Origin of the sequence: Ehrlichia minasensis, assembly GCF_004181775.1 — a bacterium.
Taxonomy (GTDB): Bacteria; Pseudomonadota; Alphaproteobacteria; order Rickettsiales; family Anaplasmataceae; genus Ehrlichia; species Ehrlichia minasensis.
Window position 1 is genome coordinate 115,344 of record NZ_QOHL01000001.1, and the last position, 47,771, is coordinate 163,114.

38 protein-coding genes and 2 tRNA genes are annotated in these 47,771 nt (G+C 27.7%); 30 read left to right on the plus strand and 10 right to left on the minus strand.

Annotated elements, in window-relative coordinates:
- Window positions 1-417 precede the first annotated feature (417 nt).
- The 12 genes from rpsB (at window position 418) to dnaQ (ending at window position 15,705) form a co-directional block, all read left to right on the plus strand.
- The gene (rpsB, locus tag DRF75_RS00495) at window positions 418-1,290 is read left to right on the plus strand and encodes a 30S ribosomal protein S2 (RefSeq protein ID WP_045171418.1); all 873 of its coding nucleotides are present in this window, start codon (window positions 418-420) and stop codon (window positions 1,288-1,290) included.
- A complete protein-coding gene (tsf, locus tag DRF75_RS00500; RefSeq protein ID WP_045171417.1) occupies window positions 1,280-2,146 on the plus strand; it encodes a translation elongation factor Ts in 867 nt (288 codons plus the stop codon). Before rpsB ends, tsf begins: the two co-directional genes overlap by 11 nt.
- A gap of 318 nt (window positions 2,147-2,464) precedes the next feature.
- Window positions 2,465-2,827, plus strand: coding sequence for an Mth938-like domain-containing protein (locus DRF75_RS00505; protein ID WP_045171416.1), 363 nt, complete (start codon window positions 2,465-2,467; stop codon window positions 2,825-2,827).
- A 6-nt stretch (window positions 2,828-2,833) separates the two neighbouring features.
- Window positions 2,834-3,637 carry a metal ABC transporter permease gene (locus DRF75_RS00510; RefSeq protein ID WP_045171415.1) on the plus strand — a complete coding sequence of 268 codons (804 nt, stop codon included), beginning with the start codon at window positions 2,834-2,836 and terminating at the stop codon, window positions 3,635-3,637.
- Window positions 3,638-3,727: 90 nt separating this feature from the next.
- On the plus strand, window positions 3,728-4,606 hold the full coding sequence (locus DRF75_RS00515; protein ID WP_045171414.1) for a hypothetical protein: 879 nt from the start codon (window positions 3,728-3,730) through the stop codon (window positions 4,604-4,606).
- Between the two features lie 454 nt (window positions 4,607-5,060).
- Window positions 5,061-5,624: a ubiquinol-cytochrome c reductase iron-sulfur subunit gene (gene petA / locus DRF75_RS00520; RefSeq protein ID WP_045171413.1), complete on the plus strand. Its 564-nt coding sequence runs from the start codon at window positions 5,061-5,063 to the stop codon at window positions 5,622-5,624.
- Window positions 5,625-5,649: 25 nt separating this feature from the next.
- The gene (locus DRF75_RS00525; protein ID WP_045171412.1) at window positions 5,650-6,876 is read left to right on the plus strand and encodes a cytochrome b; all 1,227 of its coding nucleotides are present in this window, start codon (window positions 5,650-5,652) and stop codon (window positions 6,874-6,876) included.
- Window positions 6,876-7,628 (plus strand): cytochrome c1, encoded by a 753-nt coding sequence (locus DRF75_RS00530; RefSeq protein WP_129992478.1) that lies wholly within the window; start codon window positions 6,876-6,878, stop codon window positions 7,626-7,628. Before DRF75_RS00525 ends, DRF75_RS00530 begins: the two co-directional genes overlap by 1 nt.
- A 421-nt stretch (window positions 7,629-8,049) precedes the next feature.
- On the plus strand, window positions 8,050-9,666 hold the full coding sequence (locus tag DRF75_RS00535) for a porin (protein ID WP_129992479.1): 1,617 nt from the start codon (window positions 8,050-8,052) through the stop codon (window positions 9,664-9,666).
- A 1,237-nt stretch (window positions 9,667-10,903) separates the two neighbouring features.
- Window positions 10,904-12,904 (plus strand): ECH_0525 family surface protein Esp73, encoded by a 2,001-nt coding sequence (locus DRF75_RS00540; protein ID WP_129992480.1) that lies wholly within the window; start codon window positions 10,904-10,906, stop codon window positions 12,902-12,904.
- Between the two features lie 375 nt (window positions 12,905-13,279).
- A complete protein-coding gene (locus tag DRF75_RS00545) occupies window positions 13,280-14,752 on the plus strand; it encodes a porin family protein (RefSeq protein WP_045171408.1) in 1,473 nt (490 codons plus the stop codon).
- Between the two features lie 233 nt (window positions 14,753-14,985).
- Window positions 14,986-15,705, plus strand: coding sequence for a DNA polymerase III subunit epsilon (gene dnaQ, locus DRF75_RS00550; RefSeq protein ID WP_045171407.1), 720 nt, complete (start codon window positions 14,986-14,988; stop codon window positions 15,703-15,705).
- A 173-nt stretch (window positions 15,706-15,878) separates the two neighbouring features.
- Here dnaQ and thiL read toward each other — a convergent pair whose 3' ends face one another.
- Window positions 15,879-16,823, minus strand: a complete 945-nt coding sequence (gene thiL / locus DRF75_RS00555) for a thiamine-phosphate kinase (RefSeq protein WP_045171406.1) — start codon at window positions 16,821-16,823, stop codon at window positions 15,879-15,881.
- Window positions 16,824-16,987: 164 nt separating this feature from the next.
- Here thiL and DRF75_RS00560 point away from each other — a divergent pair, with 164 nt between their 5' ends.
- Window positions 16,988-17,827 carry a YihY/virulence factor BrkB family protein gene (locus tag DRF75_RS00560; protein WP_045171405.1) on the plus strand — a complete coding sequence of 280 codons (840 nt, stop codon included), beginning with the start codon at window positions 16,988-16,990 and terminating at the stop codon, window positions 17,825-17,827.
- A 118-nt stretch (window positions 17,828-17,945) separates the two neighbouring features.
- On the opposite strand, the gene DRF75_RS00565 is transcribed toward DRF75_RS00560, so the two are convergent.
- The 3 genes from DRF75_RS00565 to DRF75_RS00575 all read right to left on the minus strand — a co-directional run bounded on the left by DRF75_RS00565 (window position 17,946) and on the right by DRF75_RS00575 (window position 20,745).
- On the minus strand, window positions 17,946-18,293 hold the full coding sequence (locus DRF75_RS00565) for a hypothetical protein (protein ID WP_129992481.1): 348 nt from the start codon (window positions 18,291-18,293) through the stop codon (window positions 17,946-17,948).
- A 135-nt stretch (window positions 18,294-18,428) separates the two neighbouring features.
- Window positions 18,429-19,934, minus strand: a complete 1,506-nt coding sequence (locus DRF75_RS00570; RefSeq protein WP_045171403.1) for a YifB family Mg chelatase-like AAA ATPase — start codon at window positions 19,932-19,934, stop codon at window positions 18,429-18,431.
- A 196-nt stretch (window positions 19,935-20,130) separates the two neighbouring features.
- Entirely contained in the window at window positions 20,131-20,745 is a 615-nt protein-coding gene (locus tag DRF75_RS00575) for an RlmE family RNA methyltransferase (protein ID WP_082020021.1), read from the minus strand.
- A gap of 151 nt (window positions 20,746-20,896) precedes the next feature.
- Here DRF75_RS00575 and DRF75_RS00580 point away from each other — a divergent pair.
- A tRNA-Pro gene (locus DRF75_RS00580) sits at window positions 20,897-20,973 on the plus strand.
- A gap of 725 nt (window positions 20,974-21,698) precedes the next feature.
- Here the strand turns inward: DRF75_RS00580 and DRF75_RS00585 are convergent.
- Window positions 21,699-22,265 carry a hypothetical protein gene (locus DRF75_RS00585; protein WP_129992482.1) on the minus strand — a complete coding sequence of 189 codons (567 nt, stop codon included), beginning with the start codon at window positions 22,263-22,265 and terminating at the stop codon, window positions 21,699-21,701.
- A gap of 205 nt (window positions 22,266-22,470) precedes the next feature.
- The gene (recO, locus tag DRF75_RS00590) at window positions 22,471-23,205 is read right to left on the minus strand and encodes a DNA repair protein RecO (RefSeq protein ID WP_045171430.1); all 735 of its coding nucleotides are present in this window, start codon (window positions 23,203-23,205) and stop codon (window positions 22,471-22,473) included.
- 310 nt (window positions 23,206-23,515) lie between these two features.
- Here recO and argS point away from each other — a divergent pair, with 310 nt between their 5' ends.
- Complete coding sequence (argS, locus tag DRF75_RS00595) at window positions 23,516-25,246, plus strand: arginine--tRNA ligase (RefSeq protein ID WP_045171401.1); 1,731 nt, start codon at window positions 23,516-23,518, stop codon at window positions 25,244-25,246.
- A 480-nt stretch (window positions 25,247-25,726) separates the two neighbouring features.
- Here the strand turns inward: argS and DRF75_RS00600 are convergent, their stop codons facing one another.
- Together DRF75_RS00600 and ileS are read right to left on the minus strand one after the other, a co-directional pair.
- Window positions 25,727-26,302, minus strand: coding sequence for a hypothetical protein (locus DRF75_RS00600; protein ID WP_129992483.1), 576 nt, complete (start codon window positions 26,300-26,302; stop codon window positions 25,727-25,729).
- A 1,030-nt stretch (window positions 26,303-27,332) separates the two neighbouring features.
- Window positions 27,333-30,656: an isoleucine--tRNA ligase gene (gene ileS, locus DRF75_RS00605; RefSeq protein WP_129992484.1), complete on the minus strand. Its 3,324-nt coding sequence runs from the start codon at window positions 30,654-30,656 to the stop codon at window positions 27,333-27,335.
- Window positions 30,657-30,797: 141 nt separating this feature from the next.
- On the opposite strand from ileS, the gene DRF75_RS00610 reads away from it, so the two are divergent.
- From DRF75_RS00610 to rsmH, 4 genes are all read left to right on the plus strand, one after another.
- On the plus strand, window positions 30,798-31,241 hold the full coding sequence (locus tag DRF75_RS00610; protein ID WP_045171398.1) for a peroxiredoxin: 444 nt from the start codon (window positions 30,798-30,800) through the stop codon (window positions 31,239-31,241).
- A gap of 14 nt (window positions 31,242-31,255) precedes the next feature.
- Window positions 31,256-31,975, plus strand: a complete 720-nt coding sequence (locus tag DRF75_RS00615; protein ID WP_045171397.1) for a 16S rRNA (uracil(1498)-N(3))-methyltransferase — start codon at window positions 31,256-31,258, stop codon at window positions 31,973-31,975.
- A gap of 4 nt (window positions 31,976-31,979) precedes the next feature.
- A complete protein-coding gene (locus DRF75_RS00620; protein WP_045171396.1) occupies window positions 31,980-32,501 on the plus strand; it encodes a 5-formyltetrahydrofolate cyclo-ligase in 522 nt (173 codons plus the stop codon).
- Window positions 32,502-32,791: 290 nt separating this feature from the next.
- Window positions 32,792-33,688, plus strand: a complete 897-nt coding sequence (gene rsmH / locus DRF75_RS00625; protein WP_045171395.1) for a 16S rRNA (cytosine(1402)-N(4))-methyltransferase RsmH — start codon at window positions 32,792-32,794, stop codon at window positions 33,686-33,688.
- A gap of 588 nt (window positions 33,689-34,276) precedes the next feature.
- Here the strand turns inward: rsmH and obgE are convergent.
- On the minus strand, window positions 34,277-35,299 hold the full coding sequence (gene obgE / locus DRF75_RS00630) for a GTPase ObgE (RefSeq protein ID WP_045171394.1): 1,023 nt from the start codon (window positions 35,297-35,299) through the stop codon (window positions 34,277-34,279).
- The gene (gene eno / locus DRF75_RS00635) at window positions 35,296-36,561 is read right to left on the minus strand and encodes a phosphopyruvate hydratase (protein WP_129992485.1); all 1,266 of its coding nucleotides are present in this window, start codon (window positions 36,559-36,561) and stop codon (window positions 35,296-35,298) included. Before eno ends, obgE begins: the two co-directional genes overlap by 4 nt.
- A gap of 189 nt (window positions 36,562-36,750) precedes the next feature.
- On the opposite strand from eno, the gene rplU reads away from it, so the two are divergent.
- The 11 genes from rplU to DRF75_RS00690 all read left to right on the plus strand — a co-directional run bounded on the left by rplU (window position 36,751) and on the right by DRF75_RS00690 (window position 47,212).
- Window positions 36,751-37,059, plus strand: coding sequence for a 50S ribosomal protein L21 (gene rplU / locus DRF75_RS00640; RefSeq protein ID WP_045171392.1), 309 nt, complete (start codon window positions 36,751-36,753; stop codon window positions 37,057-37,059).
- A 5-nt stretch (window positions 37,060-37,064) separates the two neighbouring features.
- Window positions 37,065-37,331 carry a 50S ribosomal protein L27 gene (gene rpmA / locus DRF75_RS00645; protein ID WP_045171391.1) on the plus strand — a complete coding sequence of 89 codons (267 nt, stop codon included), beginning with the start codon at window positions 37,065-37,067 and terminating at the stop codon, window positions 37,329-37,331.
- Between the two features lie 15 nt (window positions 37,332-37,346).
- Window positions 37,347-37,423: transfer RNA gene (locus DRF75_RS00650), tRNA-Ile, on the plus strand.
- Window positions 37,424-37,572: 149 nt separating this feature from the next.
- The gene (gene nuoF, locus DRF75_RS00655) at window positions 37,573-38,850 is read left to right on the plus strand and encodes an NADH-quinone oxidoreductase subunit NuoF (protein ID WP_045171390.1); all 1,278 of its coding nucleotides are present in this window, start codon (window positions 37,573-37,575) and stop codon (window positions 38,848-38,850) included.
- Window positions 38,851-39,194: 344 nt separating this feature from the next.
- The gene (locus DRF75_RS00660) at window positions 39,195-39,797 is read left to right on the plus strand and encodes a hypothetical protein (protein WP_045171389.1); all 603 of its coding nucleotides are present in this window, start codon (window positions 39,195-39,197) and stop codon (window positions 39,795-39,797) included.
- A gap of 1,608 nt (window positions 39,798-41,405) precedes the next feature.
- The gene (locus DRF75_RS00665) at window positions 41,406-42,002 is read left to right on the plus strand and encodes a hypothetical protein (RefSeq protein ID WP_129992486.1); all 597 of its coding nucleotides are present in this window, start codon (window positions 41,406-41,408) and stop codon (window positions 42,000-42,002) included.
- Window positions 42,003-42,928: 926 nt separating this feature from the next.
- Window positions 42,929-43,537, plus strand: a complete 609-nt coding sequence (locus tag DRF75_RS00670) for a hypothetical protein (protein ID WP_045171386.1) — start codon at window positions 42,929-42,931, stop codon at window positions 43,535-43,537.
- A 148-nt stretch (window positions 43,538-43,685) separates the two neighbouring features.
- Window positions 43,686-44,297, plus strand: coding sequence for an alpha/beta hydrolase family protein (locus DRF75_RS00675; RefSeq protein WP_129992487.1), 612 nt, complete (start codon window positions 43,686-43,688; stop codon window positions 44,295-44,297).
- A 791-nt stretch (window positions 44,298-45,088) separates the two neighbouring features.
- On the plus strand, window positions 45,089-45,697 hold the full coding sequence (locus DRF75_RS00680) for a hypothetical protein (RefSeq protein WP_045171383.1): 609 nt from the start codon (window positions 45,089-45,091) through the stop codon (window positions 45,695-45,697).
- A gap of 154 nt (window positions 45,698-45,851) precedes the next feature.
- Window positions 45,852-46,115 carry a hypothetical protein gene (locus DRF75_RS00685; protein WP_129992488.1) on the plus strand — a complete coding sequence of 88 codons (264 nt, stop codon included), beginning with the start codon at window positions 45,852-45,854 and terminating at the stop codon, window positions 46,113-46,115.
- A gap of 485 nt (window positions 46,116-46,600) precedes the next feature.
- Entirely contained in the window at window positions 46,601-47,212 is a 612-nt protein-coding gene (locus DRF75_RS00690) for a hypothetical protein (protein WP_045171381.1), read from the plus strand.
- The last annotated feature ends 559 nt before the right edge of the window (window positions 47,213-47,771 follow it).

A 47,771-nucleotide genomic window follows, 5' to 3' on the forward strand; every position in this document is an offset into this window, starting at 1 on the left:
TGTTTTACAACACTATAAAGTGTATTTCAGAGTATGAAAATCACATCTTTTTTTACTTATTGACTGCTTTTCAATCCACTTTGTTAAAATAGATAGTGTACTAGATCTCGTAAAGTTAATTTTCAATATTTACGCAACAGAATATTAGTATGTCAATTAGTTAATGCTAGTAATCTATTTTGAATTTATAACAATAAGTGTGTTTGTAATTATAATAAATTTCTTGCTAAGAATGGTAGCAATTGCTACCATGGTAAGCATTTGAATAATGATGACAATGGAAATGTTTTAGATATTTCTGTGTATTAAGTTATTTATTGGAATTGCATTTCACACATGATGTAACATAATGGTCCTGTTATACATTAGCAGGTAGTTGTCATGGAGGAGTAACTGTTATGAAATTAGAGGAATAAAATGGTTAATTTACCAAAATTTACAATGCGGGATTTAGTAGAATCTGGTGTTCACTTTGGTCATAAAGCAAGTAGATGGAATCCTAAGATGGCTCCATATATATATGGTGTACATAATGATATTCACATTATTAATCTGCAAAATACCGTAGTATTACTTAAGAATGCATTAAAAGCTTTATATGATGTAGTTCTTAAAAGAGGAAGAGTGTTATTTATCGGAACTAAAGTTCAAGCGTCTGCTATCATTGCTGATGAAGCAATACGTTGTGGACAGTATTATGTAAATAATAGATGGTTGGGAGGTATGTTAACAAATTGGGAAACTATCTCTTTATCAATAAAAAAACTAAGAGAATATGAAAAATTAATAGAGAATGTTGATAATCAATTTACAAAGAAGGAATTGTTACTTTTTGAGAAGAAAAGGGCAAAACTTGATAGGTCTATAGGAGGTATTTGTAATATGGGGGGATTGCCTCATGTCTTATTTGTAATTGATACGAATAAGGAACATATTGCAATTAAAGAGGCTAATAAATTGAATATTCCTGTAATAGCAGTGTTAGATACAAATTCTGATCCTACTGGTATAGATTATCCAATTCCTGGAAATGATGATGCTGTACGTTCAATTGATTTCTTCTGTAAGATTGTATCGGATACTATATTGGAAGCAATACGTTCTGATTTAGCTAAGTCTGGTATTAATGTTGATGGTATTAAAGATTTCTCGGTAGAGAAGAGAGATGATCTTTTAGGAACAAGTAATCGAGATAATAAGAATAATAAAAATAATGACAATAATGCTGCTGATAATGCTGCAAGTATTAAAGAAGAAGATCTTATAGGAGGAAGTAATAATGAAAATTGATATTAATGCAATAAAAAAATTACGCGATTTAACAGGTGCAGGTGTTGGTGATTGTAAAGAGGCATTAAGTTCTTGTGATGGTGATATAGAAAAAGCGAAAAATTATCTTAGGGAACAGGGAATTGCAAAGGCTTATAAGAAGTCTACTAAGAATGTGTCAGATGGATTAATAGCAATTCATGTTGATGGAAATCAAGGTGCAATTTTAGAGGTAAATTCAGAGACTGATTTTGTAGCTCGTAATGAAAAATTTCAGAAGTTAGTATTAAATCTTGTTTCGCTAGCTAATCAGTATGCTACTGAAAGTATAGATGATTTTTTAAAGCATGAATATATTAGTGGTACTAGTGTTCATGATGAAATAATGAATAACATTGCAATAATAGGGGAGAATATACATTTAAATAAAATAGGTTGCTTGTCTGTTAATAGTGGTGTTGTTATTGGATATGTTCATAATCCTGTAATCGATAATCTTGGTAAAATAGGGGCAATAGTTGCTTTGGAATCTAATGGTGATAGTGAAAAGTTAAAAGTACTTGCAAAACAAATAGCTATGCATATTGTTGCTGCAAAGCCAGAAGCGTTATCTCTCGATGTTTTAGATAAAGATCTTTTAAATAAAGAACGTGAAATAATAAAAAAGCAAGTTGATCAATTAAATAAGCCAGCAGCTGTAGCAGAGAAAATAATAGATGGTAGGATGGCTAAATTTTACCAAGATGTTGTTTTATTAGATCAAATTTTTATTATGGATAATCAGTTAACAATTTCTGAATTAATCAAAAGGAAAGAATCAGAGTTAGCAGCAACTATTAATCTTGTAGGATATAAACTGTTTGTTATTAATAGATAGTGATACTATTAAGGATAGTATTTTTATTAGATGAGGTATATGTAAAATAATTGAATAATAGATTTATTATGTATTATTAAATCCAGTATGTTTTGTTATATTATGTTGTAGATAGTCATTCTTACAGTATTGGATATATGTTATGCTTTATTAAGTGTGGAATTATATGTATATTTCAATTATAAAGTTGAAATAAGTTATAGGTGTTATACACTTGTTTTTATGATTGTAGAATATACATTAAGTTTATAAGATAGTTTTATATGTTTTTGTTAAGACATTAATTTATAAAATGAATTAATTATTATATGAGAAATTATGGATATTACACCAATTATTTGTCCTAATCAAAATGTTATTACTGGGTATGGTACTGGTCAGTTTTTGATAAATGATAATATCTATTTAGGTTCTCATATAATTTTCCCTAATAAAATTATTTCTTGTTTAAACCTTAGCATTTCTAATTTGGAAGATATAATTGAATTGTTAGATGAAACTTTAGATATAGTGTTGATTGGTACTGGTAAAAATCACATATTTTTACCTAACGCAGTAAAAAACAATTTTTTGAAACACGGTTTTAATATTGAGCATATGTCTACAGGAGCAGTTTGTCGTACATATAATATTCTATTGTATGAAGGTAGAAATGTTTGTGCAGCGTTAATATCGTTATAAGTTATTATGTTTTTTGAAATTGTTAATGAGTATTTTTTTGTTAATGGAATAGTTGCTATATTAATTGTGAGCTTAGTTACAGGGTCACTAGGGTCGTTTATGATATGGAAGAATCTTTCTTATCTGGGGGATAGTATTTCTCATGCATCTATTTTAGGTGTAGCTTTGGCTATTTTGTTAAACATTAGTATATCTAGTGGTATTTTATGTATTTCTGTTATTTTTGCACTACTGCTATCTTATAGTATGAATAAAATTTACTCTATAGATACTGTTTTAAGTATTGTTACTAATGTTATTATGTCTTTAGGAATGATATTGTTATCTTTTTTTCCTTCTGCAACTAGTAATATAATCCATTCATTATTTGGTGATGTACTAATGTTAAATAATAGAGATCTTATAATAATGGCTTTAGTATCTTTGGTAATTATTACTATTATTGTATATAGATGGAAATATTGGTTAATTATATCTATAAGTAATGATTTGTCTGCATCTGAAGGTGTAAATATAGGTTTTATAAAGTTGGAATTTTTGGTAATACTTTCCATTTTTATTGCTTTTGCAGCCCAATTAGTAGGAATATTGTTAATTACTGCTTTTTTAGTTATTCCTGCTGCAGCGGCAAGATTAATCTCAAAGACTCCGTTACAAATGATAATAATTTCTACAGTTATTTCTATATTTTCTGGTATTATAGGACTTTTATTATCTGAGAAATTTGATATTTTTCCTGGTCCTTTAATTATAATGGTGTCATTCCTGTTATTGTTATGTATGTACTGCATCAACAGATGTGTGAATTAGATATTTGTATATAAGTTTGAATATTTTTTATAGTTATATTAAAATAGTATGCTAAAATTAGCATAACTTTTAATAAATATAAAGAATAATATGCCATCTGCTAAAAAATTAATAACACGTGCTATTGGTTTAGTTATTGGTTCTTTATTACTGATATTTAGTTTTAATATATTAATGAGATGTTTTAGCAAGAAGGTCAATGCTATATGCTTGTGGGTGTGTTTATTGTTAAGTATTGGGATTACTGTTTTTTTTAAAATATATGGAGCTGATAAAACTTCACCAACATTTATTAATATTAAGATATATGGGATGTTAGTTGCAAATGCTTTGATTATGTTTTGTATTTCTAATCTAATACTGAAGAAAAGTAGTGAGTGTAATGTCAAATTGAGTAAACAAAATGAACGAATTTATTGTTTGAAAGTTAGTTTAGATAATTTGAAAATAGAACTTAATATTATTAAGAGGGAAATAGAATGGTATTTCACTAACCTATGTAATGATAATAAAATTTGTATTAATATCAAAAAAGAACATTTAATATCAACAAATAAAAAGTGCTATGATCTTAATTCATTATGTCAAACAGTAAAACTTATTACATTTGTTATAGCATTGTCAATATTTTTATACCAGTCCTTTTATAGTTGTATTAATCAAAAGTTTTTGTCAGCTGAGTTAAATATGTATTATGCTTTATTGCCATTGTTTTTTTTTATGTTTGTGGTAGATAAGTTAGCTGATTATTATTATGAATATATTAAGACTAATGCTGATGAAGATAATAAAAATATCATAGATTCTTTAAAGAATGAGTTGAGGATTAAAACAAAATTACGTGATAATTTACTGAAAGAAGTGTCAGCATATAATCGTACAATTAATGATGAAAGTTTGATAGGAGCAAGTGATTGTCAATTGAGTAGGCAGAAAGATAAAATATTAAAAATCTTAGGCAGAATATGAATTTGTGTGAGTAATGGAGAGTTATTTATGGATGGTGGGCATATGCATATAGTATCTTTAATTTAATTAAAATGCTTTTTATATTTAAAATTTTAATATATTGTATTATTAAATAATTATTATAATTCTTGATATAAAAGTAATTATTTGATAGTCTTGTGATTGTTGATGCTTTACTTTTTATCATAAATATTATATAGGTTTATTGTTGTGTGCATTGATTTGTAGCTGATTTTAATTCTTAATGGTGTGTTAAATATATTGATATGTTCTTTAAAATAAGATTTGTATATTTAGTTTGTATATGAAGGTTAAGGAGTAGTATAGCTTTGATATAGAAAATGGGTAATTAATTAATAAAATATGTTTGTATAACCTTATATTGCTTTTATAATGTTGGGCTAGTGTTATGACAATTTGATGTCATATGTATTTGTAATATTGAAGGGTAATTATGAGTAATGATGAGAATAAGTGCTCTGTTTTTAAGACAAAAGTTAAAAGGCGTGATTTTTTAGGTTTGACTACTTTATCTATGGCAGGTATTGGATTGTTTTCTTCAGTATACCCTTTAATAAAGTTTTTAAGTCCATCTGCAGAAGTAGTAGCGCAATCTACTATTGAAGTGAATTTGTCAGACATTAAAGAGGGAAAAACTAAAGTTGTAAAATGGCAGGGGAAGCCTGTTTTTATACGTAAACGTACAACACAGGAGATAGAAGAAGCTAGGTCTGTTAAAATGGATAGTCTAAAAGATCCACAATCTGATCAAGAACGTACTCATGTAGGAAGAGAAGAGTGGTTAGTGATGGTAGGTATTTGTACTCATTTGGGGTGTGTTCCAGTAGAAGTGGATGATGGAAAAAAAGGTTGGTATTGCCCTTGTCATGGTTCTAAATATGATACATCTGGTAGAATTGTTAGTGGACCTGCTCCACTTAATCTGCCTGTACCTGATTACTATTTTTCTAAAAAGGATGTTATTGTTATAGGTACGAAAGGGACTGATGTTGCATAAGTGTATAATTAAGAGGTATTAATTAATGTCTGAACATGACAATATGAAAAAGCCTGAAGGAAAGGGTATCCTAGCTTGGATAGAATACAGAATGCCAATTTGTGCTTTTTTAAAAGGGTTAGCTTCATATCAAGTTCCTAAAAATTTAAATTATGCATGGAATTTCGGTTCGCTTGCCGGTATTGCACTAATATTACAGATTATAACAGGTATATTTTTAGCAATGCATTATACTCCGCATGTTGCACATGCGTTTAATAGCGTTGAAAGAATAATGCGTGATGTTAATTATGGGTGGTTAATAAGGTATACTCATGCTGTTGGTGCTTCATTCTTTTTTATAGTTGTATATATACATATATTGCGTGGTTTGTATTATGGTTCATATAAGAGTCCTAGGGAATTAGTCTGGTTTATTGGTATTTTCATCTTTTTTGCGATGATGGCAACTGCATTTATGGGTTATGTGTTGCCTTGGGGTCAAATGAGCTTTTGGGGTGCAACAGTTATTACTAACTTATTTTCTGTAATACCTTTAGTTGGTCAAGATATTGTACAGTGGTTATGGGGTGGTTTTTCTGTTGACAATCCTACGTTAAATAGATTTTTTGCATTACATTATTTATTACCTTTTATTATATTAGCGCTTGCTTCTTTGCATGTTATAGCACTTCATAGATTTGGATCAGGTAATCCAAGTGGAGTAGAAGTAAAATCTAAAAAGGATACTATTCCAATATATCCATACTTTATTGTTAAAGATTGTATAACATTTGGTATATTTTTTATATTTTTATTTTTATTTGTATTTTATATTCCAAATTATTTAGGACATCCAGATAATTATATTGAAGCTGACCCTATGGTTACTCCTGCTCATATAGTTCCTGAGTGGTACTTTTTGCCTTTTTATGCTATGCTGCGTTCTATTCCTAATAAGTTATTAGGTGTAGTGACTATGATTGGTTCTATAATGGTATGGTTTTTATTGCCAATATTAGATAGATGCAAAGTTAAAAGTGGTAGTTACCGTCCAATTTTTAGAGTTTTTTATGTGTTGTTTGTATTAAATTTTTGTTTTTTAACTTGGCTTGGTGGGCAGGAAGTGAAGGAACCATTTGTAACACTTAGTAGATTATCTACATTGTATTATTTTTCATATTTTTTCATTGTGTTACCTATACTGTCTAAGTATGAAAAGCCAATTACACTTCCAAAGACTATAAGTGATGCAGTACCGGGGATGAAATAATGTTAATTAGATATCTTCTTGCAATTTTTTTTATTTGTATTTCATCTATGTGTGTTGCTGATGAATTTAAGCATGCATCTCCTAAAAAAATTAATTGGAAATTTAATGGTATATTAGGGGCATTTGATAGGCAATCTATACAGCGTGGTTATCAAGTATATAAGGAAGTATGTTCATCTTGTCATTCTATGAGAAGGATAGCATTTCGTAATCTACGTGATGTAGGATTTTCTGAAGATGAAGTAAAAGCTATTGCTGCGTCTTATCAAGTATCAGATGGTCCAAATGATAGTGGTGAGATGTTTGAACGTCCAGGTATACAGTCAGATTATTTTGTATCACCTTTCCCTAATAAGGAAGCTGCTAAAGCTGCCAATAAAGGTGCATTTCCACCTGATTTATCTTTGATGATTAAGGCAAGGCATAATGGTGCAAATTATGTATATTCTTTATTGACTGGCTATGAAAGCAGTGAACCTGATGAAGGTGGTTTATATACTAATCCTTATTTTAGTACTGGAAAAATATTAATGGCTCCTCCATTGTCTGATAATTTAGTTCAATACACAGATGGTACGGATTCTAAGATAGAAAACATGGCGTATGATATAGTCAATTTTCTTCAATGGGCTGCTGAGCCTGAAATGGAGGTACGTAAAAAGTTAGGAATTAAAGTTATTAGCTTCTTGTTGATACTCACAATTTTTGTCATATTAGTAAATAAGGGGCTATGGAAAAGCCTTTACAAATAATTCTTGTGTTATTTGTTATATAAGGTTTTGTCTGGCTTTCCTAAGTTTGTGTACGTGTACTTTTGATGTTTTTTATTTTTATATAAGTTCAATAATTTTAATAATACATCATTAATGTAATTTTGTGATTTCTGAATATTCACAAAAAGCATATGAAAAAGATAAAGGCACATATTGGTGTATTATATTAATTTATCTAAAGTTTCAAATCACTGTATGAATTTCTTGATATAAAATTGTCAATGTAAGATTTCTATGTGTTAAAACATAAAAAAATGCATTTTTTATTATATTTTGGAAAAATAATTTTTATTTTATTATTGATAATATATTTTTATGGATATATACTGACATATCATAATATTACTGCTGTTTTAGCAGTAGTGTAATTAGTGTAGTGTGTAACTAATTGGGTGTGTTTATGAAAAATCCCTTAATAATTTCTGCTTTAGCATCTTTATTAATGATGTGTTCTAACAGTGCTTTTTCTGATGAAATGTTAAATGATACGTCTGCAGTTGATAAGAATTGCGGATCAGAAATTGATATTGCAAATTGTAAGAAATTTATAGGTAATGTTAAAAAATGTGTTTTGTTGTCAGAAATGGATAGTGCGATAAAAAGGAGTAGTGGTGTTAAACTTGCTGGTAATGTGGTATCTTATGGTTGGTATTCAAGTGATTCTAGTAAAAGCACAAAGAAATTTTTGAATCATACTAGGCTTTTTGACGTGGATATTGGTGGTAATATTGAGAAGATTGGTACTAAACATGATGCGATATTAAGTGTGAGGGTTGAATCAAATCCAGATAAACGTGGAATTGTGTATGGCATACATTCTCAAGTTAATATTCCGAATGTAGCTGGAAGAAATTTTAATAAGCATGCTGCTTTTAATAGAGGATCAAAAGTATTTGCTAAAACTCCCTATGGTGACTTTTCAGTTGGATATCAAGAGGGTATGGAGTCAGTTATTAAATTAAATGCTTTTGATATAGCTGCTGGTGATAATTATAACATTTGGGCAAAGCATTTGAGGGGCATTGTTCATGAAAAAAAGGACGACCCAACTTATTTATTATACAATTTCAATTTTAATCCTGGGTTATATAGTGAAAGTGTTTTCCGTGATGATGATAATCTTGTTTTTAATGAATCAAATCATGATGCGTCATTTGGTATTATTACTAAAGATTTTGTGAATAATTTGCCGTTTAGATTATCTTATCAATCACAAAATTTTATGGGGTTAAAGTTTGGTATAAGCTATTCTCCTACTGGCTATAATCAACAATTATTTGAATTGCCAATAATTTTTGATAAAAGACTTGTCAGTGATGTGAAAAAGAAAGAGGATGGTGAATTAGACGTGACTAAAGAATATGCTCTTGTGTATGGTATAAATCGTCGAAGTAATGCTTCTAATGTAGGGATTGTTGGACCAATATATAAGAATATTATTAGTGGAGGTGTTTCTTATGCCTGTAATGTTAAAAATTTTAAGTTTAATACTTCTATTATAGGTGAATATGGTAATGAATATATCGATGACGATATTAGATTAGGTTATGCTATGTATTATGTTCATCAGCAATTAAGAGGAATATCGATTGGTTTTAATTTTAGTTATGATAATCTGAAGCTAGCAGGTGCATATGGAAATTTAAATGGTTCTGGACTTGTAAATAAAGTATGTTATAGTCATTACGGTACGCAAAATATTTGTCATGATAAATGGCAATTTTCTAAAAATACTAGTTACTATTGGAATATAGGTATTGCTTATCAACTTGAGCCTTTAAATTTTAGTGTTATTTACTTTGAAAGTAATAAACTTGGTAATAAGTTAAAAGATGTAGGTGTTGGGTTGCAATATAATATTTTAAAATATAATAGTTTTAAGAATAGTTTGTTTATTAATTATAATTATTATATTTTTAATCAAATGAATTATGCTAGTAGCAGTGTGCCTAATAAACCAACCGATTTAAGTGGTAAAGGATACGTATTACTCGCAGGTATTAAATCAGAGTTTTAAGCTTTTTTCTAGAGTGCAATATACATTATGTAAAATTATGATTTTTTAATTTGTATATTGTTGTCTAGTTTTAGTGAAGATTGTTAAGTATATGTTTCTTAATTCATAGGTAGAAGTAAGAGCGAAATATTGCAATATTAATAAGAGCTTTAAATTTTGTCTAGAGTACAATACACATTATTTAAAACTGTGATTTTTTAATTTATGTATTGTTGTCTAGTTTTGTTATTGATATATGTTTCTTAGTTTATGTGTATAAGATAAATGCAGAAAGCTAAAATAGTAAGTAAATATTTTTATTTAAGTGAGTTGTTATTTTTGTTGAATTTTAACTTCATGTTATTATCTAAGTTCTAAGTGTAAGTTATTATTACTTTACTTAGAAATTCTAAAATCAATTTACACTTCATCTTACTTTGATTTTTTGGCAAATTATACTCAATCTCTAAGTTAATTGTTGCAATGTATTTACACTTTTTTAAAATACCAAGTACTAATATGAGAAAGTGATACTGACATACTAAAGCTGCATCCAAATTAAGTATTAGAGATTTATAGCAATTATGATTGTATTAGCACTACTATTTTCAGTGTGATTTTTGAAACTTATGATACTTTATAAAACCAGAATACAGGTAAGCAGCAACGAGATTAACATTTTTATATTTAATATATGAACACATCTTATATGCTTTATTGTTATATATGTAATAAAGTAGATTTATTAGAGTAGTAGTGTAAAAATTGCAAACTGATTATATAAAATATGTCAATTTATTATTAGTTATGAATATGTTATTTCTTAACTTATTAAATAGTTGCTAGTGAAAAATATTATATAATCAAAATGTTAATATGATAATGTTTTCGTTATTAATTTTTTGAAATTGTTAAAAGTATGATGTACTAGTTAATATTAGCATAAATGAATATATATTAATAGTAGTCATAGCTTGCTAATATTGTTCAGTATTACACGTTATTATTAAGCTTACATTATTGTTAAGTATAAGAAAATTACTATGTGTGCCACTATCAGTTCTGTAATTTGATTGTTGTTATTAGTTATATGCTAATTTTGTAATGAATTTAATTATGTATATAAGTATTTTTCTATATTTTAATAATATTCTTTATAAATTTAAACTAAAACTTACTAAAAGTTGTATAAAATGTTTTGACTTATTATTTTTTGATGATTAGTATCTAATTTTACTTGGTAAAATGTGGTGTGGTTATGAAGTTAACTTTAGTATCTTCTGCTTTAGCTTCCTTTTTTGTGTTACTTGGGAGTAGTGCGTTTTCAGTGGATATACTAAGTGATGTCAACATTTTTAATCTTGATGCAAAGCAAGTTGATAAAGTCAATGAGAAAAATTTTTCTGATAAAAAGAATTTAGACAATAGAGAAAATAATTTAGTAAAAGTGGGTCGTGCTTTAGTTAGCGGGCAGGCTATATCTTATATGTGGGCTTCAGCAGATAAGTCTGATAATATTTTTGATATATCTGGTAATATGGATAATTATGGTATGAGTTATGATGCTATATTACGTTTAGGTGCTGAAATAAAGTCAGGTGATTCTGGTACAAAATATGGAGCAGATTTTCAAGTAGCCATACCTAGTGTTAAAGGAAGAAATTTTGAAAGAAAGGCTGCGTTAAATAGGGGATCTAGACTATTTGCTGCTACTCAATATGGTAATTTTTCAGTTGGGTATCAAGAGGGTGTAGAATCTATTATGAAGTTAGATTCTTCTAATATAATTGCAGGTGATGAAAGCAATAGTTGGACACAACATTTAAGAGGTGTATTGTCTGAAAAGAAGAATGCATTGGGTTATTCAATGTATCCATTTCTTTTTTCTGCTGGGTTGTACAGTGAAAATGTATTTAGGAATGATGATAACATTGATATTACAAATGGCAGTAAGGATTTTATTAATAATCTACCGTTAAGGATGTCATATCTATCTCCTAGTTTTATGGGGTTAAGGTTTGGTGTGAGTTACTCTCCTATTGGATATAAATTTGATTCTTTTTCTACAATGCTTGAGCAACATGTTATTAAAGAGATATCTGTTATGACTAAAATGCCTAAATTATCTGCAGATTTTCAGAATGCTGGTACTGTAGATTTAACTCAATTAATCAGTAAGTTGGAAGAAGGTGTTAATTTAGGTGAAAATTGTGAATTAGATATTGGTACTAGTGATAGATATTTGGAAATTGATTTGCCAAGGACTTCTGATATTCTGACTGATAATGAAGGAGTAAGGTGTCATGGTACAATTGATAATAGTCAAGCTCGAATCAATCATCTAAGTGATGTTGGGCAGTTTTCTTTTTATGTTGATTTGCAGGACAATACTAAAGCTAAAGTGCCATTTTCTAAATTGACGTTAAAAAATCCACAAGTTAGTTTTCAAAACTTGAGTAGCATTAATAAAAATCTTAATGTTGATCTAGGGACAATAAATATTAATGATTCAAGTAATGAAGATTGTAAGTCAAAATTGCGTCAACGTATTAAAGATGTGAAAGATAGTATATTATTTGGTACAAAATATGAGCATATATTCAGTGGCAGTATAGCTTATGATTATGATTTTCATGGTTTTAAGTTTAGTACTTCCGTTGTTGGTGAATATGCTCGTCCTAGGTTGTATTTTAATGCGAGTAATTATAATATTTATCCAGAAGGCTATAATTTACAAGGTGTATCTATTGGTTCTGTATTAAGTTACAAAAATGTCAATTTTGCTGCTGCTTATGGATACCTTGGACATTCTGGTTTTGTAAAATATTATAGTGTATTAAACGATGCGGCTAACACAACTACAGATAGTGTACAACCAGTTAATGATGTACGCAAGCTTTATGAAAGATCTAATACTTACTACTTAGATGCAGCTTTAGGATATCAATATCACTCTTATTACATTAGTGTTGGGTATTTTAAGAGTAGTAGAAGTGGAAATATATTACAAGATATTAATTTAGGGATTGAATATAATTTGTTGAAAAGTCAAAGTAAAATGAAGTGTAAGTTATTTGGGAATTACCACTACTATAAGTTTTCAGAAGTTTCTATTGTTAATGATAAAGTATGTTATCATAAAGAAGTGAAAGAACCTCAAACTACTTGTGCATGTAGGCTTGCTAAGCGTGAGTTTGAAGAAAAGAAAAAAAGTGGATTTGGTAATATATTTTTGGTTGGTGCTAAGTTAGAGTTTTAAATATTTTTTTCCTGTACATAGTTTGATTTTATTTTAAATTTTTGTTTACTATTAGGCTTGCTGTTGTTGTTATTCAAAGCATGGTGTCTTCTGTTTTCCATTGCTTTAGATAGGTGTAATACATCTTATTATTTTCTCTCTATTTCTCTTTAAATTCTTTCTAAATATTTATCTAGATTTTTTGTTTGTATTCTTTTTATTATTATTTTGATAATTTATTTAAATTTATCTTGATCTTTAATAAAAAAATTTATATCTATTGTAATATTTTAATACAATTTATTAATGATATAGAGATTATTTCTTGACATTCTGTATTATACTTGATTAAGTATTGTTAATATATTTATTATAAAATTAATTTCGGTAATCTTTATGGAAAAGTTTTCGTTTGCTACTGCTTTTGTTTCTTTCTTGCTTTTGTATAATGTTGATGCTTTTTCAGTAGATGATATAGATCAAGATCATAAAACTCAGCAAAAATTGGTTAACGTTATAAAAAATAGTGAACATGTCAAGCAAGTAAGTTTATATCCATCAATGAAGGGATATCATAAGATAGATATAGGTGGTAAGATACTGTCTTATGCTTGGTTTACAAATCACTCGAAAAAAATACAAGATCATGGTGTAAAGTTAGATGGTATATTAAATATTAAGTCTATAAATAATAATGCTGATCTTGGAATTTATTATGGCGGTAATTTTCAAGTTGCAATACCTGCTGTGAAAAATAAGAATTTTATTCCTTCAATGAAAGCATATAATAGAGGTGCACAGTTATTTGTTGAATCTTCTTATGGAAATTTATCATTTGGATATCAAGAAGGTGTTGAATCAATAATGAAAATAGATGCTTCTAGTATAGGAGCTGGAGATAACAGTATTGCTTGGCTAGAATATACTGACTTATCAAGTATTAATAATATTAAATATCAAGTATTTCCTGGGTTATATAGTGAAAGTGTGTTTAATAGAAGTAATAGTGATATTATTTCTAAAGATAAAGATTTTATCAACAATTTACCTTTTAGACTATCTTATCAATCTCCAAGTTTTATGGGTGTAAGGTTTGGTGTTAGTTATGCTCCAACAGGTTATGATACTAGTTTATTTGAAAGCGTGAGTTCTCATACTATTAAGCAGTTTAAGTTTCCACCTTTATTGACTGACGAAATGGTGTCAGAATTGAAGGATCCTAATTCATTTAATGATGCCCTTGAAAAGTTAAGTAATCCTAGCGTTCAAGATGTTGAAGTGAACAGTATTGTTCCAGCTAAAATTGATTTTGTAGGAGCACACTATGAAAATATTATAAGTGCTGGATTATCTTATAGTAATTCTTTTAATGATATTGATTTTTCTGCATCTATTGTTGGAGAGTATGGGTCTAATAATGTTGATAAGTTAAAAAAATTATATAACACATATTCTTCTGCTGAAGAGTTAGCAGCTTTTGCTGTAGGCACATCTGTCACTTATCATAATGCTGTTTTCGCAGCTTCTTATGGATATTTAGGTAGATCTGGTTATATTACTGCTATTTATCCTGGAACTGTACCTTTTGAGCCTTATAGCAAAAATGATTATACTTATTATTGGAACATTGGTGCAAAGTACATATATAATAAAGCTTCTGTAAGTACATCTTATTTTAGAAGTAATAAGGTTGGTACTCAATTCTATGACTTTAGTTTAGGAGTTGATTATAATTTGTCTATCAATAGTAATTGTAAAGGACAATATAAAATTTTTGGAAACTATCATTATTTTAATGTAGATAACGAAAGTAGTAAAGTTAAACATGATGGTAATGTAGTATTATTGGGTGTGAAGTATGAATTTTAATATACTGGAATTTTATTGTGTTTTTGTATAATGAATTACTATAATTTATTTATATGTAGTATGCGTTAAATTATTAAATAGTTTAATACATACTACTTATTTTTTTAGATATTTTTTTATTTCATTATTTGTGCTTGTTCTGTGAAATTGATATTATTTTTAATTATGTGTTTTTGATTTGTATAAGGTTTTAATATCTATTTTTGCAGTGCAAAATATTGGTAGAAAAATATATGTCTTGTTATAAGGGTGTTAGAGAAGTAGTTTTAGATACTGAAACAACAGGATTAGATCCAGATGGTGGAGATAGAATAATAGAGATAGGTTGTGTAGAATTAATAGATCGTGTTTTTACTGGTAGGGTTTTTCATGAATATATTAATCCTGAACGTGATGTACCTTATTACGCAACAAAGATTCATGGTATTACTATTGATATGCTAAAAGATAAACCTAAATTTTCAGAAATAGCTGATAGGTTTTTGGATTTCGTTAATAGTAGTGTGTTGGTTATTCATAATGCTGGGTTTGATATTAAGTTTATTAAAATGGAACTTGATAAAATACAGAAAGATTATGATTCTGATTTTCAAGTTGTTGATACACTTATTTTAGCTAGGAAGAAATTTCCAGGAGTTTCATCTACTTTAGATGCTTTATGTAGAAGATTTAATATTTCTTTGCAAGATAGAAAGTTTCATGGTGCATTGTTGGATGCGACGTTACTGGGAAAAGTATATGTTCAATTAATGGGTGGGTTGCAACGATCTTTGGATTTTTCTTATAGTAATAATATCATAAATGCTAGTAATATGAATAATCAGTGTGAAGATGTAACTATAGAGCCAAGATTTTATGAAGTGAGTGAAGAAGAAATAAAACAGCATAAAATGCTGTTGGAAAAAATAAAAAATCCTATTTGGAATAATGTATTTTATGCGAAATCTGACTAGTGTTATTGTAATGTTGCATTTTATAATTATGAAATCTGTTTAGAGCGTTTTGTAAAGGTTATATAGCCATGGTGTAAATTATCGAATATGTTCACATGTTTAGAATATGTTTATGATTACTTAATTTGTGATAGTTGTTTATATATGTTTATTTATTCTATAAAATGCTTTGGTTATGCGAAATGGTTAAATCCTTTGTTGTTTAATGTAATAATATTTCTATTTTTGTCATAAAGTATTACAGAGTTTCCCGGTGTTATTTCTCCTATTTTGCTTATCTTTATTTTATTTTTGTAGGATATTTCTTTTATTATGTGAGAAAAATAAGGACTGGTTGTGAATATTAATTCATAGTCATCTCCTCCAGATAAGATGTTATCTATGTATTTAGGTGAGTTATTTATAATTTCTTGTGCTTCATTTGATAGAGGTATTTTATCTAAGTATATTTCTGCTCCTACTTGCGATGAGTGACAGATATGTTCAAGATCTTGTATTAATCCATCTGAAATGTCTATGCATGAAGATGCAATGTTATTAATACTAATTCCTAAGCTAATCCTTGGTTGAGGTATATCATATTTGTTTGTTAAGTTATTATAATTTTTTTTGATTATTTTTCTGTATATCAGTAATCCGAGTGCTGCATCTCCGATATTTCCACTTACATAAATAAAGTCTCCAATTTTTGCTTCTGATCTTTTTAATATATTACCATTACTAGTTCCAAATGCAGTAATGCTGATTATAATTTTATCTTCTTTGTGGGATGTTGTATCACCTCCTAGTAGCTTAATGTTAAATTCTTCGTGTTCTTCTTTTAAACTGTTGGTAAAATTTTGCCACCAGTCTTTAGTTATATTATAAGGTAAGACTAATCCTAAACAATATCCATAGGGTATAGATCCCATAGCTGCAATATCTGATAAATTGGATCTAATGGCTTTTTTTGCTAATATAGTTGGGTTACAATTCTTAAAAAAATGTATACCTTCTATAAGTATGTCTTTTGTTACTAATAATTTATTTGTGTGATCAATAATAGCAGCATCATCTCCTATTAATGAATCATTGTCTAGTTTATATATATAGTTTTTAATATATTCAAATTCCTTCATAGTATTGTTTTAAGTGTGTGATGTATTTTATTTAGTTAAAAATATGTCATTTGTTATAACATAGTTTATAGTATTAAAGTCTATCGTTTTTTCAAATTTGAATAAAAATTTTATATTTTTAATCTTTATGTAATTCAGTAATTTTTATTAAAGGCAATGAAAATATGTTAATAAGAGTGGCAAAGTGTTTTATTAAATGTGTATATTATGCAATGGTTGATGTGGTAAAGCATGATGGTATAGAACATGCTGGATATTTATCATTTATTATATTATTATCGATATTTCCTTTTTTGGTATTTTTGATGGCATTGGTATCAAATGTAGCTCAGTTGTTGAATTATTATGATATTAGCATTAGTGAAAAGTTAATTCTGTTAATTAGTGATAATGTGCCTAGTGAAATTATTTCAGGAATTATGCCAAGAGTTCAAGAAATAATATCAGGACCTCCCCACAGCTTATTAACATTGGCAATTATAGGAACGGTATGGACTTCTTCATCTGCTGTGGAAGGGATAAGAACTATCTTGAATAAAGCATATAGAGTTTCTAGCCCACCTTCTTATGTTTTTCGTAGGTTATTAAGTATTTTTCAGTTTCTTATGATTACAGTAACAATAACTATTGCTATGGTATCTATAATTTTACTGCCAGTTATTTATGAAATGTTAGATAAAAATTTGGCATATTTTAAATACGCAATTATTGAATTAATGTTGTTTATATCTATTGCTTTATTATATTTTATTGTGCCAAATATTAAGCAAAGTCTGATAAATGTTATACCTGGTGCAATATTGGTTACTTTTTTATGGACGTGTTCATCTTTTATTTTTACTTGGTATATAAAAACATTTCAACAATTGAACATAATATATGGTAGTTTGGCTGGCATTATTGCATCATTATTGTTTTTTTATATTTTAAGTATATTTTTTATATATGGAGCAGAGTTCAATTACAGATTAAAACATGCGCTTATGTATAATTTAATGATATAAGCAGTATATGATAGTAAGAGGTTCACATAAAATATTTGTACGACACTATGAAATTGCTATAATGTCGTACTTAGTATCTTCATATAATTAGACAGCTTGTATATATCTTAATGGGAGGCTACTGAACATGTTGGTGACTAGCATTTCTTCTCAATGTAAGACTATGATCATCACTATCCGTAAATGCTGACCTTGGCTCTGGCTCTTGTTCTTCTGTATTTGGTTGTTGGAATATTGGTAATGCACGTGATCCTACTAAAGAACCTATAGCTACTAAAGAAAATATTGCAGTAGATGCTAATAAGGCCAACAAGCTTCCAATAGATGGATCTGTGCCTGGGATTTTTGCATTAGATAAAATACTAGTTATTGTAATTCCAGTAGCAATTCCAGACAATAATGCCATTGCAGTAGAAAATACACCAATTGTATTAAGAAGTGCAGTTTGGAATTTTGAATTTTTCATAGTTGTTAACCTATAAATTAATTATTTAATCTAATATTAATTAATAATAAATGAAAAATCAAGAAAATACGTTAACTTAGCTAATAATATGTTAAATATATTATTAATTAGTTTATAATTTGTTTATTGAAAACTTTATATTCTTTTTATATATTTTTGTTTAGTATAAGATAATGATTCTGCGATATGGTTATATGATATAAATTCTGATAAAGCTAGATCAGCTATAGTCCTAGCAACTTTGAGAATTTTTATATATTCCCTTGCAGATGTATTTTTTTCTTGTAGTACATTTCTAAGAAGCTGCATTCCAGACTTATCTGGTATTAAAAATTTTGTTAACATATTTTCTGATATTGTTGCATTGTTAAAAGAGTTACCATAGCGAGTTTTTTGTAACTTTTGTGCAAGAATGACACGTTCTTTTATTATTTTTGAATTTTCTGATATTTTGTAATTATCGTGTGATAGCATATTTACGTATGGTACTTCTATATGTATATCTATTCTGTCATTTAATGGTCCAGAAATTTTATTTTGGTATTCAATTGCACATTTAGGTGCTTTAGAACATGCTTTTGATGGATCACCAAAGTAACCACATCTACATGGGTTCATTGCTGCTATTAATTGAAAATTTGCTGGATATTTTATATTAAGATTTGCTCTTGATATTAGGATTTCTTTATTTTCTAATGGTTGTCTTAAAGCATCTAATACTGATCTTGAGAATTCTGGTAACTCATCTAGAAATAGTATACCTTGATGAGCTAATGTAATTTCTCCGGGCTTTACGTATTTTCCTCCTCCTACCATAGCTGCTATTGATAATGAACTGTGCGGATCACGAAAAGGTCGTGTAGTTGATATTGAGTTATTACATTTTTTTGTGATGCTCTTTATAGTGTTTATTTCTATTATTTGTTCATAGGTTAAATCTGGTAATATTCCAGGTAGTCTTTTTGCTATCATTGATTTTCCAGTACCTGGTGGTCCTACCATTAATACATTGTGTCCTCCAGCTGCAGCAATTTCTAATGCTCTTTTTGCAATGGATTGTCCTTTTACATCCTTCATATCCAAATATTCTGGATTTTCTATAAGCAGTTTGTTACTTGTAGTTGGTATAGTCTCATTTTTATTAAAATAATTTATCAGTGATGTAAGATGTTTAGGTGATAATATTGGAATGTTTTTGATTAATGATGCTTCTTCTCCGTTGTTGTATGGACAGATTATTCCAATTTTTTGCTTTTGTGCACTTATAGCAGCTGGTAATACTCCTGAAACTGAAGTTATTGAAGCATCAAGTGCTAATTCTCCTAATATGATGTATGGCAAATCATTGATTTTTGGTATTATGCCAATTGTCATGAGTAATCCTACAGCAATAGGTAGATCATAATGACTTCCTTCTTTAAACAAATCTGCAGGAGATAAGTTTATAGTAATTCTTTGTGATGGTAATGATAAATTGATCGAATTTAATGCTGCTCTTATACGTTCACGAGATTCAGCTATTGCTTTATCTGGTAGTCCGACAATATTAAATGCTGGTATACCCTTTGCAATGTGTATTTGTACTTCAACATTTATTGTATTTATTCCATAGAATGCTACACTTTTTACTTGTGCTATCATAGTATATTTAATTTATTTAATTAATATAATATGTTATTAAGATATTTAATTAATCTTTTAATAATTAGTAGCAACTTTATATATCTATTGTTAGTTATGTAAAGTAATTTTTGCTATTTGTAGAAAATTTTAATAATATTTGTTAATGCTATGTATTAATGCAGCATTATCAGCATATTGTGTTTGTTTAAATCTATTACAAATCTTTTTTAAATCCTAATCCTACTAAATATATTTCTGATGAATCTTTTCTACTTGCTTTTGGCTTGAAATATTTTACAGATTTGAAATTAGATTTCATTGATTGATAAAATTCTTTTTCGTATTCTCCTTGTAAAATTTTGGTAATAAATGTTCCATTTTCTCTTGCAAATTTTATTACTATATCGAGTGACATTTCACATAAATTAATTATGTTTGCATGGTCAACTTGTTTATTTCCACATGCCTTTGGTGCCATATCTGATAAAATAACATCAAATTTTTTGTTATTAAATTTGCAGTTTAGTATTTCTATTTCATTTGAAATATCGCATTTAATAAATGTAACATTAGGAATTGCATCCATATTCTGGATATCTACAGAGAATACTAAATTATTATTGCCATGTGAAACTTTTTGTGCTGCAAATTGAGACCATCCACCAGGAAATGAACCTAAGTCAAGTACATATTGTCCTTTTTTAAATATAGAAAACTTGTTGTCCATTTCTATAAGTTTAAATGCAGACCTGGACCTATAGCCTTGTTTTTTTGCTAATGCAACGTAAGGGTCATTTAATTGTCTGTGCAGCCACCTTGTGGAAGAAATTTTACGTCCTTTAGCAGTCTTTACAATAGTAGATATATGCTTATTATTTATTATGTTAAAGTAAAATGATAAATTATTTTTATTGAATAACAAGAATTATTTTATTGATATAATATGTATTCTTGGTAGGATAGTAATTGAATGTTTTTTCCGGAGCGTAGCGCAGCCTGGTAGCGCACTTGGTTTGGGACCAAGTGGTCGGGAGTTCGAATCTCTCCGCTCCGACCATTTCTTTCTTAATTATCTATGTTGTAATAACGTATTTTATTAATATTGTTTTTAGTATATTTTAATTCTTTGATATGTTACTATACAGTATGGTTTGTTATAGCAATAAGTCTCTTAAAAAATTACAAGTTAATATATAACTACTTGGTGTAGGTATAAAAATATAGAATGTTGTCTTATATTTCAGTTATTTTAATTTAATGCTTATAGTAAGTGGCATCTTAATTTTTTTTTATTAATATGTGCTGATTTATAGTATTCTTGAATGTTATATTATGTGCATTATTTATCAATGATAATACTAACTATGTTTCCATATAGTTAGATTGTAGAGAAAAAGCTGTCATTTGGATATTCTTATACTGAATATCATACCTAGCTGTACTTAGTATGGTTCTATAGTGTGAAAGTTTGGCTCATAAGAACTGTATTAGTTTTGTGAAGAATTACATATTAGTGGACAGTGAATTTTTTACTGAAATATGTGAGTAATTATGAGAATTATGTGTCAGTAATTTCTACATTAGCTTTTCTTAAATTTTTTACATAGATAATTATTAAAATTACTTATTTAATGAAAATATAAATGTGAAGAATCATATAGCAATTATATTAAGTATTGTAGTTTATGATGAGTAGTAACTGAAATTTTGTAATAAGCTAATTTATTGTAATTCATAATGTGTTTAAATGTGCTGATATAAATAAAATGTACTTTATAATTGTTAATGGAAATCGTGATCATATTGAGCATTTTGTTGTGTAGCTGGAGTAGGGCTTGGAGATCTTTCATGATGATATTCTGGTTCCTGCTGTAATGCAGCTTCATCTAATCCATGACCTGCAGCAGCAGTGACATCTTGATCTGCATGAGGATAATTATCTGGAGCATATGGATCATCAGGATGTACAATTTGCATATCATCTGGATCTTCCGATCCTCCAGCAGCAGCTACGTCATCTGCACTGCCTCCAGTATCACCACTGCCAGTAGCATCTCCTGATTGTGGGTCTGGTAGTAATTTAGGCAATCCAAAAATATTTTTAGTCATTTCAGATCCAAAAACTACTGTGGTTGGCAAATTCATACCTAAAGAGGTAACAGAAGCAAGTAGATTTCCTGTTGCACTGTCAAGATAGCATGGTACATTTTTATAAAACCAAGCAAGAAATACCATAACTGAAAATACAGTTTCTTCATCTTCTGGTGGACCACTAGCAGTTTGCTGTTGATGTAAATAGGATTGTAAAGCGGATACATTTATCCCACCACCTCCTTCATTCCCGTCCATAATCTAACCACTGTATAAAATAATTTTAATCTATGATTATATTGTATAATTGTAAATATATTTTTAATAAGTACATTTTTTTAAGCTATTTAAATAAAACTTATATTAATTCAACATATAAAAATTAGTAGATATGTAGTTAAAGTGAAATTTGTTATTGAATTGTTAGAAAAGTGTTTTCGGTGATTATTAAAAATGTCAAATGTTAGTCTTGTAAATCTATAAGTTTAATTATTTCATCTCTATATTTTATTAATGTTGTATTTTTTTCTGTTAGAAAATGTTTTTTTAAAAAATATCCTATTACATTGAGGCTTACCTTAAAATCTGTTTTAGAGTACTTGTAAGTATAGTTATTATACACGTTATATAATAGTGGAGGTAAAGGTAATAAGCTTTTTTGATATGGTAATCCAACAGTTTGTGATATTGCTTTTCCGGTTTTTGGTGAAATGAATATTAGGTTTTCATTTGTATTGTTTACTGCACATTGTGATAAATCTAGTCCAAATCCTAATTCTGATAGTAAAGTTAATTCTAATGTAAGATATTTAATTTGCCAATTAATATCCTTATTTTGTACTGAATTCATGAAAATATCTAAATAGTTATAGATGGTATAATTTTCTTCATTTTCTGGTAATACTTGATCTAGTATGGCAGTAAAGAAAGCTATACACATTGTTTTAAGATTGTTGTGTATGTAATGGTATAAAGTTGATTTAATTAGTTCGTATTTAAAGTAGCCTAAATTACTTATTAATTTTGCGCTCCATGTTACATTAACATAATCTCCTATTTGTAATTTTTGAATTGTTTTGTTGTGGTATCTTGCTAATCCTTTTTTTAATCCGTGTTTTTGTGTAAAAATAGAAACTATGGTTTTATCATCACCGTATTTTCTTATTGCAATGACTATTCCTTGGTCTTGCCATCTCACACTAAAACTCATTTAATTATAATGAATATACTATCATACATGTGAAAGTAAAATTTGGAATATATAAATCTGTTGTAAGAAAGGTGATTTACCAATGGCTTATAGCATTGGGTAAGTTATTTATAATTAAATAACTTATTTTAATATTTGTAATATTTAAGAATGATTTTAATATTTTATACTTATAGTAAATAATTTAATAGTTATTTGATTTTTGTTAAGCTATGAATCAATAAAATAATATATATGCTTGCTTTTAATATTGTAAGAAAGCTGTATAATAGGTGAAAATTATAAGAGAATGATATAGATGAATTTGATTAATACAATTAAAGATTGCATAGTTGAAAAATTGCATGTGTTAAGTGCTAAGAAATTAATAGTATTAGATGATGTTATATTGAGTAAGTTAATAGTTGATTATCCTAATAATCATGATCATGGAGACTTATATACCAATGCTGCTTTAATTTTAAGCAAGTATGTTAAAAAAGATCCATTGGATGTTGCGGAAATATTACTGCGTGAGCTTTCTAATATTAAAGAAATATCCAATATTAGTGTTGTAAAGCCGGGCTTTATCAATTTCAACCTCTCTCTTTATGTTTGGTATGAAGTAATATCTTCTATTAATATGTTAAAGGAAGATTTTGCTAATATTAATATAGGAAATGGTCGTAAAGTTAATATAGAGTTTGTTTCTGCTAACCCTACTGGGCCAATGCATATAGGGCATGCTCGTGGAGCTATATTTGGTGATGTATTAGCAAACTTATTATCAAAAGTAGGGTATCAAGTTGTTAGGGAATATTATATAAATGATGCTGGTACACAAATAGATGTGTTGGTTGAATCTGTATATTTGAGATATAAAGAAGCTGCTGGTCAGGATATTGTTATAGGTAGTGGGTTATATCCAGGATTGTATTTAAAGGAAATAGGGCAGCTTTTATATGAAAAGTATGGTACAGACTTGTTAGAAATGAGTTCTGCTCAGAAAATGAAGATTATACGTGATATATCTCTTAAACATCTTCTTGATCTTATAAAACAGGATCTTGCATTACTGGGAATTAAACATGATGTTTTTACATCGGAGGCAGCATTGCTAAAGAATAATGTTGTGGAAAAATGTGTTAATCTTTTGAAGGATAAAAAACTGATATATTATGGTGTATTAGATCAGCCAAAAGGAACAGAAAATCATCATTGGAAGCCTAGAACGCAAATGTTGTTTAAATCTACTGATTTTGGAGATGATGTGGATAGAGCGTTACAAAAAGTTGATGGTAGTTGGACTTATTTTGCAAATGATATAGCATATCATTTTGATAAAATATCACGTGGTTTTCAACATATGATATTGGAACTAGGATGTGATCATGTTGGATATGTAAAAAGGTTAAAAGCTGCTGTGAAAGCATTAAGTGATAATACTGCCACTATAGATGTAAAGTTACATAATATTGTGAATTTCCTTAACAATGGAGTTCAAGTAAAGATGTCAAAAAGATCTGGAGAATTTCTTACTATCAAGGATGTTATAGAAGAAGTTGGTATAGATGTAGTAAGGTTTATCATGTTGACTCGTAAAAGTGATGCAGTTTTGGATTTTGATTTTGTTAAAGTAGTTGAGCAATCTAAAAATAATCCAATATTTTATGTACAGTATGCTCATGCTCGTGTTTATTCATTAATGCGTAATGCTCCAAACATTTTAAAAATAGAAGATACTGATTTTTCTGTATTATCTTCAAAAGAGGAAATATTATTAATTAAGTTATTAGCGAAATGGTTAAATGTAATTGAACTGTCTGCAAAAACTGCAGAGCCGCATCGTATAACTTTTTATTTGATAGAAATTGCTGAAACTTTTCATATGTTATGGGGTTATGGGAATAAGGATGTAAACAGACGTTTTATAGTGGATGATGATATAAATCTTACATCTGCGAGAATATATTTAGCTAAAGCTGTAGCATATATTATTAGCAGTGGATTAAAGATATTTTCTATAATTCCTTTAGAAGAAATGAAATAGTACAAATGTGTACTTAATTTTGTACATAAAATGTATTTAGGTATATCAACATTAGATTTTGATAAGTAAACTACAGGTTATAATACTATCGACAGAAAAGTGAAAAAAAAAGTAAACCATTATTTTTGTATCTGTTAATAATTAACAAATTTAACAGGAATTAAACTGAGTATAACTGTATAAAATTACTAATTCATATATTTCAAGAATATAATCAATTGATATTACTTAATAATTCATAATTTTTAAGAATAACTAATATGAAAATTGTTTATATATACAACACATAATATGTAAAAATTTTTTGCAAAATTATATAATAAACGTATTTTTGATCAATTTTGGTTTTTAAAGTTTATTTATATAATACTATGTAAGCAGTTATATTAAATAATTATAGTATTATGTTAAATATGAGATTTAATTGATTGAAAATATGTGTTTTTAATAGTAAAAAAATAATAGTGTAAGTGTAATTTTCTAGAAATGCATGACATATGTATTAGTACCAGTAGATTGATTTACTTGTGTCTCTTCAAGTACTGTATTTTTATATTCAGTATGAAATAGACTTCCTTCATCATTAAAAAAATCAAACCTATATGTACGAGGTGTACTAATATTACGTACAGTTTTTATGTGATTACTAAAATCATTAAAGAGAATCTTTGTATTTTCTTCATATGATAGATCGTTGCGTATAATACCAGCAGATACTAAGTTTGCATTATTAAGAATTACACCTCTTTTTACTAAGGTTCCTAATGAATTATATTCTAAACCAAGAATTATATACGTCTTCTCATTACGCTTGTTTTTACCATATAAACAGTGTAGAGAGATTGGTAGAGTTATACTACTTACTGTAAAACATTGTTTAAATGTTGCTCCATGCAACTGATGTAAAGCTACATTATTACCTGGATGTGTTGAGGTTATTGAGAAATCAGGACTATTATAAGTTATAGTATATTCGTCTTTTGATTTATCATAAGTACAGATATTTGTGGGATATAAGGCAGGTGTATTTCCATCAAAGAGTAATATTAATTCCATTATGTTTTAATTATTTTACAAACACTATGCATAGTATATCATTACTGTATTGATATTGTCAATTTTTACTAATATTATTAAGATTTTATAGTTAAAATTTATTTTAACCAATGTAACATAAGTAAGAGTCATTACATAACGAATATTGCCTAAAATGATCTACATTAATTGGGCTTAAAACAGTACGTTTACATTTGTAATAAAGGAACTACCATCCTGTTATTGAAAAAAATCAAAAATGTTTATACTGTTTGAAAATTTCTATATTTTAACGTATATATGTTTCTACAGCGGAACGAATATTGTGGTAGTGATGATAAGAAAGTAATGCTGTTGGTATGAAAGATAAAAAATATTAACTACCTATCGTTAAGATTGTATCTTCTGAACATTGTGCAATCGTAAATGAATTATTAGAAATCTAATATAAATGCTTAGTCTGATGTATCTGCTGTTGAAAAAGCTGTGCCTTTAGGTGTATTGTCATCACATATTGAACAATTTGTAGAATGAAGTGAGAGTTTAGCTCTCTGGTGTTGCTAAGAAGAGTGTTACAACATCAGAATAGTAATAAAATATTATAGTGATGATGACATTGTCTATAGTGTGTAGTAAACAGAAAATATTTCTTCTATCAGTATCAAGTGGGGTATATGATCATAGTAATTATAAACATCGTAGCGAGGTCTTTGTGTGGTATACCTGTTGTTCTGTACGGTGTGCTGTTTTAGGTATTATAGAAATTACCTAATAAGCCAGTTGTAGAAAAAAGTATAGTTTGATGTATGAGTTACTAAAAAAGTGTAGTGGTATCAGAACAAAATACTAATGATTGTTATGAAAAGATTAATATATTGCATTCAAAAAAATAAAATATTTTTAAAGCTGTGATTAGCAATTTTATTATCGGTATCTGAGTAATGTATTTAAATATATATTAACTATTATGAAAATTTTAGTTTGTTAAAATTGTAAATAAAATTCTTAAATTGTATTTTAGATGAATTTTAGTTTATAAATGTAATATGTTTTAAATATGCGATTTTTTTAGAAATACGGATACTTCTTTGTCTTTCATTGTAGTTTTGTAATACTCGTTGATGTTCTTAATGTCTAAAATTTCTTCATGTATAGAGAATGATATAGATAAAGTTTGTTGAATTATGTATTGAGACCATATTTTAATAGAATCTTTCACTATATTATCTTTAGTGTGTATAACGACATCTATTTTATCAGAAATGTTAAGTTTATTATCTTTTCTAGAATGTTGTATTATTCTTATTATGTCTCTTGCGATACCTTCCATTATTAACTCATTAGAGAGTTCATGATCTAGTAATACTACGCCAAGTAGATGTTGATCTAAGTTGATAGTACAGGCAAAATCATTGTGGACTTTGAGAGTTAAAGTGTATTCATTATGATTTATGATATAATGTTCTGCTTCTATTGTGCCAAGTAACAGTTTGTTATTTTCTAGTATTTTCCATTGATCATTTTTTAATAAAGATATTAAACGTTTAACTTTGTCTGGTATTCTTTTGCCAAGTTCTGGAAAACTTAATTTTAGTTGAAATGATGCTATGTCAGATATATCAGATTTGAATGATATACTTTTTACATTTATTTCTTCTAATAAAATGTTTTGATATTCTACTGGTAAATTTAGTAAATCTGGGCAATTATGACTGTATATTACTATTTTATTAAGAGGTTGTCTAATTCTAATATTATGAGTACTCCTAATGGATAATACATAATTACATATACACGTTACTAATTTCATGTATTGAACATTTTGTTTATCTTCATTGTTTAATATGAAGTTACTTATGTTTGGTAGTGATGATAAATGTACAGATTCTTCCTTTTGAAAGTTTAATCTTTGCCAAATTGCTTCAGTGATGATAGGTAAAAATGGTGCAGAAACTTTTATCATATAGTATATAACAGTATATAGTGTGTTATAAGCTTCTTGCTTATCTTGTGTTATTTCTGATGACCAAAATCTGCTTCTACATCTTCTTATATACCAGTTATTTAATGTTTCAAAAAATTTAGTAATGTTATTACATGCTAATTTTATATTGTATCCAAAATTATTAGAACATTGATCTAGTTCTTCCATAGCGTTAAATATGGAATGTATTGTACTGATACATTCACATATTATGTATCTATCCATAATGTTAGTTAATCCGTTGAGATCTGTAATTATTTCTGCTTTTATATGGTCTATATTAGCATATATAGTAAAAAAGTTGTAGCTATTCCATATTGGTTTTATTACATTACGTAGTACATCTTTTATCATGACTCCTTCTTTATCTAATAGCAAATCTCCACCGTATAATACAGTATGAGATAGCATTAGAAATCGCATGGCATCAGAACCATATTGATTGAATATTTCCATTGGATCAGCATAATTATTAAGTCTTTTTGATAATTTTTGTCCTTGTGTATCTAATACTACGCCGTGACATATACAGTTTATGAATGGTGGTTTATTGAATAATGCTGTGGATAATATGAATAATGTATAAAACCATCCTCTAGTTTGTGCTATATATTCAGTGATAAAATCTGCTGGAAAATAATTTTCAAAAAACTCTTTATTTTCAAATGGATAGTGAAGTTGTGCGTATGGCATTGATCCAGATTCAAACCAGCAATCAAATACGTCATTGACACGTCTCATCATTGATTTTCCAGTTGGATCATCTGGATTAGGACGTACTAAATTATCAATATATGGACGATGTAAGTCATTGAGAGATGATATATCAAAATCTTCCTCTAATGCCTTAACATTGTCAAATACTTTTCTTATTGATCCATATACGTCGATTCTTGGATAGTTAGGATTATCTGATTTCCATACTGGTAAAGGGGTACCCCAAAATCTGTTACGTGATATTGCCCAATCTTTAGCATTTTCTAGCCATTTGCCGAATTGTCCATTACGAATATGATTAGGTATCCAATTTACTGTTTTGTTAATCTCTATCATTTTATCTTTTATTTTTGTAACCTCGACATACCAAGACGACATTGCTCTGTATATCAGTGGAGTATCTGTGCGCCAACAATGTGGATAGTTATGTAAATGTTCATCTGTCTTAAAACAAAGGTTTTTTTGTTTTAAGATGTTAATGATTTGATCGTTTGTGTCAAATACGTGCATGTTTTTAAAATCTGATATCTTGTCAGTAAACTTTGCTCCGTCATCTATTGGACAAATAATTGATAATAAATTAGATGTATCTCCATCAATATGTGGAATATCTTGCATTTTACATAATATGAAATCATCTTCTCCGAATCCTGGTGCAATATGCACTATGCCAGTACCTTCTCCCTCTACTACAAAGTCTGCTGTTAAAATTTTAAATGCATTCTTTACATCAGCAAAGTATTTAAATATAGGTTCATAATACAAACCTTCTAAATTAACATATGAAATATCTTTATTATATAATTGATACTCGATCTTATTTTTTTTGCAATACTCTTGAAAGATTTTTAAATATCCTTGAGCAAAAATAAACATCTCATGGTTAATAATGGCTCCACAGTATTTAATATTTTTACTGATGGCTAAAGCAAGATTACATGGTAGAGTCCATGGAGTAGTAGTCCAAACTAGAATTTTGTAAGTTTTTACATTTTCTGTTGTGATAAACTTTGGATTTTCTAATAATTCAAATGCTAAAGTAACAGTTTTACTGGTTTTTTCTCTATAAGCATTATCCATTCTGGTTTCAAAATTTGATAAAGGTGTTTGGCATGCCCAACTGTATGGTACAATTTTTATAGATTCATATATTAGTCCTTTATTCCATAATTCATGAAATGACCATATTATTGATTCCATAAAAGATGGATTCATTGTTTTATAGTCGTTTTCAAAATCTACCCATCTTGCTTGTCTGTCTACGTATTGTTTCCATTCTTTTGAGAATTTCATTACAGAATTGCGGCAATGATTGTTAAATTTTTCTATACCAAATTTTTCTATTGCTAGCTTTCCTGAAATTCCTAATTCTTTTTCTGACAGCATTTCAGCAGGTAATCCATGACAATCCCATCCAAATCTTCTTTCTACTTTAAATCCAGCCATTGTTTTGTAACGAGCTACAGTATCTTTAATAAATCCAGTTAGTAAATGTCCGTAATGAGGTAACCCATTTGCAAAAGGTGGTCCATCGTAAAAGATAAATCTTTTATTTTCATCTCTGTTATCTACAGATTTTTTAAAAATATTGTTTTCTTTCCAAAACTTTAAAACATTTTCTTCTATTGATGGGAAATCAGGTTCTCCTGTTAATTGTGAATAGTGTTCTGTCATAGTGTTTATTGTCAAACATAGATATTTTACTATACACATATTTATCCAAGCTGCAATCACAGTTGTATAAAATTATGTAAAAATTATTGACTCTTATTAATATTCATAGCATTGTTTTAAAAAATTTACGTTGAGGAGTTTATGACAGTAGAAATAGGAGATGATGCTCCATATTTTAAAAGTCTTGATACCTATAAAGGTGATAAGAATATAATATTGTATTTTTATCCGAAAGATGATACTCCAGGCTGTACTAAAGAAGCACGGGATTTTCAAAATGCAATGGATGATTTTGTTGATTTGAATACTGTTATAATTGGTGTATCCAAAGATAATGAGAAATCTCATGACAATTTTAAGAGAAAGCATAATATACTGTTTGAATTAATATCTGATGAAGGATCGGAATTGTCGAAACAGTATGGTACTTGGGTAGAAAAGAATATGTTTGGAAAATCTTATATGGGTATAGAACGTTCAACATTTTTAATAGATAAGAATGGCAAAATAAGAAAAATTTGGAGAAATGTAAAAGTAAATGGACATGTTGATAACGTTCTTGAGATAATAAGGGAAATAATGTAATTCTCTAATTAATAATGAAAAAAAGAAGTCTGAATATTAGATTATATGTAACTTGTACTCTTAATAAATCTTCTGTTGTAACATTGGATAAGCTTGCTTCTCACTATGTATGCAATGTAATGCGAGCTGCAAATTTAGATGAGATCAAGCTATTTAATGGTAAGGATGGTGAATGGATTGGTGAAATATTTGAAGTATCTAACAATGCTAAAATTATTGTAAATGAACTAGTTAGAGAGCAAGTTGCAACCAAATGCCTAGTGTTGTGCTTTGCTATTGTCAAAAATACTGCATTACAAAATGTTGTTAGGCAAGCGACGGAAATGGGTGTAACTCTTATGCAGCCTGTTTACACAAAACATATAGCAACTAGTAATATAAATTTAGATAGATGCAGAAAGTGGGCTATTGAAGCTGCTGAACAATGTGAAAGACTTGATATACCAGATATTTTATCTCCTATTAGTTTTGTTGATTTAAGAAAATTGAAGACTAATGATAACAATTTTATAATTTGTGATGAAACAGGTAAAGGTAATCATCCGTCAAAGATTTTAAAAAATAAAGATAATATTTATATTATCATAGGTCCGGAAGGTGGTTTTTCAAGTGATGAGTTAAATTTTGCATATAGTTTTTGTGATGGTTTATCTTTAGGTACGAGGATACTAAAAGTTGACACAGCAGTTGTTAGTGCATTAGCTTATGTTAATGAGTATTATAATGCAAATTAAATAGATGGTTGATGATATTAAAAGACAAAAAATTGAATTGCGTAAAAAATATAGAAAATTAAGAAAAGAAGTACAAAATAGAAAAGAAGCTTCTGATTCTTTATTAAAGAATTATATTGATTTTATAATAATGGAAAAAGCATCTGTTGTTTCTGGATACATGCCTATAGATGGTGAAATTGATGTCTTACCATTAATGAATTATTTAATAGGACAGAAATGTATAGTAGGAATTCCTGTAGTAAATGAAAATAGTAAAGTATTGTTGTTTTATCAATTAAATACAGCTAATATTGTTGTTCCAAATATATTAATAGTACCACTTATTGCATTTGATAAAAAATTAAATAGATTGGGTTTTGGAGGTGGATATTATGATAATACAATTTCTACATTAAGACCAAATTGTAAAGTTATAGGAGTTGGGTATGATATACAACTATGTGATTTAGTACCTACTGAAAGCCATGATCAAACTTTAGATGCTGTAATTACTGAAAAGAATATTTATGAAAATAAATATTGAAATATTTTTATATTGATTTTGTGTTATGACTTAATCTAAAGTTTTATATATTGTTATTAATATATTGAATTTCAGTTTAATTATTTTTTGGATTCTGTGATTTTACTTCTTGTGCTTAGTGAGTTTATTATTCTTTGTTAGTGTATTGTATCTCTTATGTTTAAATAAGAAATACAAGATAATATAGTCATTAATTAATAATTTAATTGATAGATGGCTAGAATACATGGTAAAAAGTGATCTATTGTGTTAAAAGATTTATAGAATGTAATTTGTGAGAAAAATTAGATATGCATACTCCAGTTTTATTGAAAGAGATGTTAGAAATATTACATCCACAGGATGGAAAAATATATGTTGATGCAACATTTGGAGCAGGAGGATATACTAAAGCAATTTTGAATTTTGCAAACTGTAAGGTTTATGCTATTGATCAGGATAAGCATACTAGTATTTTCTATGAAGAATTGGCTAATAATTTTCCAAATAGAATACATTTTTGGATTAATAAATTTAGTAAAATGAAACAAGTGTTATGTGAGGCTCAACTGGAAAAAGTTGATGGTGTAGTATTTGATATAGGTGTTTCTTCTATGCAATTAGATGATGCTAATCGTGGATTTTCTTTTTCTAAAAATGGTCCTCTTGATATGAGAATGAATACTTCTATGGACAGTATAGATGCATCAGTATTTGTAAATACAGCTTCTGAACAAGACATAGCTAACGTTATATATCAATATAGCGGTGAAAAGTATTCTCGTAAGATCGCAAAAGCTATTATTAATTTCAGAAAAAGAAAAGTAATTAAAACTACAAGTGAACTTGCATCTATAGTTAGATCTGTTATATCACGTAGTAAAAACCATGATATTGACCCTGCAACAAGAACATTTCAGGCAATTAGAATATGGGTTAATAAAGAATTGGAAGAATTGGAACAGGGAATAATATGTGCTGCTGATCTATTGCGTCCAGGTGGTAAAATAATAGTAGTTTCTTTCCATTCTTTGGAAGATAGAATTGTAAAAGTGATATTTAAATCATTATGCAGTGGTAAAATTGCATTGAAATTAAATACAGGATTTCAGCTAATTAATAAAAAAATAATAAGACCAAGCTTTGAAGAAATATTAAATAATCCTAGATCTAGATCTGCAAAATTGAGAGCTATATTAAAGATATAAAATGTTGTTTAATTCTTGATAATTATGTACTTTTATTTATTATTTTGCAGATGTTTTTTGATTTGATAATAGAAGACTTATTTCCTAAAATTAGTAAATTAATAATTAAATATAACTTGAGTGTTTTACAAAAAGTTATTTATGTTTTAGGTGACTTTTTATATTAATATGTTTATTGATAATAAAGGTATGATGAATTTATATTTTGTGATTCAGCTTTTGAATGTTAATTTTTTATAAAATATTTAATATGCTAATTATTTAAAGTAGTTTTGGTAATACGTATTGTAATTATAAATTTTTATTTTTTATTGTAAATTTAGTGAAATATATACATTTTAAATTGATTTAAATATAAAACTTAAAATATTGTTTTTCTCTCTTATTTTTTAAATCTATCTGTATTACTTATTCTAATCTACATCTTTTTTTTTTTTTTTTTTTGGAATTATATTAAAATATTGATAAAATGGTTATTAAAATTTTATATTGATAAATTTAATTTAATTAATAATTATTTTTATTAAAAAATAAAATTATTTAATTAATAATAAAAAAATTTATAACAATTTAGGAATAAGAGTGTTGTTATATGTTGAATGGATCGTATATTTTTTGTTGTGTATTGACGTCCTTTTTATGTATTTGTTTAATTAAAGTAGATAAAATAGGGTATCGATTATCTTTTATGGATGATATAAATATCTCTTTTTTAGTATGGCTTGATAGTATTTGCTTTTTTTGATTAATTTCTTTTTTATCTAATAAGTCACTTTTATTTAATACTATGAGCTCTGTTTTATTAGATAATTCTTTATTGTAGAACGATAACTCTTTTCTAATGCATTCATATGAGTCTATTATATTATCTAAAGTACAATCTATAATGTGTAGTAAAATAGAACATCTTTCAATGTGTTTTAAAAACTTATCACCTATACCATGACCTAAATGTGCTCCAGGTATTAATCCTGGTATATCAGCTAGTACTAATTCTGTGTTATCTATAAATGCTACTCCTAAATGTGGTTCCAATGTTGTAAATGGATAGTCAGCAATTTTTGTCTTTGAATTAGTGCATGATGCTAGAAAACTTGATTTTCCTGCATTTGGTAACCCTATGATTCCTACATCTGAAATAATTTTTAATTTTAATATAATGTACTTTTCTTCTCCTTTTTCTCCAAAAGTAAAGTGTCTAGGGGCTCTATTGGTAGATGTTTTATAATTAGCGTTACCTGTTCCACCTTTACCTCCATATGCTGCTGTAAATTTTTGATTTTCCTCATTGAGATCAATAATTAATATATCATCTTCGTCATATAATTGAGTTCCTATAGGAACTTTTATCATAACATCTTTACCAGATGATCCAGATTTCTTTTTACTAGAGCCTGGATTTCCATTTTCTGCTTTTATATGTTGTTTATACTTAAAGTATAATAATGTATTAATATGATGACTTGTATAGAAAATAATATTACCACCATTTCCACCATTGCCACCATCAGGTCCACCAAATTCAATGAATTTTTCACGACGAAAGCTGCTACAACCATCTCCACCGTTTCCTGCTTTCAAATAGATTTTTGCTTCATCAATAAAGCTCATAATGCTCCATAGTAGATTGCTGAAATACCCAATAATTTCTCTATATACAATAGCTCATTATATTTTGCTAGACGTTCAGACCTGGATAAAGAACCAGTTTTAATTTGCCCACAATTTGCTGCAACAGCTATATGAGAAATAGTAGTATCTTCTGTTTCACCTGATCTGTGAGATATTATTGTATTATAATTATTTTTTTGGGCAAGCCTTATGGCATTGAAAGTTTCCGTTAATGTTCCGATTTGATTTGGTTTTATTAGTACTGCGTTTGCTAAATTATTTTCAATTCCATTTTGAATTAGTTTACAATTTGTTACGAATAGATCATCTCCAACTATTTGTATTTTATTGCCTAATTCTTGTGTTATTAACTTCCAGCCATTTATATCTTCTTCTGCAATTGGATCTTCAAGTGATATAATAGGGTATTGTGAAATTATATTTTTATAATATTCTACCAATTCCTGAGTACTAAATTCATGGTCTGCAAATTTGTATCTCTGGTTTCTATAAAATGTTGATGCAGCAACATCTAATCCTAGTGAGAAATCTTCATACATTTTATATCCTGATTTTTCTATGGCATCTATGATTATTTCAAATACTTCAGTATTAGTTTTGATATTTGGCGCAAATCCTCCTTCATCTCCTACACTTGTATTGTATTGCTTTGATTTAAGAGTTTGTTTTAACTTAAAAAATACTTCGGCTGACATTCTAATTGCATCTTCAAATTTATCAGCTCCATTTGGAATAATCATAAATTCTTGAAAATCTAGGTTATTATCTGCATGCATTCCGCCGTTGATCACATTAATTAGTGGTGTTGGAAGAACTTTTGCATTAATTCCTCCTAAATACTGATATAATGGAATATTTAATGTTGAAGCTGCGGCTTTTGCAATTGCTAATGATACTGCAAGTGTTGAATTTGCTCCGATTCTAGATTTATTATCTGTTCCATCTATTTTAATTAGTGCATTGTCTATTTTTTCTTGATTTAAAGTATTCATTCCTATAATTTGTGGTGCAATTTCCGAATTTATTATATTTACTGCTTTTGTTACGCCATAACCATTATAATAATTTTTATCGTTATCTCGTAATTCTACTGCTTCAAACTTTCCTACTGAAGCTCCTGAAGGTACACAAGCTTTTGCTTTTATGTTGTTTGACAATGTTATTTCTGCTTCAATAGTAGGATATCCTCTGCTATCTAAAATTTGTCTAGCCAGTATTTTATTGATTATTATATTGGACACAGTATTACCTTTTTATTTTTGATAGTACATTAAAAAATTTCAGAAGAAATAGTAATGGTTTTCATGTAAAATGTAAATTTATTCTCAGTATTGACTAATTAAAAAGAGTAACAATGTTATTGACATATTATATTATATTGAGCAGAATTACTGAAAATAATAATTGATTTAAACGTTAAGAGATATGTTATGTTTGCTGTTGTTGAAACCGGTGGAAAACAATATAAGGTAAAAGAGCAAGATGTTATAAAGATAGAAAAATTGAATGCTTCTGTAGGTGAAGAGGTTACTTTAAGTAATGTAATTGCGTTAACTAATGCGGATAACAATATTGTTTTTACACAGAATGCAACTGTTACAGCGTCAGTTCTTGAGCAGTGTAGGAATGATAAAATAATGATTTTTAAGAAAAGACGTCGTAAAAATTATAGAAGAAAAAATGGTCATAGACAGTACATGACTGTTTTGCGTGTTATTAAAATTAATAATATGGAGTAAAATTTATGGCTACGAAAAAATCTGGTGGTAGCTCCGGTAACGGTCGGGACTCGAGAGGTAGAAGGTTAGGTGTAAAGAAATTTGGAAGTGAAAGAGTTATTCCTGGTAACATTATTGTACGTCAAAGAGGAACAAAGTATCATCCTGGTAAGAATGTTGGAATTGGTAAAGATCATACTATCTTTTCTAAAATATCAGGTTTTGTGCACTTTAGGAAAGGTGTATTTAATAAAACATTTGTTGATGTGCTAGAAGTTAGCTCTGTTTCTTAAGTATAGCTTTTTTTAGGGTTTGTAGCTCAGGTGGTTAGAGCGCACGCCTGATAAGCGTGAGGTCGGAAGTTCAACTCTTCCCAAGCCCACCATTTAATAATATTTTTCTAATAGATGTGTTTTTTATTTTTAGGAATTATATAATTTTTTTAGTGTAACCATGGTAATATGTTTATTATGTGTTATTGTTAGTTCATTTAATGCGTGTAATTTTGTTTAATTTCTTGTTATGTAAAGGTTTATGTTAAAAGATAGTGATAAGGTATTTACTAATCTTTATGGCCAACAGTCTCCGTTTTTAAAATCTGCAAAGAATAGAGGTGTTTGGAGTAATATTTTAGAAATATTAAATCTAGGTCCTGAACATATTATTCAAGAAATAAAAAAATCTGGATTGCGTGGTAGAGGTGGCGCAGGGTTTTCTACAGGATTAAAGTGGAGCTTTATGCCAAAAACTAGAAAAGATGGACAACCAGCGTATTTAGTAATTAATGCAGATGAATCTGAACCTGGTACATGTAAAGATCGTGATATACTAAGGTATGATCCTCATAGGCTTATTGAGGGGATATTAATAGCTGGTTTTGCAATGAATGTAACTACAGCTTATATTTATATTCGTGGTGAATTTTATAATGAATATTTAGTATTATCTAAGGCTTTAGATGAAGCATATAGAGCTAAGTTAATAGGAAAAAATGCTTGTGGTTCTGGGTATGATTTAGATATTTTTATTCATAGAGGTGCGGGAGCGTATATTTGTGGTGAGGAAACTGCTCAGCTTGAGTCACTGGAAGGTAGAAAGGGTATGCCAAGATTAAAACCTCCTTTTCCAGCAGCAATAGGATTGTATGGTTGTCCTACTACTATTAATAATGTTGAAACTATTGCTACTGTTAGTGAAATTATGAGAAGAGGCAGTGATTGGTTTGCATCGCTCGGAAAGGAAAATAATACTGGGACTAAGATTTTTTGTATATCAGGACATGTGAATAATCCGTGTAATGTAGAAGAAGAATTAGGAATTCCGATGAAGGAACTTATAGAAAAATATGCCGGTGGTGTCCGTGGAGGGTGGTCTAACTTATTAGCAGTAATACCTGGTGGTTCATCGGTACCAATGCTTCCAAAATCTATTTGTGATACTGTAACTATGGATTTTGACTCTTTAAGAGCTGTACAGTCAGGCTTAGGTACAGCTGGGTTAATAGTGATGGATAAGTCAACAGATTTGATAGCAGCTATAGAGAGACTATCACATTTTTATATGCATGAATCTTGTGGGCAGTGTACACCTTGTAGAGAAGGTACTGGGTGGATGTGGAGAATTATGCAAAAGATGGTGAAGGGTGATGCCACATCTGAAAGCATTGATTTATTATTAAATGTTACTCATCAAATAGAAGGGCATACTATATGTGCTCTTGGTGATGCTGCAGCATGGCCTATACAAGGCTTAATTAGACATTTTAGAGATGTAATTGAAGATAGAATAAAAAATTATAATAAAGTAGATTAAATTAGTATTCAATCTAATAATAGTTCTTTTTTAACTTGCTTATTGTATTAATAAAGTAATTATTATAGTTCACCAATTACTAACTATCATTATATATTGAAAAACTAATGTTATGTGGCTTATGTATTAATTTGTCTTTACATTTATTTTTTGAATGGTTTCAGTTTAGTGTTAGTACACTTAATCATATCAGTTCTTAATAGATATTGCTTATAAAAATTTCTAATTTAATTTTTACTTAAATTTATAATTATATATAAATTAATATATTAATAATTTAGTGTTTACGTTTATTAATAAATTTTATATTATTCACTTATGAACTCTCATTTTATAAAATTTATATGAACTTAACATTATTAGTACTTAAAGATAACAGGCCTGTATTACTGCCTACGTGGAAATGTAAATACCATAGGGAATTAAAGAGATATTCTGTACCAGATGATGTAGTGGATGATAGATTAGGTGTTCCTAATGATGAAAATTTTGAGAATCCGTATCGTGAAGTTCATACTTTATATGGAGTAGTATTTAAAAAATATAATCTAGTGACTAGTGTAAGTTTGCAAGAGAATATAATGTTTTTGTTTGGTAAAAATCCAGTATCAGGTTGTGATGCATTTTTTGTTTTTAGGCTTCAGAAGAATTTGCTTGATGGAATTTTACAGTATGGTTTGGAGTTAGATAATCATATGATATTAGGTTCTGGAATTATAAATAAAAGAGATATATCTTATGAAAAGTATACTAGAGATCTGTTTGAATTTGTGAAAACGCGTATGGCTATGATTTCTTTTTCTAGGCAAAGTACTCGTACTCACATGTTGAATTTTTTTAATGATCGTGGAGAATTATTTGATACAATGTATCAAAATACAGTAGTGTGCGATACAAAGATCAACTCTATAACTAATGACAAATATGATATTATTAGATTTGATTAAGAATTGTTCTGTATTTCTCATTAGTAACTGTGATTTCTATTATTGTAAATAAGAATATGAAAATTATAATTCTTTAGTTAAAAATGTTGATAGAATATTGTTAACTTATTAAATAAATATGAGAAGATAGCTGATTAATATTTCTCAATTGATTAAAATTAATGTGGATTTAATGTTATGATTACTTAATGCATGTAAGCCCACATTTTGTTTCTACAAGTTAATGTATTATTAGAAAAGATGAACATGGTCAAATAGAAGGCTGTATTACATATCATTCTATAAATTAGAAATTTAGATTTTCCTACCTATCAAGGTCATTATGCTTATTATCATATTTTGTATTTATCGAAATTTACGAAGTGTGTTTTAATAACCTGTGTAAAATTACCTATAGACTGATATTTTTATTTGGTAAAAGTAAAATATTCAATAGAAATATCTGTTTTTATGAGATTTCCTAAGGAATCAGTGAATGTTTTGTCAAAAAAATATACATTATTGTATGGTAACTTGTCAATAGTAGGTGTAATTTATGATGAAATTAGTATATAGTATCAAAGCGTTCTAAGGATTTGTTTAATATATTGAAAAGTACTATTAAAATCAATTTCTATCTGGAAGTTAATCATAATTTTGTATTGAGTTTTATTTGATTCAGTATGTAATTTATTAGATAGTATAATATGAATCAAGTAATTGGTAAGAATATGTATATTAGGATCTTTCACTAAGAACTATGCATATAGACAATCATATTTCTTATTTATTGAAACTAACTGAAAATAATATGTATTGTTGATTGATTTAATAAAATTATTGTAATAGTTAATAAATGTGTAAGATAAAATAGATTTGATGTTATTAATACTTAGTTGCAGTAAGTTATGATTAATTTTCTATGATTAATGCATGCTTGAGTAGCTATAATATTGTACCAGGAAAGTATAACAAATTTGAAAATTATATATTCTTCACACTGAAAATACTTATGTTAATCATCATGTTCTGTGTGTATCGCAGTTTACATATTAGCTGATATGAAATTATTAGTGGATTTAATTTTTTGTGCGATCAAATAAAATGTCAGATTGTGGTGTGTTTATTATTCATTAAATGAAAAAAACTAGTTATATAAGCTTTCAGAAACTGTTTAATATTAAAATTACTTACTTATGAAATGTAGATTTGCGTAGGCTATTATATGAGGAATCTAAGGAGAATTTATTTAGAATTATTAAAGTAGTTCTGCTATTTTAAGGGACTACATTCATATACTAGGTTGTTTTTAATTTATAAAGTAAAGTATTTTCAAATTATATAAATATATTTTTAAGTTATACAAAAGTGATTAAAAGCATTAAAAATGGATGTTATATCAGAATATAAGTGAATTTTTAAGTATTGAAGTTAACTGGCTGTATTTATTATTATGTATTTGTTCTTAAATAAATTAATCTACTTATTACTAATGTTATATTTAATGTGTGAGATACATTTCTGGTGTAAAAAACAATTAAAATATTTTTAATAAATAATAATTAATTTGATTTTATTAATTAATATATTATATAATATATTATGTTTTATTAAATAATTAATATTGTTATGGATTTAAGATTGTTATTACTTGAGTGTGGGTCACCTGTTTTATTACCTACAGGTGCATGTATATATAGTACTGAGTTAGGTATGTATTATACACCTGATGTGAATATGAATACTAAATTAGTACTTACTCCTCATAACAGTAATTATGATAAATTTCGGAAAGTATATGGTGTAAGATTCACACGCTACACTTCAGTACGTAGCATAACTTTAAATCAAGATATGGTGTTTATGTTTGGTAATAATCAAAGATCAGGTGATATCGCATTTTTAGTTATTCGTATGCCCCAATACTTGATGTATCGCGTATCACTTTGTGGGTTAGTATTAGGTAAGAATGATTTGTTAACGTGTGGATGCATTAGTGAAATACGAGAGATGATATCATATGAAGATTATACTTTAATGTTATTTGACAAATTTAAAAAGCATATGACAATAAATCTTTTTACACCAAATCCACGTACTCAAGTATTAGATTTTTATAGTGATGATGGTAGGTTATTTTATATATGGCATCTTAATACTGTGCTACATGATGTTAAGATAGACAAAACTACTGATAGAGAAATATATGTTATGAAATTTCAATAGGTTTATAGTGATGAGCATATAATTCACTAATCTTTATAGTGCACTTGTTATATAATAAGTTTTTTATTAGGAATTTTGTAAGTATGTTATTATAAATTTTGTTAATTGTAAATTGACAGAGCAAGGTATTTATTGATGAATATGTTAGTAGATTGAGAATTATTAATTCTTTAATATAGTAATATAATTTTATTGCTTACAAATAATGTGTAATGTTAAAACGTGTGAAGTTAAGATTGTGGAAAGTTATATTACACAAATGCTTGTGCTGATTGGTGTTTAGTTTGTCATTAGTAATAACTCTGATTATGGTAGCTACTATATAATTTATTTTTGCACACATTACAATGTGTATGTTGATATGTAGTGTTAATTAATTTCATATGTCATGTTTTTGTTTTGTTATCATAAAATGTTAAATGAAGATGTGTTCTTGATTTTTTAAATAGTTAGTTGTTCAAAATACATGGCTTATTATGTATGATGTAATATTGAATAATAATTTGCTAGTAAGGTGTAAAATTTCTAATAAACTGTTGGTGATGAAGCATGAAAATGTCATATTATTAACTGTTAAAGTTATTAGTAGTAATGTTGAAATAGTTTTTCCTATGTAATATAATTTTACTTATATGTTGAATTCTTTTTATATAAAGGATGTAATATTTTAACAGATTGTATAAATTTACAATGTTATTGAATTAGATAATATTACATTATGTTACTCATAAAAATGTAAACATTACATCAATTATTGTACATTATGGCTAACAACATTATTTCATTTGTGTTTACTATTGCCAGTTGATATATCAATACTCTATAGAATATACTAAGTACTAATAAAGTATTTAGTGATATATTTTTAATGAGCTTATCAATGTAATATGCTAATATGATTGTAGCAGTTAATAATATATAATAAAGTGGATTTAACATTACTGTTACTTAACAATGGTAAGCCATTTTTAATTCCTACAAATAAATGTCATATTAAAAAGAATGCGGATGGTCAGGTACAGAGCTGTACTACAGATGATCCTAGTCTAAATTCTAATTTAGGTGCTCCTGATCCTCAAAGTCCTTATGCTGATTATCATACTCTGTATTTATCTAGATTTACAAAATATGCTTTAATAACTAGTGTAAGATTCCCTGTAGATATGGTGTTTTTATTTGGTAAAAGTGAAGTATCAGATCAGGTTACTTTTCTGTTTATTAAGATTCCTAAGGAATCAGTCCGTACACTATCAGAACATGGTACATTATTAGATGGTAGCTTTTTAGTTGGAGGTGGAATTGCTAATCAGAATTTTAATGATATACCATATCAACGTCATGTTAAGGATTTATTTCAAGTACTGAAAAATAGGATTAGAGTAAATTTTAGTACGCAAGTTTGTAATAATTATGTATTGAGCTTTTTTGATGCAGAAGGTAACTTATTTGATACAGAATATGTAAATACAAAATTGGAGGATACAATTCTGGAACCATCAACTGGTGATACGCTATATATTAAAACTCTCCAATAAGCAGTGTTGATTTAACACTAACTGTATGTCTTATTGATGGAATTATAAGAATGTTTGTAGGAAATAGCAGTAATATACTGTTGTTTGAGTTGAGAGAATATTGTATATTAAAATAGTTGTGATAATTAATAATATTGTTTAAGATAAAATGGATTTAACATTGCTGATATTTGGTGATGGTAAGATATTGCTACACCCTACAAATCAATGCGGCATTAAAAGAAACTCAGATGGTAAAATAACAAGTTATCTTTTAAGTGATAGTAGTCTAAATTCTCAATTAGGACATCCTAGTGCTCAGAGTTCTTATCGTAATTTTCATTCTATGTTTTTATCAAGATTTACAGAATATGTAATAGTAAACAGTACAGGATTAGAACAAGATATTATTTTTTTATTTGGTAGAAGCGAAGTATTGGGTGGTAGAAATGTCTTTATTCTTGCAAAAACTGCAAAGGACTCAATTCGTAACTTAGTGTCGGATGGTATCACATTAGATGATAGCATGTTGATTGGAGGTGGAACTACTAGTCAAAGTTTTGAGTCATTGCCGTATCAACAATATTCTAAGCAATTATTTACACAGATGAAACACCTGATTAAAGTGTATTGTAATGAACCAGGTAACCGTAACTGTATATTGAATTTTACTGATTCAGATGGTGAATGGTTTTACACTGAGTATGCAACTACAATGTTGCATAGTGTAGAGGTGAATCAGTTAGGTAATGATGAAAAATATGTTAAGACTATTCACTAATCATTATTATATGGCTGACCATATTGCTTTCAAATTATTTTCTATTTAGACATTGTAATGTATTTGTTATTAATTGATTTTATAAATTGTAATATGTTGAAATCATTATAATAGTTAATGGATATACAAATGGATTTGATATTATTAATACTTAATGATAATAGACTATGTTTATTTCCTAAAAGTGAATGTAGTATTAAAGGAAGTGCAAAATTGTAGTATCACTGATGCTTTAAAAGCTCGATTGAGACCTACTAATCATCAAGATCTTTACTGGTTTTCATACTCTGTTTTTATCATTATTTGTAAAGCGTGTACTAGTAGGTTTTGATACAGGTTTACTTTTTTTGTTTGTTAGAAGTCAGATATTTAATAATAACAAGGCATTTGTTTTTACAAAAGTCAATAAGAATTTGGTGTGTGTACTCTTGTATTACGTAGATAATAGCATGTTAATTGGATGTGGGGTTGCTACTCATAAATTGTGATGCACAAGTTGATAGTATTAATTATATATTGAATTTATCGATATGCAATGTCAATGGTCTAACAACGAATATGTAAAAAATTGTACTGTATAATAGTAAGTCAAGGAAATTGACAGTGTATCTTAAGCTCTAGGTTAATATATAACTACTTGCAGATTATGTACTATTGGCAATTGTAGCGTATTTATTATCGATTTTCTATGAAATTATGCTGAATTTTTACTTAAAACCTTAATTATATTATATTAATCTTTAATTAATGTTGTAAAATAATTGTATAGATTATGAATATAATAAAATAGAATGGATTTAATATTACTATTGCTTACTGATGGTAAGCCATGTTTAGTGCCTACGAATCAGTGTCGTATTAAAAGGGATGGAGATGGTAGAATAAAGCATGCTAGTATGGTTGATCGGTCTCTCAACTTTAGACTAGGGCCTCCTAATTCTCAAAGTCCTTATGCTAGTTTTCATACTTTGTTTTTATCGCGATTTATGAGATACGTTATATCAACTTCTGAACATTTACCTGCTGATATATTGTTTTTATTTGGTAAAAGTGATTTATTAAATAAGAAAGTCTGTATGGTATTAAAAATTCCGAAATGCTCACTGCGTGATTTTTCAGAGATGGGTAGTATATTGGATAATAAATTTTTAGTTGGGCATGGAATGCAAGATATGAGTTTTGATGATACTAAATATCGAGACCACGCTATAAATTTGTTTAATGGTATGAAAGATAGGATCAAGATAAATTCTCAAGTGCCAGGGGACCGTAATCATATATTGAGTTTTTATGATTCAGAGGGTAGTTTATATCATACAGAGTATGTAACTTCGAAAGTGCAAGGTACAATAGTGAATCCAGTCACTAATAGTACAACTTATACTAAGATAATGAATTGATAGCTTTGTATTACTGTAGATCTAGTATTTTTATTGTATAAAAAATAATTGTGATTTTTGAGCAGTATTGTTCTTAGTTATTTTTATCAGTTCAGTTGTAACTTTTTATATAATGTAAAAAATGTATCTAAGATTGTTATTACTTGAGTAAGGGTTGCATGTTTTATTACCTACAAATTCATGTCACTATAACAGAAGATTGAAAAGATGTCTTACGAATGATGATCAAATGAATCTCAGGTTAACAAAGCCTAATGCACAAGGTGTTTATAGTAGTTTTCATTATTTGTATGGAGTAAGATTTCAGAATTATTCTCTTGTAACTAGTACAAGCTTTGAAAAAGATTTACTTTTTTTATTTGGTAAAAATGAGTCAGGTAGTATTTTATCTTTAGTTTTACGGATTTCTAAAAATTGAGTACGTTACATTACCGATAAATGTCTATTATTAACTCAAAATGTGCTGTTAACATTTGAATATATGAATGATAGTTTATTAAAAGAAGAAAATACTATGCAAATATTTGATGTTATTCGAAATCATATAATTATAGTATTAAATACTCCATCTGTTCGTACTCATATGCTAAATTTTTTTTAATGATAAGTGTGCGTTGTTTAATACTGTATACGTGAATACAATATTAAGTGATTAAAAGAAGATCCTACTACTCGCCAGCCAATCTATCTTGTAAAATTTCAATAATTTGATGTATATTTTACTGATGTTATGACTAACTATGTATAGATATTACTATATATTTATTATTCATTATAAGACTTTTCCTAATAATATAGCAATTATCATGAATTTTTAAAGAAAAATTAATATATATTTTCATTAATTTTATCAGTTGCAATATAATAGAAATAGTGTGTTATATATAGAAAAATTAGAATAATATGCGTCTAATCCTATTGTTTGCAGATGGTATACCAATTTTGGTGCCTGAGGATATTTGTATTTATGATAAATCGCTAGGAAGATACTATACGCAAAACCAGGAATTAAATAGCAGACTTATTGTGCCTAACTCTCAGGCTTTAGACCCTATATATAGGGATTATTGTCGTTTATATCAAGGAAAATTTGATAAATATTGCATTGTAAGCAGCCCAAGCTTTGATTCAGAATTATATTTTTTGTATGGTACTACTAGACAAAAACAGAAAATAGTTGTGATTTTTATATATCCAAGTTGTTCATTAAATAAGTTGGGTAGAGAAGGTGTATTATTAGATAGAAGTGCTATTATAAGCTGTGGAACAATTAATCCTATACCAGAACAAGATGTCAATGAAGTTTCAATAGAGGGTCACACTATTAATTTATTTCATATGTTTAAGCATTGTATAAATATTAATTGTAAACAGGGAATTCCGCGTGGGTATCTTTTTAATTTTTTTAATATGCAAGGTGATATATTTAATTATGCATATATGAATTCTATATTAAGTGAAATTAAAGTTAATCACATTACAGGTGATGTTTCATATATTATGCAGATTAATTAGCGTAGTTGCATATTGGTTATAAAGGTCAATATTTTTAATTATAGTAGTAAGAATTAAATTAGCATATTAAGTATTGTAGAAGCATATATGGAAAACTATAAGCATTAATGTTATGATGTTTTTTGCATAGCTACTTTATTGCCTAAAAAAATGCGTACATATGATTAAGTTTATGACTTTGCTAAAGTGCGTGAATGTTTTAATGGCAGTGTACTACATAAAGTGGGATTTAGTAAAAATTATATTATAAGTGAGAGCATTTTGAAAACAGTAATCTATTGCTTATTTAGTAATATTAGAAATGTATGAAAAATATATATCTTTTTTTATTACATATATAAATTCAGATTGATTAGTACAATGTTGAATGCTGATATCATGCGTAAAAATTAGTATAAATTAGATAGTAGAAAAGAGCGTTTGATGTGTTTAAAAATGAGATAAAATTTTTCAAAAAAAAAAAAAAAAAAAAAAAAAAAAAAAAAAAAAAAAAAAAAATTTTTTTTTTTTTTTAAAAAATAAAAAAAAAAATTTAAAATATTTTTTTTTAAAATAATTT

Excerpts from the sequence above, each read along its gene's own strand:
- DRF75_RS00510 (WP_045171415.1), top strand. The coding sequence starts at position 2,834 with ATGTTTTTTGAAATTGTTAATGAGTATTTTTTTGTTAATGGAATAGTT.
- DRF75_RS00675 (WP_129992487.1), top strand. The coding sequence starts at position 43,686 with ATGGATTTAACATTGCTGATATTTGGTGATGGTAAGATATTGCTACAC.
- DRF75_RS00610 (WP_045171398.1), top strand. The coding sequence starts at position 30,798 with ATGACAGTAGAAATAGGAGATGATGCTCCATATTTTAAAAGTCTTGAT.
- rsmH (WP_045171395.1), top strand. The coding sequence starts at position 32,792 with ATGCATACTCCAGTTTTATTGAAAGAGATGTTAGAAATATTACATCCA.
- thiL (WP_045171406.1), bottom strand. The coding sequence starts at position 16,823 with ATGAAGGAATTTGAATATATTAAAAACTATATATATAAACTAGACAAT.
- DRF75_RS00680 (WP_045171383.1), top strand. The coding sequence starts at position 45,089 with ATGGATTTAATATTACTATTGCTTACTGATGGTAAGCCATGTTTAGTG.
- DRF75_RS00585 (WP_129992482.1), bottom strand. The coding sequence starts at position 22,265 with ATGGACGGGAATGAAGGAGGTGGTGGGATAAATGTATCCGCTTTACAA.
- argS (WP_045171401.1), top strand. The coding sequence starts at position 23,516 with ATGAATTTGATTAATACAATTAAAGATTGCATAGTTGAAAAATTGCAT.
- obgE (WP_045171394.1), bottom strand. The coding sequence starts at position 35,299 with ATGAGCTTTATTGATGAAGCAAAAATCTATTTGAAAGCAGGAAACGGT.
- DRF75_RS00540 (WP_129992480.1), top strand. The coding sequence starts at position 10,904 with ATGAAGTTAACTTTAGTATCTTCTGCTTTAGCTTCCTTTTTTGTGTTA.
- DRF75_RS00615 (WP_045171397.1), top strand. The coding sequence starts at position 31,256 with ATGAAAAAAAGAAGTCTGAATATTAGATTATATGTAACTTGTACTCTT.
- DRF75_RS00525 (WP_045171412.1), top strand. The coding sequence starts at position 5,650 with ATGTCTGAACATGACAATATGAAAAAGCCTGAAGGAAAGGGTATCCTA.
- tsf (WP_045171417.1), top strand. The coding sequence starts at position 1,280 with ATGAAAATTGATATTAATGCAATAAAAAAATTACGCGATTTAACAGGT.
- rpsB (WP_045171418.1), top strand. The coding sequence starts at position 418 with ATGGTTAATTTACCAAAATTTACAATGCGGGATTTAGTAGAATCTGGT.
- rplU (WP_045171392.1), top strand. The coding sequence starts at position 36,751 with ATGTTTGCTGTTGTTGAAACCGGTGGAAAACAATATAAGGTAAAAGAG.
- dnaQ (WP_045171407.1), top strand. The coding sequence starts at position 14,986 with ATGTCTTGTTATAAGGGTGTTAGAGAAGTAGTTTTAGATACTGAAACA.
- DRF75_RS00665 (WP_129992486.1), top strand. The coding sequence starts at position 41,406 with ATGGATTTAAGATTGTTATTACTTGAGTGTGGGTCACCTGTTTTATTA.
- DRF75_RS00600 (WP_129992483.1), bottom strand. The coding sequence starts at position 26,302 with ATGGAATTAATATTACTCTTTGATGGAAATACACCTGCCTTATATCCC.
- DRF75_RS00565 (WP_129992481.1), bottom strand. The coding sequence starts at position 18,293 with ATGAAAAATTCAAAATTCCAAACTGCACTTCTTAATACAATTGGTGTA.
- DRF75_RS00570 (WP_045171403.1), bottom strand. The coding sequence starts at position 19,934 with ATGATAGCACAAGTAAAAAGTGTAGCATTCTATGGAATAAATACAATA.
- DRF75_RS00515 (WP_045171414.1), top strand. The coding sequence starts at position 3,728 with ATGCCATCTGCTAAAAAATTAATAACACGTGCTATTGGTTTAGTTATT.
- rpmA (WP_045171391.1), top strand. The coding sequence starts at position 37,065 with ATGGCTACGAAAAAATCTGGTGGTAGCTCCGGTAACGGTCGGGACTCG.
- ileS (WP_129992484.1), bottom strand. The coding sequence starts at position 30,656 with ATGACAGAACACTATTCACAATTAACAGGAGAACCTGATTTCCCATCA.
- DRF75_RS00620 (WP_045171396.1), top strand. The coding sequence starts at position 31,980 with ATGGTTGATGATATTAAAAGACAAAAAATTGAATTGCGTAAAAAATAT.
- DRF75_RS00530 (WP_129992478.1), top strand. The coding sequence starts at position 6,876 with ATGTTAATTAGATATCTTCTTGCAATTTTTTTTATTTGTATTTCATCT.
- DRF75_RS00535 (WP_129992479.1), top strand. The coding sequence starts at position 8,050 with ATGAAAAATCCCTTAATAATTTCTGCTTTAGCATCTTTATTAATGATG.
- DRF75_RS00690 (WP_045171381.1), top strand. The coding sequence starts at position 46,601 with ATGCGTCTAATCCTATTGTTTGCAGATGGTATACCAATTTTGGTGCCT.
- DRF75_RS00545 (WP_045171408.1), top strand. The coding sequence starts at position 13,280 with ATGGAAAAGTTTTCGTTTGCTACTGCTTTTGTTTCTTTCTTGCTTTTG.
- petA (WP_045171413.1), top strand. The coding sequence starts at position 5,061 with ATGAGTAATGATGAGAATAAGTGCTCTGTTTTTAAGACAAAAGTTAAA.
- DRF75_RS00660 (WP_045171389.1), top strand. The coding sequence starts at position 39,195 with ATGAACTTAACATTATTAGTACTTAAAGATAACAGGCCTGTATTACTG.
- nuoF (WP_045171390.1), top strand. The coding sequence starts at position 37,573 with ATGTTAAAAGATAGTGATAAGGTATTTACTAATCTTTATGGCCAACAG.
- DRF75_RS00505 (WP_045171416.1), top strand. The coding sequence starts at position 2,465 with ATGGATATTACACCAATTATTTGTCCTAATCAAAATGTTATTACTGGG.
- DRF75_RS00560 (WP_045171405.1), top strand. The coding sequence starts at position 16,988 with ATGTTAATAAGAGTGGCAAAGTGTTTTATTAAATGTGTATATTATGCA.